We start from the raw sequence: 54,821 nt of genomic DNA, 5'->3' as shown, positions 1-54,821 counted from the left end.
GATCAAGGAATTGGGGATGAAGGTCGATGGTGGGGATGATGATGAGGGAGATGAGGGTTGATCAGCCTTTGATCCTTCACTGAATTTGAAGGCCCAATCGCGAGCAGGCTCGCTCCCACAGGTTTTGGGAACGACACAGAGCTACTGTGGGAGCAGCCTGCTCGCGATGCTTTTAAAGGTTTTGTGCACCGCTTCAATGCACTGCGGGCTGCAATTGCCCCACTGTAACAAGCCAAAAGCCGGTGGACCATGCTAGGAAAACCAGCCCACACAAAAGCCAAAGCCCCGGAATACGGGGCTTTGCTCATTCACAGCAGTGTTTTCGTGACAAGCCGTTTAAAACTGGCACGCCCCCTGCAATAGCTAGGTCACTACCCAGTTTTGGGGACCTTGGTACAGGCAGGCCGGGGATTCCCCTCTTTTATACCGGGCTCTCGAGCCCGCTGTTTTGGGGGCCTTGATACAGGCAGGTCAAGGTTTCCCTTCTTTACACCCAGGGCTCTGCGCCAAGCGCGAGCCCTCCCGTTTTGGGAACCTTGGTACAGGCAGGCCGGGGATTCCCTCTTTTATTGCTCTTGGAGACGGATCTCCAGCCGCCAGCGGTCATCGACTTCGCTGCCGGCCCATTCCCCTCGCAACGGACGCGCCGCCACCAGCGTCAGCAACAACCCCTTGTCACTCAACCGCACCCGCCAATTCACGTCCTTGCCGTTGAGCTTGAGCTGGCCCTTCTGCGGTCGACCTTCGGCCTGGAACAACAGTGCCACGGAGCCGTCGACGATTTCCCCGTGGAGCTTGGGTTCATTGTTGAACCAGGCTACCAACACGCCATCGCCCGCCTCGATCTGTTGCAGCGCACTGGGGTCAGGCGTGGTCAGACGGCCGATCATCAGCCCGACCATCATGCCAAAGATCGCCAGCGAGCCCAGCACCCGAGGCAATAGCTTCGAACGTCGGTCGGTTTGCGGCGTAGAATGCCGCTCATCTTTATCTGCGGAGCCGTGCATGTTTCACGTCATCCTTTTTCAACCGGAAATACCGCCCAATACCGGCAACGTCATCAGGCTGTGCGCCAACAGCGGCTGCCACTTGCATTTGATCGAACCACTGGGCTTCGAGATGGACGACAAGCGCCTGCGCCGCGCGGGCCTCGATTATCACGAGTATGCCACTTTGCAGCGGCACGCCGACCTCGCCAGTTGCCTGGAAAGCCTGGGGCACCCACGTCTGTTCGCGTTCACCACCAAGGGTTCACGGCCGTTTCATGACGCCAGTTTCGTCGCCGGTGATGCGTTTCTGTTCGGCCCCGAAAGTCGCGGCCTGCCGGCCGATGTGCTCGACGCCCTGCCGGCGGAACAGCGCCTGCGCCTGCCGATGCGCGAAGGCTGCCGCAGCCTGAACCTGTCCAACACCGTGGCAGTGGCGGTTTACGAGGCGTGGCGGCAGAACGGCTTCCGGTAACAAGATTGACAATCCCGGGCCAGAAACCCCTGTGGGAGCGAGCCTGCTCGCGATAGCGGTGTATCAGTCAACTCACTGCTGACTGACATACCGCTTTCGCGAGCAGGCTCGCTCCCACAGGTTTTGTGCCTGGCTATGGAACGGATTACTGAACGGTCGCGCCGCCTTCCTCTTGCATGCGCTGCAGCTCTTGTGCGTACAGAGCATCGAAGTTCACCGGAGCCAGCATCAGGGCCGGGAACGAACCGCGGGTCACCAGGCTGTCCAGGGTTTCGCGAGCGTAAGGGAACAGGATGTTCGGGCAGAAGGCGCCCAGGGTGTGGCTCATCGAAGCGGCGTCGAGGTTCTTGATCAGGAAGATACCGGCTTGCTGGACTTCGGCAATGAACGCCACTTCGTCACCGTTTTTCACGGTCACGGACAGGGTCAGCACCACTTCGTGGAAATCTTCTTCCAGGGCTTTCTGACGGGTGTTCAGGTCCAGGGCCACGCTCGGCTCCCACTGCTGACGAAAGATCGCCGGGCTTTTCGGGGCCTCGAAGGACAGGTCACGGACATAGATGCGCTGCAAGGAGAATTGCGGTGCGGCTTCTTCTTCAGTGGCAGCAGTGTTCTGTTGGTCAGTCATCGCAGATCCTTCTTACTTCAGTTCTATTGATAAGGAATTCAAGCCTTGAGCAGCGCGTCAAGCTTGCCGGCGCGCTCCAAGGCATACAGGTCATCGCAACCGCCCACGTGAGTGTCGCCGATCCAGATCTGCGGCACGGAAGTACGCCGGGCCTTCTGGGTCATTTCGGCGCGCAGTTGCGGCTTGCCGTCGACCTTGATCTCTTCGAAAGCCACGCCTTTGCTTTGGAGCAAGTGCTTGGCTCTGGAGCAGTAGGGGCAGTAATCGCTGGAATAGACAACAACGTGGGGCATGTCACTTCACCAGGGGCAGATTGTCGGCTTTCCAGCTTGCAACGCCACCGGACAGTTTGGCGGCGGTGAAGCCGGACTTCATCAGTTCGCGGGCGAGGGTCCCGGCCTGCTGGCCTTGGGCGTCGACCAGGATTACCGTCTTGGCCTTGTGCTTTTCCAGTTCGCCTACGCGTGCGACCAGTTTGTCCTGAGGGATGTTCAGCGCGCCGACAATGTGACCGGCGGCGTAGTCCTTGCTCGGACGAATATCGACCACGACGCCGGCGTCCTTGTTGACCAGCGCGGTCAGCTCGCCAGTGCTCAGGCTGCGACCGCCGCCCTGCATCGTGTGGGCAACCAGCAAAGCCAGCAGTACGACGAAGATACCGACGAGAATGTAGTGGTTAGTGGCAAATTCAATCAGGTGAGCAACCATCGAAGGAGGTTCCAGGGCGTTAAAATGTCGGCCAGTATACACAGCACGCAAGGCCGGCCAAACCCCGCCCGGCGGTGACGGCACCGGAACTTACCTTTAAACTGCCCGTCCCTTTTCCATCGTCTTCTTTTAACCAGCCACGAGTGGATTCCATGACTACCACGCCTAAACCTTTGGTCCTGATGATTCTGGACGGCTTCGGTCACAGTGACAGCCACGAATCCAACGCCGTATACGCGGCCAGGAAGCCTGTGCTCGATCGCCTGTGGGCCACCGTGCCGAACGGCTTGATCTCCGGCAGCGGCATGGACGTCGGCCTGCCGGACGGGCAGATGGGCAACTCCGAGGTCGGCCACATGAACCTCGGCGCGGGCCGCGTGGTTTACCAGGACTTTACCCGCGTGACCAAGTCGATCCGCGACGGCGACTTCTTCGAAAACCCCACCATCTGCGCCGCCGTGGACAAAGCCGTGGCCGCTGGCAAGGCCGTGCACTTCATGGGCCTGCTGTCGGACGGCGGCGTGCACAGCCACCAGGACCACCTGGTCGCCATGGCCGAACTCGCTGCCAAGCGCGGCGCCCAGAACATCTACCTGCACGCCTTCCTCGATGGCCGCGACACGCCGCCCAAGAGCGCCGAGTCGTCGATCAAAGTACTGGACGACACCTTCAAGGCGTTGGGCAAGGGCCGGATCGCCAGCCTGATCGGCCGTTATTTCGCCATGGACCGTGACAATCGCTGGGACCGCGTCGCCCAGGCCTACAACCTGATCGTCGACGGCAATGCCGAATTCCATGCCGCTACCGCGCAAGAGGGTCTGCAAGCGGCTTATGAACGCGGCGAAAGCGACGAATTCGTCAAGGCCACCACCCTCGGCGAGCCGGTAAAAGTCGAAGACGGCGACGCCGTGGTGTTCATGAACTTCCGTGCCGACCGTGCCCGCGAACTGACCCGCGTATTTGTCGAAGATGATTTCAAGGAATTCGACCGCGCCCGCCAGCCGAAACTGGCCGGCTTCGTGATGCTGACTCAATACGCCGCCAGCATTCCCGCGCCATCCGCCTTTGCCGCCGGCAGCCTGGACAACGTGCTGGGCGACTACTTGGCGAAAAACGGCAAGACCCAGCTGCGCATCGCCGAAACCGAAAAGTACGCCCACGTGACGTTCTTCTTCTCCGGTGGCCGTGAAGAACCCTTCCCGGGCGAAGAACGCATCCTGATCCCCTCGCCGAAAGTCGCCACCTATGACCTGCAGCCGGAAATGAGCGCGCCGGAAGTGACCGACCGCATCGTCGATGCCATCGAGAACCAGCGCTACGACGTAATCGTGGTCAACTACGCCAACGGCGACATGGTGGGCCATAGCGGCGTGTTCGAGGCGGCGGTCAAGGCCGTTGAATGCTTGGACACCTGCGTGGGTCGCATCGTCGACGCCTTGGAAAAAGTAGGCGGCGAAGCCCTGATCACGGCGGACCATGGCAATGTCGAGCAAATGTCCGATGAGTCCACCGGCCAGGCCCACACCGCCCACACCACCGAGCCGGTGCCGTTCATTTATGTCGGCAAGCGCGACTTCAAGGTCCGCGACGGCGGCGTGCTGGCTGACGTGGCACCGACCATGCTGATGTTGCTGGGCATGGAGAAACCGGCGGAGATGACCGGGACTTCGATCCTGGTCTGACGAAGCGTCGCAGGTTTGAGCACAGCTTGTGTGGCGAGGGAGCTTGCTCCCGCTCGATGGCGCAGCCATCGCAAAGGCTTCTGGCCTGATCTACTGTCGAGGGGCTGCTTCGCAGCCCAGCGGGAGCAAGCTCCCTCGCCACAGCAAGCTCGCTCCCACATTGGGGTTTGGTGTTTTTTCGGCCAGTTATCACACAGCCCTAAATGGGCGTTTTTTTTGCAGCGTGGGGCGGGCATACTAGGCCGTCCCTTTCCCTGGTGCCACCCGCCTCTATGCTCCGCGTCCTGATAGCCCTTGCCCTGACCTGCCTGCTCCAACCGGCCTTCGCCGACGAGCGCGCGCAAACCCAACAGCAGTTGGAAGCCACGCGCCAGGACATCGCCGAGCTGAAGAAACTGCTGGGCAAGCTGCAGGAAGAAAAATCCAGTGTGCAGAAGGACTTGCGCGGCACCGAGACCGAGATGGGCAAGCTGGAGAAGCAGGTCGAGGCCCTGCAGAAAGAGCTGAAGAAAAGCGAATCCGAGCTGCAACGGCTCGATGGAGAGAAAAAAAAACTCCAGAGCGCGCGCACTGAACAGCAAAAGCTGATCGCGATCCAGGCCCGAGCGGCCTACCAGAACGGTCGCCAGGAATACCTCAAGCTGCTCCTCAACCAGCAGAACCCCGAGAAATTCGCCCGCACCCTCACTTATTACGACTACCTGAGCCAGGCACGCCTGGAACAGCTCAAGAATTTCAACGAAACCCTGCGCCAACTGGCCAATGTCGAAAAAGACATCGAGTTGCAGCAAGCCCAATTGCTGGTCCAGCAAAGCAGTCTCGACACCCAGCGCGAAGAACTCGAGAAAGTCCGCAAGGAGCGCCAGGTTGCCCTGGCCAAACTCAATGACGATGTGAAAGCCCGCGACAGCAAGCTCAAGGCCCGCGAGCAAGACCAGGCCGAACTGGCCAACGTCTTGAAGACGATCGAGGAAACACTGGCCCGCCAGGCCCGAGAGGCTGAAGAAGCGCGCCAGAAAGCGCTGATCGCCCAGCAGGAAGCCGAAAAAAAGCGTTTACGTGAAGCCCAGGCCGACGCGGACGCCGGCGACGCGCCGCGCAAACCTGCAAAATCGAGCCCCGGCACGCTGGTTTCCAGCGGTGGAGAAACCTTCGGCGGTGCTTTTGGTTCGGCCCGGGGAAAACTTCCATGGCCGGTCAATGGTCGATTGCTTGCGCGCTTCGGTGAAACCCGCGGCGACGATACCCGCACCAAGTGGGACGGCGTGATGATCAGCGCCTCCGCCGGCAGCCAGGTGCACGCCGTGCATGGCGGGCGCGTGGTGTTTGCCGATTGGCTGCGCGGCGCCGGCCTGTTGGTGATTCTCGACCACGGCAACGGTTACTTGAGCCTGTACGGCCACAACCAGACGCTGCTCAAGGCGGCGGGCGATGTGGTCAAGGCCGGCGAGTCCATCTCCACGGTCGGCAACAGTGGCGGGCAGGATACGCCAGCACTGTATTTCGCTATTCGTCAGCAGGGTCGCCCCAGCGACCCGGCCCAATGGTGTCGTGCGCAAGGATAAGCGCGCCCATCCTATTAAGGAGTTCGTTCGACATGCTGCATTTGTCCCGCCTCACCTCGCTGGCCCTGACGATCGCCCTCGTGATCGGCGCGCCCCTGGCCTTCGCCGCCGAAACGGCCCCGTCGGCACCCGCCGCCACCGCCGCGACCACCAAGGCTCCGCTGCCGCTGGACGAACTGCGCACCTTCGCCGAGGTCATGGACCGGATCAAGGCTGCCTACGTCGAGCCCGTGGATGACAAACAGCTGCTGGAAAACGCCATCAAAGGCATGCTCAGCAACCTTGACCCGCACTCGGCCTACCTGGGGCCGGAGGATTTTGCCGAGTTGCAGGAAAGCACCAGTGGCGAGTTCGGCGGCCTGGGTATCGAAGTCGGCAGCGAAGACGGCTTCGTCAAAGTCGTCTCGCCAATCGACGATACGCCCGCTTCCAAGGCCGGCATCCAGGCCGGTGACTTCATCGTCAAGATCAACGGCCAGCCGACACGCGGCCAGAGCATGACCGAAGCCGTAGACAAGATGCGCGGCAAGATCGGCCAGAAAATCACCCTGACGCTGGTGCGCGACGGCGGCACGCCATTCGACGTGACCCTCACGCGAGCGGTCATCCAGGTCAGGAGCGTGAAGAGCCAGTTGTTGGAGTCGGGCTACGGCTACATCCGCATCACGCAGTTCCAGGTCAAGACCGGCGAAGAGGTCGCCAAGGCCCTGGCCAAGTTGCGCAAGGACAACGGCAAGAAGCTCAACGGGCTGGTTCTGGACCTGCGCAACAACCCCGGCGGCGTACTGCAATCGGCCGTCGAGGTGGTGGATCACTTCATCACCAAGGGCCTGATCGTCTACACCAAGGGGCGCATTGCCAATTCCGAGCTGCGCTTCTCGGCCACTGGCAACGACCTGAGCGAAGCCGTGCCATTGGTGGTGCTGATCAACGGCGGCAGTGCCTCGGCCTCGGAAATCGTCGCCGGCGCCCTGCAGGACCAGAAACGCGGCGTGGTCATGGGCACCACCAGTTTTGGCAAGGGCTCGGTGCAGACCGTGTTGCCGCTGAACAACGATCGAGCCTTGAAGATCACCACCGCGCTGTACTTCACCCCCAACGGCCGCTCCATCCAGGCCCAGGGCATCGTTCCGGACATCGAAGTGCGCAAGGCCAAGATCACCAGCGAAGCGGACAGCGAATACTTCAAGGAAGCCGACCTGCAAGGTCACTTGGGCAATGGCAACGGCGGCGCCGACAAGCCGACCGGTTCCGGTGCCAAGGCCAAGCCAATGCCGCAGGACGACGACTATCAGTTGGCCCAGGCCTTGAGCTTGCTCAAGGGGTTGAACATCACTTCCGGCCGCTGAGATGTTCCGGCGGTTTACCTTCGTCCTGCTGTGCCTGCTGGCGGGAGCCGTTAACGCGGCGCCCGCTACACCTTCTTCGCCGCATAAGGCGTACCTGAGCCTGATCATCGACGACCTGGGGCAAAATCTGCCTCGGGATCTCCGGGTACTGGCCCTCCCTGGGCCCGTCACCGCTGCGATCATGCCCGACACACCCCATGCCGCCGAACTGGCCCGCGAAGCCCATCGCGCCGGCAAACTGGTCATGCTCCACATGCCCATGGACCCGGCCAACGGGCCGTTCGCCTGGCATCCGGAACTCCCTGTCGAAGAACTGGGCAAGCGCCTGGACGCCGCGTTTGCCGCAGTGCCCTATACCAGCGGCGTCAACAACCACATGGGTAGCCGCATGACCGCCCAACCCAGGGCCATGGCGTGGTTGATGGCGAACCTGCAACAGCGGCACAAGTTTTTCGTCGACAGCCGCACCAGCGCCCAGACGGTCGCCGGCGCCGAGGCCCAGAAAATCGGCCTCGCCAGCGTGTCGCGGGATGTGTTCCTGGATGACGAGCGCACCGAAGCAGCCATCGCCCATCAGCTCCAGACCGCCATCGACCTGGCCCGCCGGCAGGGCTCGGCCGTGATGATCGGCCACCCCTACCCACAGACCCTGGCGGTACTCGAACGCGAACTACCCAAGCTCAAGGCTCAGGGCATCGAATGGATCGACATAAAATCGATGATCAGCCTGCGCAGCAACCGAGCAATGGCCGGGCATGGGAAAGATGGGGTTTATCGGTAGCGACGGTAACCGCGTCGCCGCCATCGCGAGCAAGTTCGCTCCCACAGGGGATCTGCGGTGAACACAAACCTTGTGCCCGATGCAGAACCATTGTGGGAGCGAGCCTGCTCGCGATGGCGGCCGCGCGGCGGGTGAAGTGCTTAGAGATACCGCGCCATGATCGCGTCCACCGTACCGTCCTTGCGCAGTTCGTCCAGGGCCGCTTGGAGTCGGGCAACCACATCGTCCGGCACGTCCTTGTTCAACGCCAGGTACAGCTCGGCACTGTTGAATCGCAGCACGGTCTTGAGGTCGCTCACTCCTTCCTGCCGCGCCAGGTAACGCCCGGCCGGGTCTCCGGTGGCCCACAGATCGATCTGGCCACTGATCAGCTTCCTGGCGTTGTCCTGATCGCGCAACACGACGACAGGCTTGAGTCCTTGCTTGGCCAATGTCTCGGCAATAGCGTCGCCCTTGTAGGCGCCAATCTTGTATTCACGCGCCTGCTCAAGCGAGTCTAGGGCAATTTTGCTGTCTGCCTTGGCTAGCATGACCCAGTCGTCCGGGCCGATAGGGCCGACCCATTTGAAGAGTTTCTCGCGCTCCGGCAACCGCGCCGTGACGAACACCCCGTAGCCGGGTTTCTCCAGGGCGAGCTTGTAGATTCGTTCCCAAGGAAAGCGCAATGTCAGGCTGTAAGTAATGTCGGCGCGCTTGAAGATCTCGCGCACGATGTCCACGGCGATGCCATGGATGTTTTCGTCCTGGGCGAAGTTCTTGCCGTTCTTGGCCATGTTGTATGGCGGGAAATTTTCCGTCAGCAATACCACGCCGACATCGCGATGTTCTTGAGCCTGCGCCCCATTGATGAACAACAGCACGGTGCCGGCAAGAAAGAAAACCAAACGTCTGAACATGTCTGACTACCGAAGATCCATGGCGAGCCAAGAGTGCCTCAGGGCCGCAATCATGTCTACGGTCGTTACTTGCCGCCGGCTCAACCTTTCAGGCTAGAGGTTCCAGCCTTCAAGGGTGAGGTAATTAGTTACCGCCAGCCAACAGGCGCGCTCTAGTTAATTGAAACACCGGCCTGACCGGTTCTATTCATTTAATCAGAGGCAGCGTTTTATGAGATCGATCTTATTTCCCTTAATGGCCGTGCTGTGCGTGTCGGCTTTGCAAGGTATTGCTCACAGCAAGGACTATGGCGATGGCCTGCAAAACTTCGCAGCGTCCAGGGTCTTGGAAAATGCGGATGGCAAATATGACCATTGGCGAGGCATCGGTCGGCTGTATACCGACAGTTATTGCACCGCCACACTGCTCGATACTCAGGATTCCACTGTGGCCGGACCAACGCCCGCCTATGTGGTCACCACGGGTTTCTGTACGAGGCAAATCGACGAAAGCAACATGACGGACACCCCCATAAGCGGCCACATCTATTTCAGTTACTTCGCTGACACCTTGTTATTCCAGATCTACCCGGTAAAAAAAGTGGCATGGCGGAGTATGCATGGCACCAATCTTTCTATCATCGAGCTGAACGTCAGCCTTCAGGAACTCATCAGGGCCGGTATAAAACCATTGAAATTGGCCCAGGGACAGCCGACTGATGGAACCGATGTGTTGACGGTAGGAGCCTCGTTGGGTTTTCCAAAGAACACACTGCGCATGGCCGCGTGCACACTGCAATCTGCCGACGAGGTCATCAAAGGTCAGTTTGTCTGGCGAAACAACATAATGAATCAATGCTCGGATCTGGCGGGAGGCAGTGAAGGAGGCCCCATCCTTGATCGTTACACCAACGAGATTGTCGGTGTGCTGAACACCAGTGCCACACCCGAGGGCTTCACCCCATGCGAATGGTATGTGCCTTGTATGCGCACCAACAGTGGCTATAAACCAATCCCCGACAACCACTATGGAACTTCAACGGCTTTTCTCAACGGGTGCTTCGTGCAAGGCCATCTGGTCAAGGACGTGACGGCATCTTGCGCGCTTTACCCGTCATTTTCCGTTGACCTGGAAAAAAACAGCCCGGCGCGGTATCAGCGTCTTGTAAAACAGCCTGACGGGACCATAGCAATCCCGACTTGGAACTACCGCTTCAAGATCAGCACTGCCTTTTATCGCCACAAGACAGTTCGTACCGCAAAGCACTGCGAAAACGGCCAAAACTATAGCGATCCAATCAGCTCGGTCGACGCGTTTATAGACACTGATATCGGCACTCAGCCAGGCGTCTATTTCCTATGCATTATTGGTGTTGACTCCTCGGGACCGGCAGAGCCACTCACTACCCTTTCGCTGCCGGTAGAAATCCTGGACGGCGCTCCGACAGCCCAGCCAAATCTGTCGATCTACGCGGGCATCGGAGTCGCACTGGAACAATCCGAGGATCAATACCATACCTACGCCATCAAGTTCGGCCCGCCGGAAACGACAGACTGCACTGAAGCGCAAGAGTACGAACCCTATGACCAGAGAGGTTATTTGTTCGAAAACGAAGAACTGCCGCAGAAATTCTGCAGCATCGCTTACGACAAAATGAATCAGGAATCCAAGCCCAGGGAAGACTTGCTAAGTCCTGCCACAAGCCGGCAGGAGACCAGCCCGACACTCTGACAGGCACCGGGCTGTTTTCGATGAAGAAACCTATCGAATGCAGATACCGCGCTGCGCCATATAAGCTTTGGCCTCCGGCACGGTGTACTCGCCGAAGTGGAAGATACTCGCCGCCAATACCGCGCTGGCGTGACCTTCGAGAATGCCGTCAGCCAAGTGCTGCAGGTTGCCGACACCGCCGGAAGCGATGACTGGAATGCCCAGCGCATCGCTGATGGCGCGGGTGACGCCCAGGTCGAAGCCGTTTTTCATGCCGTCCTGGTCCATGCTGGTCAGCAGGATCTCACCGGCGCCCAGGGCTTCCATTTTCTTTGCCCATTCAACAGCGTCCAGACCCGTGGGTTTGCGCCCACCATGGGTGAAGATTTCCCAGCGCGGGGTTTCGCCGGGGGCGGAAACCTTCTTCGCGTCGATGGCCACGACGATGCACTGCGAGCCGAAGTGCTGCGCTGCTTCACCGACAAATTCGGGGTTGAACACCGCGGCGGTATTGATCGACACCTTGTCCGCCCCGGCATTGAGCAGGTTGCGGATGTCCTGAACGGAGCGCACGCCGCCGCCCACGGTCAGCGGGATGAACACCTGGCTGGCCATGCGCTCGACGGTATGCAGTGTGGTATCGCGGCCATCGACACTGGCCGTGATGTCGAGGAAGGTAATCTCATCGGCACCCTGCTCGTCGTAGCGGCGAGCAATTTCCACCGGGTCGCCGGCGTCACGGATGTTCTCGAATTTGACGCCCTTGACCACCCGGCCGTTGTCCACGTCCAGGCAAGGGATGATGCGTTTGGCCAGCGCCATGGTCAGTCCTCAGCCTTTGTAGGAATCGCAGAAAGCTTGCGCTTCAGCGACGTCGAGGGTGCCCTCATAGATCGCACGCCCGGTGATTGCGCCGATGATGCCCGGTGCCTTGGCGTCGAGCAGCGACTTGATGTCACCCAGATTATGGATGCCACCGGAAGCGATCACCGGGATCTTGGTGGCAGCGGCCAGCGCAGCGGTGAACGGTACGTTGCAGCCCTGCATCATGCCGTCTTTGGCGATGTCGGTATAAACGATCGAGGACACGCCGTCGGCTTCAAACTGCTTGGCCAGATCGATGACCTGCACGGAGCTGATTTCAGCCCAGCCATCGGTGGCGACGAAACCGTCTTTGGCATCCAGGCCAACGATGATTTTGCCAGGGAACGCGCGACAGGCTTCAGCGACGAAAGCCGGGTCTTTCACGGCCTTGGTGCCGATGATCACGTAGCTCACGCCAGCTTTGACGTAGTGCTCGATAGTTTCCAGCGAGCGGATGCCGCCACCGATCTGGATCGGCAGGTTCGGATAGCGCTTGGCGATGGCCGTGACCACTTCGCCATTGACCGGCTGGCCTTCGAAAGCACCGTTCAGGTCAACCAGATGCAGGCGACGGCAGCCGCCCTCCACCCACTTGGCGGCCATGCTCACCGGGTCATCGGAAAACACCGTGGAGTCTTCCATGCGGCCCTGGCGCAGACGTACGCAAGCGCCGTCCTTGAGATCGATAGCGGGGATAATCAGCATCTGGCAAACCCTTAAATACGAGTATTCAGCTTGGCTCGGGAATCATTTTTTCTCGAGCGCCCACAAGTCGCTTTCAATGCTTTCGAACCTTTCTTTAAGGTGCGCCTGCACATCGAAAATCGCCCTGTTGTAATAGTGCGGAGCAATTTCGCGGGTAAACAGGTCAAGAATTTCCGCCGCTTCGAACGAGCCCAGGTCCAGCTCGAAACGTTCCTCCATGAACCGCTGGATCTTGCGGTTCGCTTCACTTTCCTGCTCAGGCGTGAGGGTGAGGATCGGCGGTTTCTTGCGTGCCATTACCAGCGTCCGTCCCATGCGGCGAAGTTCTGCAATAGCTGCAGGCCATGGGTATGGCTCTTCTCCGGATGGAACTGCACGGCGAAGCGCGAACCATCGGCCAGGGCCGCGGCGAAATCGACGCCATAGTGACCGCTGCCCACCACCTGCCGCGCGTTGCCGGCGGCGATGTAGTAGCTGTGCACGAAGTAGAAGCGCGCCAGGTCCGGGATGTTGTGCCACAGGGGATGATCGACCGCCTGCTTCACTTCGTTCCAGCCCATGTGCGGGACTTTCAGATGTTCGCCATCCTCATGCAGGCCCTTGCCGAAAAACTTTACCTGGCCGGGGAACAGCGAAATGCAATCGACGCCATCGTTCTCTTCGCTGCGATCGAGCAAAGCCTGCATGCCCACGCAGATGCCGAGGAACGGCCGATCCTGGCTGACTTCGTGCACCAGCTTGTCGAAGCCCAGGCGACGAATCTCGGCCATGCAATCACGAATCGCGCCGACACCGGGGAACACCACGCGGTCGGCTTCGCGAATCACATCGGCTTCGCTGGTGATCAGCACCTTGCCGGCGCCCACGTGCTCGAGGGCCTTGGCCACCGAGTGCAGGTTGCCCATGCCGTAATCGATAACCGCGACCGTCTGCATTACAGCACGCCCTTGGTGGAAGGCATCTGGCCGGCCATGCGGTCATCGAGCTCCACCGCCATGCGCAGCGCGCGGCCAAAGGCCTTGAACACGGTTTCGATCTGGTGATGGGTGTTGTGCCCGCGCAGGTTGTCGATGTGCAGGGTCACGTTGGCGTGGTTGACGAAGCCCTGGAAGAATTCCTGGAACAGGTCAACGTCGAAGCCGCCGACGGTGGCACGGGTGTACGGCACATGCATTTGCAGGCCAGGGCGGCCGGAGAAGTCGATGACCACGCGCGACAGCGCTTCATCGAGCGGCACGTAGGCATGGCCGTAGCGACGGATGCCTTTTTTGTCGCCGATGGCCTGGGTGAAGGCCTGGCCCAAGGTGATACCGACGTCTTCCACCGTGTGGTGGTCGTCGATATGCAGGTCGCCCTTGCTGACGATGTCCAGGTCGATCAGCCCGTGACGGGCGATCTGGTCCAGCATGTGCTCAAGAAAAGGCACGCCGATATCAAACCGGGCCTTTCCGGTGCCATCCAGGTTGATCGAGGCTTTGATCTGGGTTTCCAGAGTGTCGCGCTCGACAGACGCCTTACGTTCGGCCATCACCAGCTCCGCAAAATCATTGGGCGAAAAAGGCAGCCATTATAGGGGCGCGAGCGGCAAACAGAAACAAAAGAGGTGACATCACTGACGGGTTGAAACCCGGGCTGTCGGCGATAGACATGTGCATACAAGTCTTATCCACCAGCCAAAACGACTGTGGGAGCGAGCTTGCTCGCGATGAGGCGTGTCAGCCGACATTACTGTCCGCTGACCCACCGCTATCGCGAGCAGGCTCGCTCCCACAAGGGCTGCCCTGACCTGATGATCAGGGCAACGGTCTTAACGGAACAACACCGCCGTCTTCTGCAGGGTCACCCACACACCCCACGCCAACGGAATGCCCACCACCAGCCAGGCGGCGATTGCCAAAGGCTTGGTGCCCGGCGCGGCTTTCCATTCCAGCGAAGTGGTGCTGTCGGCGCCCTTGTCATGGCCCAGCGCCTGTTCAGCGGCCAGTTCGGCGTCGGTCATGAAATACTTGTCGGCGACCGGACGGACCATCAGGTTACACAGGAAACCCAGCACCAGCAGGCCGGCCAGGATGTACAAGGTGATGTCATAGGCCGCGGCACGCTCGACGCCGATGCTCAGCTGATATTCACGCAAGTAGTTCACCAGAACCGGGCCCAGCACGCCTGCCGCCGCCCACGCCGTCAGCAGACGACCGTGGATCGCGCCAACCATTTGCGTACCGAACAGGTCCGCCAGGTAGGCCGGCACGGTTGCGAAACCGCCGCCGTACATCGACAGGATGATGCAGAACGCCGCCACGAACAGCGCGATACTGCCCAAGTGACCCAGGTTTGGGATCAACGCGTACAGGGCAACACCCAATGCGAAGAACACGAAGTAGGTGTTTTTACGGCCCAGGTAGTCCGAGAAGGACGCCCAGAAGAACCGGCCACCGATGTTGAACAGGCTCAACAGACCGGTGAAACCGGCCGCAATGGCAGCGATCTGGCCCAGTTGCACGGCGTCCAGCTGACCGAAAGGCAAATCGTTGCCCAGCAGTTTGCCGCCAAACACTTCCTGCAGCAGTGGCGAAGCCATGCCCAGGATGCCGATACCGGCGGATACGTTCAGGCACAGCACCAGCCATACCAGGCGGAACTGCGGGGTTTTCCAGGCAACGTTCACGTGAACGTGACGATGAGTGATCATCGCGTTCGCGGCTTTCTTCGGTGCCGGGGTCCAGCCTTCAGGCTTCCAACCGGTTGGCGGAACGCGGTACGACAAGGCGCCACCGATCATGAACACGAAGTAGATCGCGGCCATCACCAGGAAGCTCTGCCAGACACCCACCTCGGTCGGCGTAGCGAAATGGCTCATCAGCGCCGCAGCCAGTGGAGCACCGACCATCGCACCGCCACCAAAGCCCATGATCGCCATGCCGGTCGCCATGCCGCGCTTGTCCGGGAACCATTTGATCAGCGTCGAGACTGGCGAGATATAGCCCAGGCCCAGGCCAATGCCGCCGATCACACCGGAACCGACCCACATCAGCCAGATCTGGTGGGTATAGATACCCAGCGCGGAAATCAGCAGGCCACCGCACCAGCACAATGCCGAAACAACGCCGGCCTTGCGTGGCCCGGCGTGTTCCAGCCAGCCGCCCCAGATGGCTGCCGAGCAGCCCAGGAAGATGAAGAACAGGGTGTAGATCCAGCCGAGCATGGAGATCGGCCAGTCACATTGGGACGAAAAGACTTGCGAGATGAAGCTCATATCCGGTGCACAGGCGACAGGCTTGGTGATACCCAAGGCCTTGGACAGTGGCAACCAGAACACCGAGAAGCCATAGGCCATGCCGATGCAGAGGTGGATGGCCAGCGCGGCCGGTGGAACCAGCCACCGGTTGAATCCGGGCTTGGCGATGATACGTTCCTTGGAGAGGAACGCAGGCTGGTCGGCGATGCCGTCCGCCGTGATGCTCGTGCTCATTGTGTATCCCCCAGTTATTGGAATGGTTCGCCAGCCACACCTCACCCTCAGCCTTCTTGCACGCAGGCATGACTGTATTCTGTGGTGAAGCTCCATTTTAGTGCGACATCACGTCGCAGAAGGACGGACGAACCGACAAAGGTTAACATTTGCTCGTGACAGAAAAACCAAAGTGCTATCACCTTTTTTCTCTCACTCGTCTTATCGCGCCTCTGCTGACTTTCTGTAGGGGGCAATTCGTTTATTTTTCAGGAATTTCCATGCCCATCGTTGTCGAGCACCTGAATGAAGCCACTCGTCAGGACGAGCAGGATCTGCAGAAAATCTATCGGGACGCGCCGGTCTGGCTGTTCGAGCCGTTCAGCGACGCCGCGCGACTCATAGAGAGATGTCTCGAGGAAGGCTCGTTGATCGCGGCACGCTTCAACGATCGCCTGCTCGGCGCAGCACGACTGCAACGGCACCAGAACGTCTGGCGCTTGTCCCACCTATGCGTGCGAAACGTCACTCGCCGCCGGGGCGTGGCGGAACGGCTGGTGAGCGAAGCCCGGAGGATGGCTGAGCAAGGCAACGCCGAGCTGCGACTGCAGGCGCCTGCCGGGCATCTGGAAGCCCAGGCCTTGGCGGCGAAATTGAAATTACCGCTGGATGTCGACTAGCGCCCCTGTGGCGAGGGAGCTTGCTCCCGCTGGGAGCGTAGCTCCCCAAAAACTGAATCCACGGCGCGCCTGGCATACCGATTCGCCTGGTTTTGGGCCGCTTCGCAGCCCAGCGGGAGCAAGCTCCCTCGCCACGGGGCCGTGTCTGGCCGGGTAACGGCAGCTCGAAAAATCGATCCCTCAACGCTCCACCGACCCGGGACGTTATACTCCCTGGCAAAATTTGAACTCAACCTATAAGGATTCGCCCATGAAAGCGTTCGGCAAAATCCTGGGTCTGGTACTTCTCGGGCTGTTGCTGATCATTGTGGCCCTGGGCTTTGCCCTGACCCACCTCTTCGATCCCAACGACTATAAAGAAGAGATCCGCCAGATAGCCCGCGATAAAGCCCACATCGAGCTGACACTCAATGGGGACATCGGTTGGAGCCTGTTCCCATGGCTGGGTCTGGAACTGCACGAAGCCAGTGTCGCCACCCTGGCCAACCCAACCCAACCTTTCGCCGACCTTCAGATGCTCGGGCTGTCTGTCCGGGTGATGCCGCTGCTGCGCCGCGAAGTGCAGATGAGCGATGTCCGGGTCGAAGGCCTGAACCTACGCCTGAACCGTGACAAGAGCGGCCACGGCAACTGGGAAGATATCGGCAAGGCGCCCACCTCCGCATCCACCCAGGAAGCACCAACGCCCGTCGAACAATCCACCCCGCCGGCCAGCGCACCGGCAGAAAAGCCGGCCCAGCCAACACGGTTGGACATCGACAGCCTGACCGTGAACAACGCCCGAGTGGAATACATTGACGAGCAGACCGGCAAGCAGTTCAGTGCCGAAAGCATCCAGTTGAGCACCGGCCCGATCCATGACGCTACCAACATCCCGGTTACCCTCACGGCGTTCCTGTCCAGCAACCAGCCGGCCGTCCGCGTGCGCACCGAGGTCACTGGCGAACTGCGCTTCGAGCGCGCTTTGCAGCGCTATCGGTTCGAAGACCTGAAGCTGTCCGGCGAAGCCACCGGCGATCCTTTGCAAGGCAAGACCGTGAGTTTCGCGGCCCAAGGGCAACTTTCCCTGGATAAAGCGGCAAACGTCGCCGAGTGGACCGGGATCAAGCTTTCCCTCAACCAACTGCGTGCACTGGGCGAGTTGAAGGTCAACGACCTCGACAAGACGCCACAACTGAATGGCGGCATTTCGATTGCCCAATTCGACTTGGCAAAGTTTGTCGACAGCGTTGGCCAAAAACTGCCAGCCATGGCTGAGGGCAGCCTGAGCAAGGTCGAACTGGCGAGCCGCATTGCCGGCACGCCTAACAGTGTCGAACTCAACGACATCAATTTGAAGGTCGACGACAGCAGTTTCAGCGGCCGTATCGCTGTGGAAGACTTTGCCAAACAGGCCCTGCGCGTGCAGCTCAAGGCCGATACGTTCAACGTCGACCGCTACCTGCCGCCAAAGTCCGCCGAAGCCGACAGCTCCAAGGCAGCCCGCGAGGCCGAAGTCAGCAACACCGAGGCCAGTGCCATGGCCGGCGCCGGCAGCACACCCCTGCCAAGCGCTCCAACCCAAGGCGCCTGGAGCAATGATCGGCTGTTTCCGGTGGAGCGCCTGAGCAAGCTGGACATCGATGCCGACCTGACCTTCGGCCAACTGACCCTCGACAAACTGCCGATCCAGAACGCCGCGTTCAAAGCGACCGGCCTGGGTGGCCTGTTGACTCTGGAGAACCTGCGCGGCGACCTGTACAGCGGCAACTTTGAAACCAAGGGCACCCTGGACGTACGGCAGCCTACGCCAAAGTTGAGCCTGCAAACCCGCATCAACCGGGTGCCGGCCGAGAAAATCATCGAAAGCCAAGGCAAGAATCCGCCGGTCAAGGGTCTGGTCACGCTCAACAGCGCGATCACCGCCAACGGCAACAGCCAAAAAGCCCTGATCGATAGCCTTAATGGCACGGCCGGTTTCGTCATCAACGATGGCGTATTGCTCAATGCCAATCTTGAACAGCAACTGTGCAAAGGCATCGCCACGCTGAACCGCAAGTCACTCACTGGCGAACCTCGCGGCAAGGACACGCCGTTCCAGCAGCTCAACGGCAACCTCACTTTCACCAACGGCGTTGCCCACAACCCAGACCTGAAAGTCCGCATTCCCGGCATGACCGTCAACGGCAACGGCGACATCGACCTGCGCGTGCTGGGCATGGACTACCGCGTCGGCGTGATCGTCGAAGGCGACAAGAGCGACATGCCCGACCCTGCCTGCCAGGTCAACGAACGCTACGTCGACGTCGAGTGGCCGTTGCGCTGCCGCGGCCCGCTGGAGTTGGGTGCCAAAGCCTGCCGCCTGGACAACGATGGGCTGGGCAAGGTCGCGGCGAAACTGGCCGGAGACCGCCTCGGCGACAAGATTGACGAGAAGCTGGGCGACAAAGTCAGCCCTGAGCTCAAAGACGCGCTCAAGGGGCTGTTCAAGCGATGACATCCGAGCAGTTTTCCGCCGCGGTACTGGATTGGTTCGACCGCCATGGACGCCACGATCTGCCCTGGCAACAGGGCATCACGCCTTATCGGGTGTGGGTCTCGGAAATCATGCTGCAGCAGACCCAGGTCAGCACCGTGCTCAATTACTTCGACCGGTTCATGGCCGCCCTGCCAACGGTCCAGGCTCTCGCCGACGCGCCGGAGGATGAAGTGCTGCATCTGTGGACCGGATTGGGCTACTACACCCGTGCACGCAATCTGCAGAAAACAGCGAAAATCGTCGTGGAGCAATACGCCGGGGAATTCCCCCGGGATGTGGTAAAGCTCACCGAACTGCCGGGGATCGGCCTGTCCACCGCTGGCGCCATCGCCAGCATCAGCATGGACCTGCGGGCACCGATCCTCGATGGCAACGTCAAGCGGGTGCTGGCGCGTTTCACCGCCCAGGAAGGCTACCCGGGCGAACCCAAGGTTGCTAAACAGCTATGGGCCACCGCCGAGCGCTTCACGCCGCAAGACCGCGTCAACGCTTACACCCAGGCGATGATGGACCTGGGGGCCACGCTGTGTACCCGCAGCAAGCCCAGTTGCCTGTTGTGTCCGCTCAAAAAAGGTTGCGAGGCGCATATGCTGGGCCTGGAAACCCGCTACCCGATTCCCAAGCCACGCAAGGAAGTGCCCAAGAAGCGCACTTTGATGCCCATGCTGGCCAATCGCGAGGGCGCCATCTTGCTTTACCGTCGCCCATCCACCGGCTTATGGGGCGGCTTGTGGAGTCTGCCGGAACTCGATGGCCTGGATGATCTGCAGCACCTGGCCTTGCAACATTCCCTGGAGCTGGGCCCGCAACAGGCAATGCCGGACCTGATACACACCTTCAGCCACTTCCAGTTGGCAATCGAACCCTGGCTGGTCCGGGTCCGGGAAACCGGCCACCACGTGGCCGAGGCCGACTGGCTCTGGTATAACCTCGCCACCCCGCCGCGCCTGGGCCTTGCCGCCCCGGTCAAAACCTTGCTCGAACGCGCGGCCGCCGTATTGAATGCAGGAGAGTTGCAATGACCCGCACCATCATGTGCCGCAAGTACAAAGAAGAACTGGAAGGCCTGGAACGCGCGCCGTTCCCGGGCGCCAAAGGCCAGGACATCTACGACAACGTCTCGGCCAAGGCCTGGGGCGATTGGCAGAAACACCAGACCCTGCTGATCAACGAAAAACGCCTGAACATGATGAACGCCGAAGATCGCAAATACCTTCAAGGCGAGATGGAGAAGTTCTTTTCCGGCGAAGAATACGCCAAGGCCGAAGGCTACGTGCCGCCGTCCGAATAAGCCTTCCAGAGCGGGGGCGAATCGTAAGCGACGGTAATAATTAAATATTTTTTGATAACTCGCTTGACGCCCCCCTGAAAAACCCGTTTAATGCGCCCCGTTGCCCAGATAGCTCAGTCGGTAGAGCAGGGGATTGAAAATCCCCGTGTCGGCGGTTCGATTCCGTCTCTGGGCACCAAATACCGAAAACCCCGATCAAGAAATTGATCGGGGTTTTTTATTGCCCGGATTTTTCTTCCGCCGCCCTATCGACTCAGCTACATTCGTCCGCTCCCCTCCAGCAAGCGAGTCGAAATGGACATCACTGGCATCCCCTTCGGCACCACCGATTGGTCCACCATCGAGCCCACCGAGCATAAGGGCATTACCGGAACCGCTTATTGGCGAACGCGGCAGTTCGGGAGCATTCGGGTACGGATGGTGGAATACACCGCCGGTTACCTGGCCGACCATTGGTGCACCAAGGGCCATATCCTGTTTTGCCTAAAGGGCGAGCTCGATACCGAGCTCGAAGATGGCCGGCAATTTTTGCTCAAGCCAGGCATGAGCTACCAGGTGGCGGACCAGGCCGAGCCCCATCGGTCTTCGACTTCATCAGGGGCCACGCTCTTCATAGTCGATTGAGATTCGAAGCGTCCGCGTCGAAGCTGTAGGATAGATCGTCTTATCCATCAGGAATCCGACCATGTCATCGGCGAACAAACAGCACAAACGCAGCCAGCGCGCGAAGGCGAAAGCCAAGAACAACCGCATTCAGCGTGCTGCTGCGCCAAACGATTTCCTTGACCCGAACGATGAGCGCGTCGACTTGGAAACCGTGGACTTGTCGGATCTGTTCGGACTCATGAGCGCCGCCGAAAAGGTCAGCCAGAAAGCCATGTGCGAAGCATTCCTGGCACATCCGCTGCTGGCGCTCGTGTTGGAACAGGAAGGCGAAGAAGAGGCCACCGACTTCATCATCACTGCATTGATCGAGTACCGTCGCCTGACCACGGGTGTCGATGAGCAGACCGCGCTGGATTGGGTGGAAAGCAAGCAATTCCAAGCCGACTATGTGGCCGCATCCCAAGCACTGAGCCAAGGCCAAGCCTGATTTTACGGCGTAGCCTGTCGTGGATTACGCCCAACGGCTGGACACCCGCCGTGAAGGTAATGAACACCTCTTCGCCGGCCAATACCAGGAGCGACAGACCGGCCATGCCGCCCGAACAATAAAGCGGCCTATTGACGATCGCCCACCCAATAAACCTGTGTAAGATTGATGCGTTTTTTTCTGCAACGCTCCACTCAAAGAGCTTCATTCTGCATGCCTGCACCGTCCGCCCCTCCGCCCTCCCTGATCCAGGCATTGCGGACTGAAACCGCTGAACTGCACATTGCCCTGGAGAAACGCTTGCCGTTTTTCTCGGAGCAACTGGATCTAGGCCTGTACCGGCGCTTGATAGCGGCATACCACGGTTTTTATGAGCCACTGGAACGTCGCCTCCATATTCTCGCGCTGACGCCGACGGGGCTGGACCAATCCCTACGCATCAAGCTGCCGGTGCTACGAGCGGATCTCATGGCGCTGGGTCTGGACGAAATGGCGATTGACTCGTTGCCCGTCTGCCAACTTCTGCCGCAGATTGATTCTCCGGCCGCCGCCCTCGGCGTTTCCTATGTGCTGGAAGGCGCAACATTGGGCGGACAGATCCTGCGACGCAGGGTGGCCGAACAGTTAGGTCTTGATTCATCCAGCGGTGCCGCTTTCCTCGACGTTTATGGAGAACTTACCGGCCGGCGCTGGAAGGATTTTCTTCAGTATCTAGGTGACCGGAACCTTGGCGACGACCAGACGCTCGAAGCCACACGCGCTGCCAAGGCGACATTCATCTGTTTTGAACGCTGGCTGGCCAGTCAGGAGGTTCTGTTATGAAACCGGAAAACCAAGAAGCCTTCGAAGAATTGCTGGCCAATTGCGCAGACGAACCGATCCGCTTCCCCGGGGCCATCCAGCCTCACGGCGTATTGCTGATGCTGTCCGAGCCTGATTTCGTGATCCGCCAGGTCAGCGCAAACGCGCAACAACTGACAGGGTATGATCCTCAAGAGCTTCTCGGTCTGCCCCTGGATGCACTGTTTGGGCAGGAACAGGCCGCAACCCTTCTGGAAGCTTTCCGCACCGAAACTGAAAGAGACAACGTTCCGCTCGACATCGTAGTGAACCAGCAGCGCTTCGACGCCCTGATCCACCGCCATCAGGGCGCCTTGATTGTCGAACTGGAACAGCACCTGACCGACTACCGCCCCGAGGGCGTCAATGGCGAGGCCAACCTGGGCCGCATGCTGCAGCGCCTGCAAAGCGCGAAAACGCTCCAGGCCCTGTACGAAATCAGCGTGCGGGAGATCCAGGCCATGACCGGATACGACCGCGTCCTGATTTATCGTTTCGAGGAAGGAGGCCACGGGCAAGTCATTGCCGAGGCCAGCGCGCCTTCGATGGAGCTCTACAAGGGCCTGTTTTTCCCTGCATCGGACATTCCGGAACAGGCTCGCGAACTGTATCGCACCAACTGGTTGCGCATCATCCCCAACGCCGACTACACGCCGGTACCGCTGATGCCCGAGCTGCGCCCCGATACGCAGGCGCCACTGGACTTGAGTTTTTCCACGCTGCGCAGCGTCTCGCCGATTCACCGTCAATACATGAAGAACATGGGCGTGTTGTCATCCATGAGCATCTCGCTGATGAAAGGCGAGCAATTATGGGGATTGATCAGCTGCGGCAACCGCCAGCCGCTGCATGTTCCCCACCAAATGCGCATGGCCTGTCAGACGATCGGCCAGATCCTCTCACTGCAGATCAGTGCGATGGAGGCTCTTGAACTGGCAGGGCAACGGGACGCCAAGCTCGAAGACCTCGGGGCGCTTGCCACTCTCATGGCCGAATCCAGCGAAAACGTCTTTGACAGTCTGTCCCACGACCCACAGCGTCTGATGGAACTCACCGGGGCCAATGGCGTTGCGATCATCGAGGACAACAAGCTGCATCGGCACGGACAGTGCCCGGAACCGGAGCAGATTCGTGAATTGCACAAATGGATAATGGAAACCGACCAACCGGTTTTTGCTCACCATAACCTGGGCGAAATTTTCGCGCCGGCCAAGGCTTATCCGGAGGTTGCGAGCGGTGTGCTGGCGATTCATCTGCCCAAGCCAGTGGAAAATGGCGTGCTGTGGTTCCGCCCCGAGGTCAAGCAAACCATCAATTGGAGCGGTGACCCTCAAAAACCCCTCGACCTGGAGCAAAGCGCGACCGGACTACGCTTACGCCCGAGGACGTCGTTCGAAATCTGGAAAGTCGAAATGGGGGGCATCAGTACCAAATGGAGCCATGGCGATGTATTCGCCGCCAACGACCTGCGGCGCTCGGCCCTGGAAAACGACTTGGCACGGCAAGTTCGCAAGGAGCGCCAGGCGGTGCAGGCCCGGGATGAGTTGGTTGCAGTCGTGTCCCATGATTTGCGCAACCCGATGACGGTCATTTCCATGCTGTGCGGCATGATGCAAAAGGCTTTCAGCTCCGATGGCTCCCACAGCTCGAAGCGAATTTCTTCGGCCATCGATACCATGCAGCAGGCCGCCAGCCGTATGAATTCGCTCCTGGAGGACCTTCTCGACACCTCGCGCATCGACGCCGGCCGCTACACCATCCACCCCAAGCCGATGGACGTGAGCCAGATATTCGAAGACGCGTGTTCATTACTGACGCCGCTGGCCTCTGCCAAGGCCATCGATATCTCTTTCCACGCCGAACCCAACCTCAGGATCAACGCGGACCCGGAGCGATTGTTCCAGGTGCTGTCCAATCTGATTGGCAATGCCATCAAGTTCACGCCGCAGAAAGGTAGCGTAGGTATCAGCGCAATGTCGGTAGGCGATGAGATCGTATTCAGTGTCCGCGACACTGGTGAGGGCATCGCGCCAGAACAACTGCCTCATGTTTTCGACCGTTACTGGACCACCAAGGACGGCAACCCGAACGGCACCGGCCTCGGACTTTATATTTCCAAGGGGATTGTCCAGGCTCATGGCGGTAAACTGCAGGCCGAAAGCCAGCCAGGCAAAGGCAGCGAATTCCGCTTCACCGTGCCGAAAATCGATTGAGCCGGCCACCGCCCCCTAACGAACTGGAAACCGAAGCCCAATGGCCTCACTGAACAAACAGCAGAAACGCGCCAAGCGCGCCAAAGACAAAGCCAAGCAAATCCGTATGACCGGGCGCAAATCCATCCCGATGTACGGCGATCCGGCTCACGCCACTGCCCAGCCGCCGGTCTATGTGCTGGAGCTATTCGCCAAGTTGCGTGAAGCCGAGGCCGTCAGCCGCAGCCAGATGCTCGACACGCTGCTTGCCGACGTCAGCGAAATGATCATCGAGCGTCCGGGCCTGCTGGACCTCAAGAACGCGGAAAACGAGGGCATGGCCGCCACCAACCTGGCCGCCGATATGCTGGTGGACTACCGCATGTGGGCCGACGACATGGACCGCGAGGCCGCCCAGCGCTGGCTCAGCACGCCGGAATTCATCAAGGACTTCAGTGAGGCGCTGGACCGTTATCGCCAATCCATGGAAGAGCCCGCCAGCGAGTAAGCCCTCGGCTACTCGCTGCTGTTCCAATGGAACACTAGCTTGCGCGCGGCTCCGCTGCCCACTTTGGCGGTGTCGCGACGCTCCTCGCCGTTACGCGTCGCTATCACGCTGTAACTGCCCGGCGGCAGTTGTACATACACCAATGGGCCTGCGTCGCTGAGCGTCAGCAATGTCTGTCCCGTTGAGCTCTGCACGGTCACCTCCACATCCGGGACGTATTTGCCCTCCGGGCCGATCGCAAAAGTCATGTGCAGGTTGTAGCCCTGGGCCTGTTCGATGGCCCGGGCTTCGTCTTCGCCGATACCGCCGGACAGGTAGCTGATACCGTTCTGTTGCATGGGCTGGACCTGGACGCCTGCGTTGTCGATGGGCGCGAGGTTGGTGGCGTTGAGCATGATGGGAAAAAGCAGCGCACCCAGAACGATGGGGCAATATAGCAACTTCATGACCACAACTCCTGATAGGGAACACCACCTCGTTTGATCGTTTTATGAACACCCATGTTCAGATCGATTGGAAGTTGAGCCGAATGCCAAACGGAATAGACAACGCTCATCCGGTTAACCCTTCCCACCCCCGCCCAAAGCTGGCACCATCGCGCCTTTTTTTACGCGACTCCCCGGGCAAATCGCCGATGGACAGGGTTCAAACAGCCGTTCGGTTGTTGATGGCGCGACAGTCTGCTGCGCCGATGCGACAACCTGTCACTCATCATCGGTCTACCGTCCGAAGCGCTGTTGGCTGTCATTCGGACGCATGCTAGCTTGGCCGCCTCGCCAGGAAGGCTGCCAATAGCAAGGGAGCACAAATCATGAGGATCGCACATGGCCCAGGCCACGCCCGCGCTTGAAATCCGCAACTTGCACAAACGCTACGCAAAGCTGGAGGTGCTCAAAGGCGTCTCGCTGACCGCTCGCGACGGTGACGTGATCTCGATCCTGGGTTCCTCCGGCTCCGGCAAGTCCACGTTTTTGCGTTGCATCAATCTGCTGGAAAATCCCAACCAGGGTCAGATTCTGGTCGCAGGCGAGGAGCTCAAGCTCAAGGCTGCCAAAAACGGTGAGCTGATCGCCGCCGATGGCAAACAGATCAATCGCATGCGCAGCGAGATTGGTTTTGTATTTCAAAACTTTAATCTCTGGCCGCACATGAGCGTGCTCGACAACATCATCGAAGCCCCGCGCCGCGTGCTGGGCCAGAGCAAGGCCGAAGCCGTGGAAGTGGCCGAAGCCTTGCTGGCCAAGGTCGGCATTGCTGACAAGCGCCACGCCTACCCTGCCGAACTGTCCGGCGGCCAGCAACAACGTGCCGCCATCGCCCGCACATTGGCGATGCAACCTAAAGTCATTCTGTTCGACGAGCCGACTTCTGCCCTTGACCCGGAAATGGTCCAGGAAGTACTAAGCGTGATCCGCGCCCTCGCCGAAGAAGGTCGTACCATGCTGCTCGTAACCCACGAGATGGGCTTCGCCCGCCAGGTATCGAGTGAAGTCGTGTTCCTTCACCAAGGGCTGGTCGAGGAGCAAGGGTCGCCACAGCAGGTCTTCGAAAACCCGCTTTCGGCGCGCTGCAAACAATTCATGTCCAGCAACCGCTAACGGAGCAGTACCTATGCAGACCTACAGGAAATTCTTTTTGGCTGCTGCCGCCAGCCTGGTCTTCTCGGCCAACGTCATGGCGGCCGACAAACTGAAAATGGGCATCGAGGCGGCCTATCCGCCGTTCAATAACAAGGATGCCAGCGGCCAGGTCGTAGGCTTCGATAAAGACATCGGCGACGCGCTGTGCGCCAAGATGAAAGTTGAATGTGAAGTGGTCACTTCCGACTGGGACGGCATCATTCCGGCCTTGATGGCCCAAAAGTTCGATTTCCTGATTTCTTCGTTGTCGATCAACGAAGAGCGCAAGCAGGCCGTTGATTTCACCGACCCGTACTACTCCAACAAGCTGCAGTTCATTGCGCCGAAAAACGTCGAGTTCAAAGTCGATAAAGATTCCCTCAAGGGCAAGGTCATCGGAGCCCAGCGTTCCACCCTGGCTGGTACCTGGATGGAGGACAACATGGAAGGCGTCGAACTGAAACTCTACGATACCCAGGAAAACGCCTATCTGGACCTGACCTCCGGCCGCGTTGACGGGATCCTGGCGGACAAATACGTGAACTACGACTGGCTGAAAACCGACGCCGGCCGTGCCTATGAGTTCAAGGGCGACCCAGTGGTGGAAGGCGACAAGATCGCCATTGCAGTGCGCAAGGGTAATGACGAACTGCGCAACAAACTGAATGCCGCGCTTAAGGAAATCGTTGCCGACGGCACCTATAAAAAGATCAACGACAAGTACTTCCCGTTTAGCATCTATTGATACTGACGTGCCTGGCCGGCGTTGCTACCCAATAGCGCCGGCCCTTAGCAAAGCCTGCCGCGATATGAACACACGCCCATGATGATCGACCTCTACGGATTCGGCCCGGCGCTAGCCGCCGGCGCGCTGATGACCGTCAAGCTGGCCCTTTCGGCTCTCTGCATGGGGCTGGTGCTCGGCCTGCTCGGCGCCTTGGCCAAGACCTCCCCGTACAAGCCGTTGCAATGGCTTGGCGGCACCTATTCGACACTGGTCCGCGGCATTCCGGAATTGCTCTGGGTGCTGTTGATCTACTTCGGTACCGTCAACCTGATGCGTGCCTTGGGTGAATATTTCGGCAATCCCGACCTAGCCCTCAATGCCTTCGCCGCCGGCGTCATCGCCCTCGGCCTATGCTTTGGCGCCTACGCCACCGAAGTATTTCGCGGTGCGATCCTGGCGATACCCAAGGGGCACCGTGAAGCCGGCGTGGCGCTTGGCCTGTCGAAATGGCGGATCTTCACCCGATTGATCCTGCCGCAGATGTGGCGCATCGCCCTGCCCGGCCTGGGCAATCTGTTCATGATCCTCATGAAGGATACCGCACTGGTTTCGGTGATCGGCCTGGAAGAAATCATGCGCCACGCGCAAATCGGCGTGACCATTTCCAAGCAACCGTTCACTTTTTATATGGTCGCAGCGCTTATGTATCTGGGCCTGACGGTGCTCGCCATGATCGGCATGCACCTGCTGGAAAAACGCGCCGCCCGCGGCTTTGCCAGGAGCACCCAATGAACTGGGAAGTCATCATCAAGTGGCTGCCGAAACTGGCCCAGGGCGCCACGCTTACACTGGAGCTGGTGGCCATCGCGGTGATCGCCGGCTTGCTGCTGGCGATCCCATTGGGTATCGCCCGTTCATCGCGGCTGTGGTACGTGCGGGCGTTTCCCTACGCCTACATCTTCTTTTTCCGTGGTACGCCACTGTTGGTCCAGTTGTTCCTGGTCTATTACGGCCTGGCACAGTTCGATGCCGTGCGCAGCAGCGCGCTGTGGCCGTATCTGCGGGACCCGTTCTGGTGCGCCACGGCCACCATGACCCTGCACACCGCCGCCTACATCGCCGAGATCCTGCGCGGCGCCATCCAGGCCATTCCCCGAGGCGAAATCGAAGCCGCACGAGCCTTGGGCATGTCGCGGCCCAAGGCGCTGTTCTACATCATGCTGCCCCGGGCCGCGCGCATCGGCTTGCCCGCCTACAGCAACGAAGTGATCCTGATGCTCAAGGCCAGCGCCCTGGCAAGCACGGTGACCCTGCTGGAACTCACCGGCATGGCGCGCACCATCATTGCCAGGACCTACATGCCAGTGGAGATTTTCTTCGCGGCCGGCATGTTCTACCTGCTGATGTCCTTCGTACTGGTGCAAGGCTTCAAGCAGCTTGAACGCTGGCTGCGCGTCGATGCCTGCCAAGGGCGCTGACAGCGTGCTGACGGGTGAAGCATTGCTCACCCGTTTCACCGCGCTGGATGCGTTTCTTACAACGCACCAGTCACTATGGAAGCCTCGGCCCTTCACGCATCTGCAATTGCCTTGGGAAACTTCCCACCCGGAATTGGCCCGATGGCTACGCGAGCGTTCGCTGGACGCAGCGGAAAACGACCATCATCAACCATGGTTGATTGAGAGCGCGCCAGCGCCATTCCCGGAACTGGCTGCTCTCTCCCGGGCATTGAGCGCCGTGGCTGAATTGCCGGCCAACTCGCTCGAAGCTCCCAGCCATCGCCTCAACGTCGACGTACCCGGGCGCAAATGGCAGCAGATAGAAGCCTTTGCCAGCCGCCTGCGCTTCACCACCCCACCGATCCATTGGCTCGATTGGTGCGCCGGTAAAGGCCACCTTGGCCGGCGCCTGTTGCAGGATGGACAACAACTGACCTGCCTGGAATACGACCCCGCCTTGGTCGCCAGCGGCCAGTTGCTGAGCCAACGCCATCACCTGCCCGCCACGCACTCGCAACAAGACGTATTGGCGGCAGACGCAAACCAGGCGCTGCGCCCCGGACACACCCCGGTGGCTCTGCACGCTTGCGGCGACTTGCATGTGCGCCTGATGCGTCTGGCCAGCGCCGCTGGCTGCGCACAATTGGCTATCGCGCCGTGCTGCTACAACCGCATCAGCACCTCGGAATATCAGCCGCTGTCCGACGCCGCAAAAGGCTCTGCCCTACAGCTGTCGCTCGACGATCTGAGCCTGCCGCAGACCGAGACCGTCACCGCAGGCGCCCGCGTAAGAAGACAACGGGACCAATCCATGGCCTGGCGCCTGGGCTTCGACCTGCTGCAACGGCAAATCAGAGGGCACGACGACTACCTGCCCACGCCCTCCTTGCCCAGCGTCTGGCTGGAAAAATCCTTCGCCCAGTACTGCACCGACCTGGCTGCCCTGAAAAACTTATCCACAATCGGCACGCCTGATTGGGTCGCCCTGGAAGCAGCCGGCCACCAACGTTTGGCCGAGGTGCGTAACCTGGAATTGGTGCGGGGCCTTTTCCGCCGCCCCCTGGAGCTTTGGCTGGTCTTGGACCGGGCACTTTTCCTTACTCAGAACAGCTACAACGTCCGCCTTGGCACCTTCTGCGAGACACCTCTGACACCGCGCAACTTGCTATTGCTGGCAGAACGTTAATGAGGCGAAACAGCCTGTGGATAACTCTGTTGATGAATTAAACCAGAATCCAAGAAAACCGCGATTTCCGGGCTGAATCTTAGCTGGTCATTTTTTGTTCACATGGATAAAAAACCATGAAAACAGCAGCTTGCGAGCAAACGGGAAAGCGGTCACAAAACAGAAAGATATCCCTCGCAGCGTCCTTTCGATTGTGCATAAGCGTTTGAGCAAACCAGCATAAAGGTTGGGTCTGGCGTCTTTTGCGCTCAGGCATCAAGTGCTTTGGCTTGCCTCGATTCAAGTCAGGCAACCGCACGCTACCAGGCCCCTCGCGCCCCGCCCAGCGGCGCCACATCCACCAGAACTGCAGCTCGTCTAAAAATAGTCAGAATTCAGGGGTTTACAGAACCTTCCCAATCGCTATAATCGTCGCCCACACGCCGGTATAGCTCAGTTGGTAGAGCAACTGACTTGTAATCAGTAGGTCCCGGGTTCGACTCCTGGTGCCGGCACCATACAAAACGAAGCCCTCGCAGAAATGCGGGGGCTTTGTTGTTTCTGGTGTGCTCTCCTGCCTCCGCTCCCTGAGAAAACCTGTGGGAGCGAGCTTGCTCGCGATGAGATCATCAACCCGCCGACATCTTTTCGCCCAACACAACGGGCAATCCTTCCTAGGCCAACTCAGCCAAACAACATCTTCTGCCAGTGATTCTCACCCACAATGGCAATCGAAGCTCCCGCGTCCCGTAGCTTCACTAAAAATCGCTTCGTTGGTGTTCACGACATCGTCGGCCGTAATCCAGAGGAAGCGGCGATGATTCGCGGCACGGATCGGTATGCCTGGGCTTCGTATTATTTGCAGGACGGGGCAAGGCCGTTATTGACGGCGTGGTGAAGGTACTGGAGGCGCCGGGCAGCATTGGGTTCTTCGGTGCTACGGGACTGATAGAGGGCTGCTACGCAGCCTGGCGGGAGCAAGCTCCCTCGCCACGGGTTCATCTAATCACTTTTTCCGCCGATAGCTTTATATATAAGAGCCAGGCCCATCCCAAGCCGCCGCTGGCGCTCGACTACACTTTCCCAGACATCCCCGCTCCAGGAGCAGTAAGCGATGAGAATCCGCACCAAGGTTGTAGGTTCGGGGTTGGTCAGCCTGTTTTTTGCGTTGTTGCTGGGCGGTATCGGGCTCTGGGGCTATCACGCCATGACCGAGGCCTTGGCGCAGAACGAGACCAGTATTTCCGCCATGCGCAAGCACATGGAGGCGGACATGATGCACGACGCCATACGTGGCGATGTGTTGGCTGCCTTGCTAGCGGCGCCGGGAGATGCCGAAGGCGCAAAGGAAGTAAACGAGGCGTTTGATGAGCATTCACAGCGGATGCGCAAGGTCATTGCCGAAAACGCCGAGGCGCGGTTGCCTGGTACTATTTCCCAGACCATTTCCGAGCTCAAGCCTCAGGCCGAGGCCTATATTGCCTCAGCGAAGCAAGTGATTGGCAAGGCGCTGAGCGGCGCTCAGGATGGCCGGGCGTTGCGCATTGAATTCGACAAGGCATTTTCTGCCCTGGAGGAGCGCAACGAGGCGGTCAGTGAACTGATCGAGAGCCAGGCGCATTCCTCTCGCGAGTTTCAAGATCAGAGCATCAACACCTCCGAGCGCTGGTTGATCATCACCTTACTGGCCACGTGTGTGGCGTTGGCGTTGTTGTCGTGGAGCCTGCTCAAGGCTGTGCTCACGCCGCTGAATAAAATCATCCTCAATACCCAGGCCATTTCCCAAGGTGACCTGCAGCGCTCAATGGGCGCTCATGGAAATGACGAACTGGGGCAATTGCAGGCGGTGATAGAGCAAATGCAGGCCAACCTGCGGCAAATGATCGCCACGATCCGCAGCCAGAGCGATGAGTTGCACGGCACATCACGGAATCTGGGCGATACGGCGCGGCAGATTGTCTCCAGTGCCGACCAGCAGGCCCAGAGCGCCACCAGCATGGCGGCGAGCATGGAGCAAATGATGGCGAACATAAGCCAGATCCATCAGCACGCCGACAGTGCGCGGACCATTTCGGCGCAGTCAGAACAACTGGCGAGCAGCGGTGGGCAGGTGATCCTTGGCGTGGTGGAAGGGATGAATCGAATCGCTGAGGTGGTTGCCCAATCGTCCAGCAAAATCACCGCGCTGGATGCATCGTCCGAGGACATCCATTCCATTATCCAGGTGATCAAGAGCATCGCCGAACAGACCAATCTGCTGGCCCTCAACGCAGCCATCGAGGCCGCTCGCGCCGGCGAGGCGGGCCGCGGCTTTGCGGTGGTGGCCGACGAGGTACGCAACCTGGCGGCGCGCACGACGCAATCCACCCAGGAAATCACCGCGATGATCGAGCGCATCCAATCAAGCGCACGAGATGCGGTGGCGAACATGCAGGCCTGTGTGAGCCGAGTGGACGAAGGCGTGAACCTGGCACAGCAGGCCGGGGTTTCCATCAGTGAAATCCGCACAGGCGCCCGGCATGCCGCCGAAGTGGTGGAGGAAATTTCCCAGACCATCGCCGAGCAATCAAAAGCCAGCGATGAGATGGCCCAACGGGTGGAGTCGATCGCCGAGCAGTCTAGGGAAAACACCCGCTCGATCCACGATTTGACGAAAACGGCAGATCATTTGAACGATGCCGCAGGCTCGATGCAGGCTTCGGTGCAGCAGTTCAAGATATGATCTATCACACCTGATTTACCTCAAACACAAACGATATTTCCCGTTTCTGGGCGCTCCAGACATAACGAATATGCTTGCCCTGCACCGGAATCGACACCGCCGGCGGCCGGAACGCGGCGATGCATTCGTGACCAGGCAGGCGGACGCTGTTATACAAAAGCCCCCAGGACAAGGTTGCGCGCAACTCCCGGGCAAATACCTGGGACGGGCCATAGGCCGTGGGGTCTGGATTGTGCAGATGCGGATAATCGTGGCGGATGTCGTGCAGGGGTCTGACGACCTGGTTGACATAGGTACGCATGGTCAATTCCAGGTCCGGCTCGTTGGTCGCCCCCAAGAACCGAGCCTGGTGGTAACACGTCTCGGCAATGGCCGCTTCCTGGCTGCTGGCAGCGTAATAAACGCCAAACGTGCCATCGCTGAAACGGCTGCTTTTGCCGATATGGGTAAATGCCGCCATCACGGGTGACGAACCAGGACCCGAAACGCGATCTTCAGGACGAACCCTGGAGAGCACGCCGGCTTCTTCCATGAGCCGATCATTGGTCAAAGCTTCTAACGCATAGGCGGTGGCGAGGTCTTGCGGATCGAGCACATCTTCAAACAGGGTGATCGGCGGGAAACTGCTATTGACGATCCGATAGGCCCGTTTCCATTGCGGTTCCGCCAGAGGCGGCGCCATCAACCACGTACTCCGTCGAGGTACCGCCGCACATCGGCAATATCCACCACCCGCCCGGCCAACATGTACGACAGCGCTGACTGACCGTTGAACGGCGCGGCAGCATTGGGGCTGCTGACCCATTGATACACACGGTCGCGGCTGTTGCTGAAAATGATGCTCAGGGCTTTATGGATACCCATCAGGTATGAAATGCGCTCAAGGGTGTCTCGCGGCAGCCTGACGTTTTCGGGTAACTGCTTGTACTTGTAAAAGGTCGTGTTTCCTACTTTTCCCAACAAGGTGCGCTGCTGCTCGACGCTGCAGCCCCACAACTCCATCAGATTGAAGAAAAACTTCAAAGCGACTCGACCCGCATCCGGGGAGTCCAATTGTTGCTGGGTACTCAAGGTAATCGAAGAGGTCGCCATGAGGTCTGGCTCCTTTGCTACAGGTTGATATCTGAAGATTAGTACATATGCGTACAAAAATTAAATTTTAATTCAAAAACGTACAACATCGACTGTAATAAAGTCAGCTTCTCTACACGATGCGTCCCGTATTCCGGGTTAATTGAATTGGCCTACACGCCGCCCCAGCAAAAATCCAGAATCGCGCATAAGCTCCAATCATCGCCTGCCAGCGCTTTTCGCCACAAAACCGCGACAAGCGTGACAAGGTGCTTGATGATAGCCAGCATCGCACCGCCAGACCCGGCCAGGTGCCCAACAATAGCGAGCCCACTTAAGCAGAGGGCATTACCTCATGGATAGCAGAACCTTACGCAATCTCATGCGCATCATGCAGACCGGCTCGTTGTCGGCCGCCGCGGAACAGTCGTGCCTTACGGTGCAGGCATTGGCGGCGCAATTGAACAAGGTTGAGGAACAGTTCGGGTTCCGGTTGTTTCGTCGCTCGAACAAAGGCCTGACATTGACGACCCAAGGCTCTGAGTTGACGCCTTTCATGGATCAGGTTTTGGCGGCCACTCGGCAACTCGAAGAAAAGGTCGCGGCGCTCAAGGCCCCCAGGCAACGGAGCCTTAAAGTGGCGCTCAACACGACGCTTACGCCCGATTTCAATCGACGCATGATCGATCGCCTGATCGCGGTTTTTCCTGAATACCAGCTGGAGTTCAGTTATGCCGAGTCGATGGAGAACCTGAGCAAGCTGAAGAACGAGCATTTCGACCTGGCGATCCTGATCGGCCAACAAAGCGGTTTCACCAGTATCCCGATGCCGGATGTGCAAGTGCAGGTGGTCGGGGCCCATTGCGGTAACCACGATGACTCCCTTGGCTTGCTCGTCGACAAATTCCAGGTGCGCCCTGCGCAGGAATGCCCGTATTCCCACAGCTTCTTGCGTTTTCTCGACGCGGGTCTCGGCGAATACGGACCCAGCCAGAGGATGGTGTATTCCTGCAGCGAAACGCTGACCTTGTCGCTGATCACCCAGCTCGACGGCCTGGGGCTTGTCTCCAGGGACGCGGCGATGCGCAACGGCTTGGCCATCTTCCCTGATTTCGAAGACTTCTTGGAAGTGCGCCTGGCGGTTAACAATCCCGAGCTTTGCGACCAGGCGCTGCACGATGTGGTAGACCTGACGCTACAGGAACGAACCGAGCGCGATATACGACGCCGTGCCCACCGCCACACTGAGAAACAGGTTGCGGCTGAAATACGCACATAGCAGTGTCGGAATCGCAGCATAGAACTCAGGGCGGTCGATTTGTATCTGTTGATCCTTGATCAACAACGGAGTCAGGCTGATGGCGGCGACAATCGCTACCGGCAGGTATTCCAGCGCGCGGGCGACGAAGGGTGGCCAGTTTTCCGTATTGACCTGCAATGGCAAGGCCCGCGGCAGGAAGGTCACGGCCATCATCAACACAACGACAAGGATCAGGAACGTTTGGTCAGGCATACGCCCACCCCGCAGCCAACAAACGTGGCGATGAATACGTTGAACGGTGAATTGCCCACCAGGCTGAGCACGCCCATGCAGACGACCGCCGCCAGAGCCGCAATCAGTTTGTTGCGCGTATTGCACAGCGAAACCAGGACGTAGAGCATCATGGCTGTCAGGGCGTAATCGAGCTGATATTTGATCAGGTGCGCTGCATATTGCGCGCAGATGGCCCCCAACAAGCCGCCCAATACCCAGGACGCATGGCAAAAAAGGTTGAAGCCAATCAGGTAGCGCAGGCTGACCGGGGCCCCACTACCCAGCTTGACGCTGTGGAAGGCGAACGACTCGTCCGTAAGCCCCGCCGCGTAGCACCAGCGCTCGAACCGACTGAGCCCCAATGCCCGTAATGCCTTGGCCATATAGACGGACATGAGCATGTGGCGCGCATTGATCAGGAACGTGGTGAGCACGATCGTGGTCAACGACGCACCGCTGGAAATCAGCGCCAGCGCAGCGAACTGCGAGGCGCCTGCGTAGACGAACAGGCACATCGCAACTGGCAGCCACAATGGCAGCCCAGCATTCACCGCCATCAGGCCGAACACAAACGAAACCGTGAAATAACCCGCAACTACCGGACTGGCTTCAGCGAAGGTTCGCGAGGCTTGTGGTTCGACCACCAGCGGCTGGCTGGAAGTCTTGTTCATAAATCCCTCTCGAAAGTGATTTCACCCTGGGGCTCGCAGAACCCCTGGGCGGCCCAGAAGCGCTTGCCAGCCAGGTTGGCATCGTCGATGAACAGAAACATGCGCAGTACACCCACGCGTTTCATATCCGCCGATGCCGCTTCCACCAGACGCTGGCCCAGGCCTTGGGTACGATGCCTCGGGCTGACCGCCAGGTGATTGATAGTGCCTCGAGTGCCCAGCATGCCGCCGATGACCGCGCCGACGACTTCACCCATCGCATCGAACGCCATGTAGGCGGTGGTGGTTTCCTGCAACAACACACCGCGCAGGAACCGCGCATCCTGCCACTCGCAGAATGACACCTCGGCAAAACCCCGGAAAAACTGCTCCAGTCGCTCCGCGTCCCTGACCATGGCTCGGCGCAACAGGACTTGCTGCACCGAATCGTCCATCGGTTCGAGCTGCTCAGCGAACAATGTCAAAAGCGGTCCCGGGCCGCGAGAAGGAGATCGCCAGAATCTGCCTGAACGCCATTTCATGGCTGTGGATATTGCGCGCCGGGGTCACATAATGGCGCATGTCCCGATCGAGGAAGAATGTCGTATCGAGGATATCCTCGTAAGTGGTTGCCGCCAGTTGTTCTTCCTGAGGGCTGTAGAGACGGCTTTCTGCACCGGACACGTTATTTCGGCCCCAGAAATGGACGCCGCTGAACGGATAGCCGTCGCAATGGATGCCTTCCGGGGTGATTTCCAATTGCTTGCCCGGCTTGATCTCGATGCGGATCTGATGGATCTGGCATTGCCAGATTTCGTCATGCAGTTCCTGGGGCAGGACGTTTTTGTACACGTCGAAGTCTGTGTCGATCAGGCTGCGCATCACCGGAGAATTGATCACTTCATTGGAGAAATCCTGGAAGTGCCGCTCCAATCCGCCCACGTAGCTGTTGTTGGCCTTGGACTGGACATAGGCTCGGTGTTCGAGCTGCTTGAGTTCACGAGTCGTGGGGTTGTATTCGAAATCGCTGTAGCGGCGAAAACGCATGCCTGACTCGGCCTGGCCGTAATAGCTGTCGGGCTCCATATTTTCCCAGCTTTTGGTCAGCCGGACAAAATCGCCGAAATGACCGTAGAGATTGAAGTCTCCACCGCGGACGTTGACGTATTTGTCACGTCTTAGCGCTTCGCCCACTTCCCTGTTCAAAACGATCATTTTTCATAGGTCTCCACTACATTGAGCGGACTAATCTATTAGGTGCAGGATTTGCGTCCATGAAAAAGTATTTGAAGCATTTCAAGCGATGTTTGAAACGGTGCAAAAAGTTTCATTAGTACGACTTTACGTTGGGAAAATTGCATCGCAGAACCCTCATTCCGGGGAAAGACCGCCCACAGCTTTCGACGCCACGAGGGTGCGCAAGTCATGGCACAACAGTGCGCAATCAATCAGGCATCTTTTGCTCGTCATTCTCGACTTCCGCTCCTCCAAGCCATTGAAAATCCGTCGTAAACACCGAACCACGCGGCACTCGCCGAACCTGGCTTGATCCTTGATTGCTGCGCCTCATCCCCGGGTGAAGCCCGGCCCCATACCCTTGGCAAGGAGAGCCGGATGACGACCCTGGCGTTCAAGACCCTCGACCCCATCGCCTGGCTGGCCCAACAGCCCCTGCGGGAAAACGAACACCTTTACCTGATCATTAGCGCGGCGAGCGATACGGACGCCCTGGGGACCTATCGCCTGAGCGGACCTAGCCATCCGCTCCTGCCTATCTGGAGCGAAACGCCCTATTCCACCTGGCATGCGGTAATGCCCTACGTCACGAAACTCGCCCCCGACTCAACGTTCCTGCCATGGATTACCGAAACCGACGCCCTCGATTGGGGCTGGCTTGCTGTCTCCCGTTGTGAACCGGAGGAGGTGCTGGGGCATCTGCGCAGCCTGACGCAAGTGAAAATGCCGAAAGGTCGCGAGGTGTTTTTCCGGTTTTGGGATGGACGTTTCATCTATCCGATCCTTGAAGGCCTGGGAGACGACGCCCAAGCCTTGCTACCGGTGTTCGAACGGTATTTGATCAATGGCAAACCGCTGGAAGCAAGCCCGAGGAAGGTGCCGATGGTCCAGGATTGGCCATGGTGGGAAGTACCGCAAGGGTTACTCGATGCTTTAGCCGAGCAGGACCAGTCTGCGCCGATCGACAATCTGATGCAGTGGCTCGAAGAAGAACATCCTGATATCCATTGCGCATGGCCCAGGAGTGTTCTCAAGCGCAAGGTGAGCTATTTTTCAAAGCTCATGGGCGCTGAACCCAATCCACAGCAAACCCTGCTTGATGTCCTGCGCCTTGAACAGAAAACGGTCTTGGAATAAAGGTAGGCACCTAGAAAAACCCGATCCAAAGATCGGGTTTTTCATCAAACGCGGGCGATTCAGTCAACGATCAAAAGACATTGATCGGATAATCCACGAACACCCGCAGTTCATTACCGCTGACGTTGTACTCACTGGACTTCTGCGACACGCGCAGGAACGAGCTGCGCAACCGCACGCTCAAGTCTTTGGCCGGTCCGCCCTGGACCACGTACTTGAACTGGTTGAAGATCTCGCGCTCGGTACCGCCTTCGCTGGTGGAGGTGGTGATGTTATCGCCACGCACATAGGCCACGTTATAAGTCAGGCCCGGTACACCGAAGGTGGTGAAATCCAGGCCATAGCCCAATTGCCAGCTGCGCTCGTCTTCGGCGTTGAAGTCCGACCAGTACGAGTTGGCCAGGTAGATGGTATTGCCGCCATCACCGACACGGTTCTGATCACGCTGGTAGCCACCGTAGGCGTAGCCGAGGTTGCTGTCGCCGGTGCTGCGCTGATGGGCGAGCGTGAAGCTGTGCGGGCCGGTGGCGAAGGTCGCCGCCAGGCTCCAGATCTTATTGTCGTCCCCGGTGACGTTGTTTTCGCGAACGTAGCTGTTGTCCAGCTTGGTGCGATAACCGTTGAAGTCCAGCGTCAAGGACTGATCCTTGGCCAATGGGAACACGTAGTTGGCATTCACGTATTGCTTCTTCAAGACGTCTTCGACATCCGAGGCGTAGAGCGAAGCCTTGAACTGCTCGGTGAACTGATAGCTGCCGCCCATCACGTTGATCGACTTCAGACCACCACTGTCACGACCTTCGGCGCTCTTGCGCGACTCGGCAGTGAAGCGGCCTGCGTTCAGTTCAAGGCCTTTGATTTCCTTGGAGGTGATCAGCGTGCCGGTGTAGCTTTCCGGCAGCAGGCGCGAGTTGTCATAGTTCAACACCGGCAGGGCCGGCATCTGGTCACCGTAGGCCAGCACCGTGTTGGAAACCCGGAACTTCACCGCGGCACCGAACTTGGACAGGTCGTCGGCGGCGTTGCCACTGTCACCCTTCTTGAAAAAGTCGATGCCTTGCGCACCGGTGCGCCCCTTGCCGCCGTCCAGGCGCAGTGCGTACAGGCCGAAGGCGTCCACGCCTACGCCCACGGTGCCTTGGGTGAAGCCGGACGAGAACGTACCGATGGCCGCTTGGCCCCATTCGGCCTTGTCCCGGTTGCCGTCCTTGTAGTCGCGACTGATGTAGGCGTTGCGCAACAGCACTTTCAGGCTGCTGTCTTCAACGAACCCCTTGGATTCAGCCTGGTCGTTGGCCATGGCTTGTGTGCTGCTCAATATCCCCAGTGCTATCAAAGTAAAGCGCTTGTTCAACATGATTATTTTCCTTGTACGGGTTGATTCGCACTGCAACCGGCAACCGGAATGGCGCTTTAGCGCTCTTTATTCGGACTCTTGCTCCTGGAAATAATAAAAAGGCCCGCCCACGAATCATCGTGTCGGGCCTTTTTATTATTTAAGAGTCATGGCTGTTAGCCACAGGCGTGGGCGAATCCTAGTCGCGCCCGGAAGCCTGTGTCAATTTCGTGAATCTTCTGAAATCAGGCAAAAAATTTCCGGAAACGGATTCAAGTAAGCATGCGGTCCAAGGGAATGTCGGGTTGGTAGAGACGCCACCATGGTGAGCAAGCCGTTTACATGAGCGGGTAAACAGTCGCTCATAAAAAAAGCGCTGCCCTCGCGGTCAGCGCTTTTTATCAATCCGTTGAATTCTATCCTTGCATCACATCCCACAACGCTTCCAGCTCAGCCTCGCTGAACAGGCCAGCGGGGTAGCGTTCCATGATCATCCGGCGCGGATCAGGTTCCCTGATCTGACGCGTTCCGTTGGATTTCAACCACTGCGCCACGGCTTGAAGCGACTCACCATTTACAGCCAAAGGATGGCATGTGCGCTCGCTAATCATGTTCATTCCAGCGCCCTCCTGGTTGATGAGCGGCCAATCTATCCGAGGTTTATGACAAAACAACGCAGCTCCACTGCCCCAGAACTGCCGAAATAACGATACAAGAGCTATGCCAATGTCGTCGCGCTGGTAGCCCGCCAGACACAAAAAAGCCCGCGCCCCAATCAGGACGCGGGCTTGCCGGGATGGATCCAAAAACACCGGCATAGAGCCGCTGCGATGAGTGTCACCCGGCTGTTACATCGCCACTCATTTTATGCGCGGCGCCGGCTGCTGTTGGGTAAGGCAATGGATGTTTCCGCCTCCCAGTAACAGTTCCCGACCCGGTACCATGACCACTTCATGCTCCGGAAACAGGCTTTGCAGCAGGTCCTTGGCCGGACCGTCCAGCGGGTCATCGAAACTCGGGGCAATGATGCCGCCGTTGACGATCAGGAAGTTCACGTAGGAACCGGCCAGGCGCACAGTCGGATTGCGCTCCTGGGATCCTTCCACCGCGTCAACGCCCGAGCATTCTTCCTGGGTGGCGTACAACGGCCCAGGGATCGGCATTTTATGCACTGTGAACGGGCGCCCCTTGGCGTCGGTGCTGTTTCGCAGCACCTCCATCGCCCCATGGCAGCGGGCATGATTGGGGTCCTGCGGATCGTCGGTCCAGGCGAGCAGCACTTCACCAGGGCGCACGTAGCAGCAAAAGTTATCCACGTGGCCATCGGTTTCATCATTGAACAGGCCGTCCGGCAGCCAGATGATCTTGTCTACCGCCAACTGGGCGCTGAGCACCGCCTCGATGTCCTCGCGGCTCATGTGCGGGTTGCGATTGCGGTTGAGCAGGCATTCTTCGGTGGTGATCAACGTGCCTTCGCCATCGACGTGGATCGAACCGCCTTCGAGTACAAAACCTTCGGTGCGATAGCGCGGGCTGCGCTCGATTTCGAGAATCTTGCCGGCCACTTGTGAATCGCGATTCCACGGCGAGTACAGCCCACCGTCGAACCCGCCCCAGGCGTTGAAATCCCAATCGACGCCGCGAACTTCGCCGTTGTCATTGACGACGAATGTCGGGCCGGTATCCCGGACCCAGGCGTCATCGCTGGACATTTCCACCAAACGAATATTCGGCACATCGAGGCGCGCCCGGGCGTTTTCATACTGGGCAGCGGACACCGCAACGGTCACCGGCTCGAAACGGGCGATGGCCTTGGCGACCGCGACATGGGCAGCCTGCGCCGGCTTGCCGCCCAGGCGCCAGTTGTCCGGGCGCTCGGGCCAGATCATCCAGACCTGAGTCTGAGTCGCCCATTCGGCGGGCATGTGGAAACCGTCCGCGCGCGGAGTGCTGTGCAAAGTTGTCATCAATCAGGACTCCAGTGAGCCGTCGAGGGTTTTGATCGCGCCGTACAGGTTCGGCCGTCGATCACGGAAAGTGCCCCAGGCACTGCGAATGTGTTCCAGCTCGTCAAGGTCGAAGCTATGCACCAGCACGCCTTCTTCGGTTTCGTCCAATTCCTGGACCTTCTCGCCAAACTGATCAGCAATGAACGACGAGCCGTAGAACGTGATGTCGTAGCCATCCTGCTCTTCGTTGCCGATGCGATTGCTGGCCATCAGCGGCATAAGGTTGGCGCCCGCATGACCCTGTTGCACGCGTTGCCAGTGATCGCGCGACGAGATGGTCTTGTCGTGCGGCTCGCTGCCGATAGCGGTCGGATACAGTAGGATCTCCGCGCCTTGCAGCGCCATGCTGCGGGCGCATTCCGGGAACCACTGATCCCAGCAAATGCCTACGCCAATCTTTGCGTAGCGGGTATTCCATACCTTGAAACCGGTGTCGCCAGGATTGAAATAATACTTTTCATGATAGCCAGGACCGTCCGGGATATGGCTCTTGCGGTAGACGCCCAGGTTCCGTCCATCGGCATCAATGATGGCAATACTGTTGAAGCGCGCCCGGCCGGCCAGTTCAAAAAAACTGATAGGCAACACGACCTGCAGCTCCTCGGCAAGTTTCTGGAAGTGCTTGATGGCCATGTTCTCATCGACCGGCGTTGCCAACTGCAGGTAATCCGGGTTCGGCTTCTGGCAGAAGTAGGGCGTCTCGAACAGTTCCTGGAGGAGGATAACCTGCGCGCCTTGGGCAGCGGCCTGGCGAACGAGCTTTTCGGCGGTCTCGATATTGGCTTCAAGATCCCAGGAACAGGCCATTTGAGTAGCGGCTACGGTAACGATACGGCTCATGAATCATCTCCTGGGCGATGGACAGAGCCGCCTTTATAGCCGATAAAAATCGACTTTAAAATAGAATAAGGCCAATTTTCCCTGAAGCTATGCTTCTAGAGCCGACAAAAATCGATAAATAACCGTCGGAAAAACTTGTGGGAGCGAGCTTGCTCGCGATAGCGGTAGACCAGTCAAACAATTATCGGCCTGGAACCGTCATCGCGAGCAAGCTCGCTCCCACAGGGGAGCAGCGTGGCGTTTCAGATTGGCTACAACCCCTCCTCCAACACCTTCGCCAGCATATCGACGAAGAAATCCACGCTTTGACGCGTGGTGACCATCGGCGGCTTGATCTTGAGAATGTTGAGGTAATCACCGGTCGGCTGCATGAAGATACCCAGCTCGCGCAAACGATCGCACAGTGCCGTGGTTTCTTCAGTGGCCGGTTCGAGGGTGTCGCGGTTGCGGATCAATTCCACTCCCAGGTAAAACCCCGAACCATGCACCGCTCCGACCAGGGGATACCGGTCGATCAACGCCTCCAGGCGGGCCTTGAAATGTCCTCCGACCACCCTGGCGTTTTCCCACAGTTTTTCTTCTTCCATGACATCCAGCACGGCCATGCCGATCTGGCAACTGACCGGACTGCCGCCTGCGGAAGAGAAGAAATACCCCTCGGCTTCCAGCGCCTCAGCGATCTCCCGGCGGGTGATCACTGCCCCCAGTGGCTGGCCGTTGCCCATGCCCTTGGCCATGGTGATGATATCCGGCACCACGCCTTGTTCTTCGAAGCCCCAGAAAAACTCGCCCATGCGCCCGTAGCCAACCTGCACCTCGTCGGCGATGCAGACACCGCCACGCTCGCGCACCATGGCATACACCTGCTTCAGGTAGCCTGGCGGCAATGCGATGCCGCCGGCGTTTCCATACACAGGCTCGCAAATGAAACCGGCGAGCTGGCGTTTCTGCTCGGCGATTTTCGCCAGGTTGTGCTCGACGCTGCGCACGTAGTCTGGCGCACTGTCGACCCCGCGGAATTCACCACGATAAGTGTTCGGCGCTGTCACCGGGTGCACCCAGTCTGGACGGCTGCTGAGGGCCTGGGGGTTGTCGGCGATGGACGTCGAGACCGCGTCCGCCGCCACCGACCATCCGTGATAGGCCTCCAGCACGCTGAGCATGTCGCGCCCGCCGCTGTAGGCCCAGGCCAGGCGGATCGCCAGGTCATTGGCCTCGGTGCCGCTGTTGACCAGAAACACCCGGTCCATGTTCGGCGGTGCCAGCGCCAGCAGGCGCTCGGAAAACTCGGCGATCGCCGCATAGTGAAAGCGCGAGTTGGTATTGAGCAGCGACCACTGCCGGGCCGCAACCGCCGCCATGCGCGGATGGCCGTGCCCCAACACCGCGACGTTGTTGAGCATGTCCAGATAGGAGCGGCCCTGCATGTCGATCAGGTGATTGCGCCAGCCGCGCTCGATGCGTGGCGGGTCGACGTAGTAGTGTTTTTGCGACCGGGCGAAACTCGCATCGCGACGGGCCAGGAGCGCCTCGGGGTCGATTTCCGGCTCAGCATCGCAAGCCAGCCCCAGCAACGCCGCGGGCGAGGGGCAAAGCGCCTGCCAAGCCGGCGCCCTCGACGGCGCACAGAACAGCGGCGGCGCCAGATGTTCACCTCGGCACAGTTGGACCCGCAAAGGGCCAGCCACTTCGCCAAGTGCCTGGCCTTTGGTCAACGAGGCCCCGGAACGCAGCGACGAAGACACGCCCCACACATGCAAGCTCAGTTGCGGGCCGTCGAGCCGCAGCAAGCCATTGGCATCCTTGTGCACAACCCCGGCGAAGGGCGACGCCAACGGCGTACCGTGGGGCACATGCAATTCCACGTGCAATGGAAAGGTATCGGGCTCGACGGCACTGTCCGGACGGGTGCGTGAAAGCCGATATTGCCCGTAGCGGCTGGCCGCCAATCCATGCACCGCAGCCGCTTCGCTCAGCAGGCGCTGGTCGATTCCCGCCTGCTCCCAATTGCCGGCCTCGAAATGCGGGCTCAGGACGCCGAGGTCGATCAGGGCGAAATCTCGCCCGACCAAACTCGGCAACAACGGCGCGAAACCCTCGTTGGCGAAAGGCGGCAGGCTGTGGCCGGCGGCGGTGAGAATCGCCGCCTCCATCAACTCGAGCGGCACTGAATGGGCAACATCGAAGATCTCCCATTCATGTTGAAGATTGTCACGGGAGTATTCATTGCCCGGATCGATAGCCACTTGTTGCTCACCGCTGAGCACCAGCACCGCGGCGCGGGCGACAATCAACGGCCAAAGCGCCATGAGTTCTTCGCGTTGCAACGGATTGACGCGGTGGTAGGCGCGGATCGCCGGCAGGATGAAAAACGGGTCCCCATCGGCGTGATGCAGCAGGGCCGCGCAGGTTACCGACAGATCGGTGATACGCCAGGTGCGGATCAGGTCACCGAAATCGATGACGCCTTGCAGTTGCCATTGGCGCTGGGCGTCCCGCTGCCAGACCACGTTGTCATCGGTGATGTCCATGTGGATCGCTTGCACCGGCAGGCTTTCCTTGAGTGGTTGCAAACGCCGTTCGGCCTGTTGCGCCGCTTCGGCGATCAATCGGCGTCGTTGTTCATCCTTGATGACGGGCAGCAAATGATCGATCAAGGCCGGCGCATGACGCGCGTCCCACTGCAATGTGCGATCCAGGCCGGGATGATCGAACGCAGCGAGGGCCACGTCCATCTCGGCACACACGCGCCCCAGCCCTGTCACCAGGTCGCGGGAAAGATGCTTGAGCTGGGTCAGGGACTGGCCCTCGATGTACTCCAGCAACCGCACGTGAACGGTTTGCCCGTCGACCTCAAGCGTCAACAGGTCCTCGCCATTGCTGGCCGCCATGACCGCAGGCACCTTTACCGCGCCATGCCCGGCCAGCGCCTTGAGCGCGGCATGCTGGGCCTGGAGCTCCTGGACGGCATAGTTGCCGTGGCAAATCTTCAATACGAACCGCCCGCGGTCGCTGTCGACGCGGTAATTGAGATCCTGATGGCTGCCGAGGGGTCGCAGGTCACCGCTGAGTCCGTAATTCGAGCGCAGCAGCACCAACGCCTGTTCGGCGCTGATCTGTGGGCTTGGCAAACTGGCACGGTGAACCAACGTAGCGAGCGGCATACAACGACCCCTGAGTGGTTTTGTTTTGGATGCTTATCTCGCCATTGAGTCGGAGGATTAGCAACCCCCACTTCTTATTAAGTAGTGAGCCTGCTTCCCTTGACCCGTTCCCAAGGAATATTCGCTTGCACGCTCTTCGTCATGCCGACAAGCTATGCTCCATCGCTGTATCGTCTTATCGAAAAAAGGCTTAACCGGATGCGCATTCTCATTACCGGCGGTGCCGGCTTCATCGGCTCGGCTCTCATACGGCATTTGATTCTTGATACCGAGCACCAGGTCCTGAACCTCGACAAGCTGACCTACGCTGGCAACCTGGAGTCGCTGAGCAGCATTGATCACGACAGCCGCTACGAATTCGTGCAGGCGGACATCGTCGATCAAGCAACGATCAGCGCGGTGCTGGCGCGGTTCAAACCTGACGCAATCATGCACCTGGCCGCCGAATCCCATGTGGACCGCTCCATCGACGGTCCGGCGGACTTCATCCAGACCAACATCGTCGGCACCTATAGCTTGCTCGAAGCAACCCGTGCCTATTGGCAGGCCCTGGCCGAACCGCAGAAACGGGCGTTTCGTTTCCACCATATTTCCACCGACGAAGTGTATGGCGACCTGCACGGCGTCGATGACCTGTTCACCGAAACCACCGCCTACGCCCCCAGCTCGCCTTACTCAGCCAGCAAGGCAGCGTCCGACCACCTGGTCCGGGCCTGGCAGCGCACCTACGGCTTGCCCGTGCTGCTGACCAACTGCTCGAACAACTACGGGCCGTTCCACTTCCCCGAGAAGCTGATCCCGCTGGTCATCCTCAATGCGCTGGCGGGCAAGCCGTTGCCTGTCTATGGCGACGGCCAGCAAGTGCGCGACTGGCTCTACGTCGAAGACCACGCCCGGGCGCTGCTCAAAGTCGTGACGGAAGGTGTAGTCGGCGAGACTTACAACATTGGTGGCCATAATGAGCAGAAGAACATCGATGTCGTGCGCACCATCTGTGCGCTGCTCGAAGAACTCGCGCCCCACAAACCCGAGGGCGTCGAGCGCTATGCGGACCTGATTACCTTCGTCAAGGATCGTCCCGGGCATGACCTGCGCTACGCTATCGACGCCGGCAAGATCGAACGGGAGCTGGGCTGGACCCCTCGGGAAACCTTCGAGACCGGGCTGCGCAAGACCGTGCAGTGGTATCTGGAGAACCTGCTGTGGTGCCGGCGCGTGCAGGATGGCAGCTATCAAGGCGAGCGCCTTGGCTCGCTCGACAACAAGGATACGATTGCATGATGAAAGGCATTGTTCTGGCCGGCGGTTCCGGCACGCGGCTGCATCCGATTACCCTCGGGGTGTCCAAGCAGTTGTTGCCGGTCTACGACAAGCCGATGATCTATTACCCGATCTCGGTACTGATGCTCGCTGGCATCAAGGAAATCCTGATCATCTCCACCCCGCAGGACCTGCCCCAATATCGAAATCTGCTGGGCGATGGCGCCCAGTTCGGCGTCCATTTCAGCTACGCCGAGCAGCCGACCCCCGACGGTCTGGCCCAGGCTTTCCTGATTGGCGAGCAGTTCATTGGCAATGATCCGGTCTGCCTGATCCTGGGTGACAACATTTTTCATGGCCAACATTTCGGCGAGCAATTGCAGACCGCCGTCAACCGCCCACGCGGTGCGACGGTGTTCGGTTATTGGGTCAAGGATCCCGAGCGTTTCGGCGTGATCGACTTCGATCCCGAAGGACGCGCCGTCTCCATCGAAGAAAAACCCGCCGCCCCCAAGTCCAGCTATGCGGTGACCGGCCTGTATTTCTACGACAACGACGTCATACAGATCGCCAAAGCCATCAAGCCGTCCAAACGAGGCGAACTGGAGATTACCGACGTCAACAATGCCTATCTGCAACGAGGGGACTTGCATGTCGAGCGCTTTGGCCGCGGCTTTGCCTGGCTGGACACCGGCACCCATGACAGCCTGCTGGAAGCCTCGCAATACGTTCAGACCATTGAGCATCGCCAAGGCCTGAAGGTCGCATGCCTGGAAGAAATCGCCTATCAACAGGGCTGGGTCAGCCGCGAGCACGTATTGGAGCGTGCCAGTTACTTCGGCAAGACCGGCTACGGCCAATACCTGTTCAAGATTGCCGGAGAAACACGTTGAATGTCATCGCCTCGCGACTGCCGGAAGTCTTGATCCTCGAGCCGAAGGTCTTCGGCGATGATCGCGGCTTCTTCTATGAAAGTTTCAATGCCCAGGCATTCGCCGAAGCCACGGGGCGCACGGTGCAGTTCGTCCAGGACAACCATTCGCGCTCGGCCAAGGGCGTGCTGCGCGGCCTGCATTATCAGATCGAACAAACCCAGGGAAAACTCGTGCGCGTCACCGCCGGCGAGGTACTCGACGTTGCGGTGGACATTCGCCGCAGCTCGCCGACATTCGGCCAGTGGGCCAGCGTACGCCTGTCGGGACAGAACCATCGGCAGCTGTGGATTCCCCCTGGATTTGCCCACGGTTTTGTCGTACTGAGCGACTCGGCGGACTTTCTCTACAAGACCACCGATTACTACGCCCCGTCAGCCGAGCGCTGCATTCGCTGGGACGACCCCGACCTGGCGATTGACTGGGAGTTGCCAGGCGCACCGATCCTGTCGCCCAAGGACCAGGCCGGCAAGGCCCTGCATGAGGCCGATCTGTTCCCATGAGTACTTCCTCGCGCATCTTGATCATCGGCCGGAACGGCCAGGTCTCCCAAGCCCTTCAAAAGCGCCTGGCCGGCATCGGCGAACTGACGGTGCTGGGCAGCAGCCAGCTCGACATGGCCCGACCCGATCACCTGCGCGCGCCTATCGAGGCGGCGCGGCCCGACCTGATCATCAACGCCGCCGCCCATACGGCGGTCGACCAGGCCGAGAGCGAGGCGCAGCGGGCCTTCGCCATCAATGCCATCGCACCGGGCGTGCTCGCCCAGGCGGCGCTCGAACTGGGCGTGCCGCTGATCCACTACTCCACCGATTATGTCTTCGACGGTCGCAAGCACACCCCCTACACCGAGGACGACGCGCCCAACCCGCTGAGTGTCTACGGTCGCAGCAAGCTGGCGGGCGAAGAGGCCATCCGCCAGGCGGGCGGAGAGCATCTGATCCTGCGCACCAGTTGGGTGTATTCCAACGCGGGACGCAATTTCCTGTTGACCATGCAGCGCCTGCTGCAGGAAAAGCCCCATCTGCGCGTCGTCTCGGACCAGATCGGCGCACCGACCTGGGCGGGGACGATCGCCGAGAGCACCGCGAAGCTGATCGAGCGCTGGCAAGCTGGGCAACGCGGCGCCTGGGGCACCTATCACCTGACAGCCCAGGGCCAGACATCCTGGTTCGGATTCGCCCAAGCCATCGGTGAACACCTGGTCGAGCAGCACAAATCCTGCGCCGTGCTTGAAGCCATCGCATCGAGCGAATACCCGACCCCGGCGCCGCGTCCGTTGAACTCGCGCCTGGACTGCGCCCGGCTGGCCAGGGAGTGGGGCGTGAGCCAACCAGACTGGCGAAGCGCGTTACAGCAGTGCCTTGCCGGGCAAGCCTAGGCATAATGCGCCTGTAACCCCAGGCGCAGACTTCCATGACCTCCACCCTCCCCCGCAGACCTCGTTGGCGCAGCCTGGCGTTGCTCGCGCTGTGCCTGGCACCGTTGCTGTGGCCGCTTGAGCATCTGGCCGAGCGCTACTACCGCAGCGAACTGGCCGGGCAGAACAGACAGACACTCGACCTCTACGTCGCCAACCTTCTGGGGACATTGCACCGCTACGAAGTACTGCCCCAGATACTCGGCGAGCTGCCGGCCCTGCGCGCGGCCTTGTCGACGCCGGACGATGGCGTCACCCAGGGCAATGCCAACCGGTTATTGAAAAACATCAGCGCCCAGACCGGCGCCGAGGTCATGTACCTGATGGACGCCACGGGCAAGACCCTGGCGGCGTCTAATTGGGATAAGCACGACAGCTTCGTCGGTCGCAATTTCGCCTTTCGCCCTTATTACATCGAGGCCATGGCCGGGCGCCTGGGACGTTTCTTCGGCCTGGGCACCACATCGGGCAAACGCGGTTATTTCTTCGCTGCCGCCGTGCATGATCGCGAAAAAGTCATCGGCGTATTGGTGGTCAAGGTGGACCTGGACCACACCGAAAGCCTATGGGGCAAAACGCCTGAACAGCTCTTGGTGACCGACCACAACGGCGTGGTCATTCTCACCTCGCGCCAGGAATGGCGTTTCCGCTCGACGCGGCCCCTGAGCGATCCGGAAAGCAAGGCGATCAGCGCGATACAACCCTACCCTACCCGTGACCCCAAGCCGCTCAACCTGGACCCCAATGCCTGGCTGACCCAGACCCAGGCCATCGAAGAAACCGGCTGGAATGTGAGCATCCTGGCCCCGCGCACCCTGATTGACCGCCCGGTGCGCACGGTGGTCGTCATCGGCGGCGCGGCATTGCTGGTCTTGATGCTGTTGCTCGGGTTGATGATGCAGCGCAGGCGCCACTACCTGGAAAGAATCGCCTTCGAGGCCAAGGCCCGTCATGAATTGGAGGGCCGCGTCGCGGAACGCACCAGCGACCTGGAGGGCCTCAACCGTCGTCTCAAGCAAGAGGTGCTGGAACGCGAGCACGCCCAGCAGGAACTGGTCCGTGCCCAGGATGATTTGGTGCAGGCCGGCAAGTTGTCGGCGCTCGGCACCATGTCGGCCAGCATCAGCCATGAACTCAACCAACCGTTGGCGGCGATCAGAAGTTATGCCGAAAACGCAGAAATACTGCTCGATCACCAACGCACCGACGACGCCCGTGGCAACCTCAAGCTGATCAACGAACTGACCGGGCGCATGGCGTCGATCATCGCTCACCTGCGCGCCTTCGCGCGCCGCGACCGCCACGCCCCGGAAAGCGTCGCGCTGCAACCGGCGCTGGACGATGCCCTTGCCTTGCTCGCCAAACGTCGGCGCAGCATGGAAGTGGAGTTGATCCGTGACCTGCCCGCCGCCACCTTGTGGGTCGAGGCCGGTGAAACACGCCTGCGCCAGGTGCTGGGCAACCTGCTGGCCAATGCCCTGGATGCCCTGACTGAAAAAGGTCCGCCGCGTAGACTCTGGCTCAGTGCCCAGGCGACCGAAACCGGCGTCAACCTGTACATCCGCGATAACGGCCCGGGTTTCTGCATGGAAGCCCTCGGCCGCGCCGGTGAGCCGTTCTACACCACCAAGACTCGCACCCAGGGCCTTGGCCTGGGGCTGGCAATCTGCGACACCCTGATGCGCGCCTTCGGCGGCGAATTGTTGTTCGCCAACCACAAGGAAGGCGGCGCCCTGATTACCCTGAAGCTGCGGGCGGGTGCGCCCGGGGTGAGCCTGCAACCGTCCGAGGACCGTAGTGTATGACCATCGAAAACCAGATTGAGGTGGTGCTGATCGACGACGATCCCCACCTGCGTCAGGCCCTGAGCCAGACCCTCGACCTGGCTGGGCTGAAAATCCTGCCACTGGGCGAGGCCAACGGCCTGGCCGGGCAACTGCCGAGGGATTGGCCAGGCGTGGTGGTCAGCGATATCCGCATGCCCGGCATGGACGGCCTGGAACTGCTGGGCCAACTGCACGCCCAGGACCCGGACCTGCCAGTGCTGCTGATTACCGGCCATGGCGATGTACCGCTGGCCGTGCAGGCAATGCGCGCCGGGGCCTACGACTTTCTCGAAAAACCCTTTGCCAGCGATCATCTGCTCGACAGTGTGCGTCGGGCCCTGGCTTTGCGGCGCCTGGTCCTGGATAACCGCAGCCTGCGCCTGGCCCTCAGCGATCGCCATGAACTCAGCGCCCGGCTGGTAGGACAATCGTCGCCCATGTTGCGCCTGCGCGAGCAGATCGGTGCCTTGGCAGCGACGCGCGCCGACGTGTTGATCCTGGGTGAAACCGGCGCCGGCAAGGAAGTGGTCGCCCGCGCGCTGCACGATCTCTCGAGTCGACGCAACGGGCCGTTCGTGGCGATCAACGCCGGCGCTTTGGCCGAGTCGGTGGTTGAAAGCGAACTGTTCGGCCACGAACCCGGCGCCTTCACCGGCGCGCAGAAGCGCCGTATCGGCAAATTCGAATTCGCCAATGGCGGCACGTTGTTTCTCGATGAAATCGAAAGCATGAGCCTGGACGTGCAGGTCAAATTGCTTCGCCTGCTGCAAGAGCGGGTGGTGGAACGACTGGGTGGCAATCAGCAGATCCCCCTGGACATCCGTATCGTCGCCGCCACCAAGGAAGACCTGCGCCAGGCCGCCGATCAAGGCCGCTTTCGCGCCGACTTGTATTACCGGCTGAATGTCGCGCCGCTGCGCATACCGCCGTTGCGCGAGCGCGGTGAGGACGTGCTGATGCTGTTCCAGCATTTTGCCGATGAGGCCAGCGCCCGTCATGGCCTGCCGCCCCACGAACTGCTACCGGCCCACCGGGCGCTGTTGTTGCGCCATGACTGGCCGGGCAACGTACGCGAATTGCAGAACGCCGCCGAGCGTTTCGCCCTGGGCCTGGAGCTGGCCCTGGATAGCAGCACGCCGGAAGGCCAGCCAGGCGCCCCGGTGCAAACCGTCAGCGGCGGTTTGAGCGAGCAGGTTGAGAACTTCGAAAAAACCCTCATAGCCGCCGAGCTGGCACGGCCTCACAGTTCAGTGCGCAGCCTTGCCGAAGCGTTGGGCATTCCACGCAAAACCCTGCACGACAAGCTGCGCAAGCATGGACTGGCCTTCGGCGACAATAGCCCAGGCCAGGCCGACGATTCCGATTGAGTCCTGCCACCCACCGTTAGAAGAGGGCCCGCATGAACCGCGACAGCCATTATCTGGAAACGATCCTGCACCGGGACATCCCATTGACCCGGGACATGGGCCTGAAGGTGCTCCAATGGCAGGCCCGCCAGCTGCGTCTGTTCCTGCCGCTCGAGGCCAACGTCAACCACAAGAGCACCATGTTCGGGGGGAGCCTGTATTGCGGCGCGGTGCTGGGTGGCTGGGGCTGGTTGCACCTGGCCTTGCGCGAGGAGGGAGTCGAAGACGGACACATCGTGATCCAGGAAGGGCAGATCAGCTATCCGCTGCCCGTGACCCGAGACGCAACCGTCATTTGCGACGCGCCCGATGAAAAGACCTGGAAACGTTTCGTGGCGACTTATAAGCGCTACGGGCGGGCGCGGCTGGCATTACAAACGCGGGTGTTGAACGTCGACAGCGAGAATGTGGCGGTGCAATTCGAAGGGCAATACGTTTTGCACCGCTGATCATCGTTAATTCACGTGGCGAGGGAGCTTGCTCTCACAAAAGCATTCGGCCAGAAATCAGCCTTGGTTCAAGAGCGGGCAAGCTCCAACAGCTTCCCACGCCACGCCGCTTTCGCCGGCAGCGCCAGGAACGAAGCATTCAACAGCGACTCGCGCGGTGGATAGCGGAACGGTTCGCCGCTCAGGTCCAGCACCTCGCCGCCCGCTCCTTCGAGTACGCCCTGGGCGGCGGCGGTGTCCCACTGAGACGTTGGCGCCAAACGGGGGTAACAATCGGCGGCACCTTCAGCCAACAGGCAGAATTTCAGCGAACTGCCGATGTTGGTCAGTTGCAAGGCGCCGAGGCTCTCACTCAAGCCGGCCAACAGGCGCTCCTGCTCCGCACTGGTGTGGCGCCGGCTGGCGACCACGGTAAAAGCGTCTCCAGGCGCCAGCGCGTTACGCACCGTGATCGGCGAAGGCTCGACGCCTTTCTCGCCACGCCAGGCCCCCAGCCCCACGCCACCGACGTAGAAACGGCCATTGGTGGGCATCGAGACCACGCCGAACACCACCCGCCCTTCTTCGACCAAGGCGATGTTGACGGTGAACTCTTCACTGCCCGAGATGAATTCCTTGGTGCCATCCAGCGGGTCCACCAGCCACCAGCGTTTCCAGGTAGCGCGGACGCTTTGCGCGATATCGGCGTCCTCCTCGGAGAGGATCGGAATATCCGGCGCCAGCGCGGTCAATCCAGCGACGATGACATCGTGGGCGGCCATGTCCGCGGCGGTCACCGGCGATTCATCCGCCTTGTGCTCAACTTCCACATCGGCGCGCCAGAACGGCAGGATTGCCGCGCCGGCCCGAAGCGCCAGTTCGATCACCGGGACCATCAGCGCGTGAGGAAGATTCATGGCAGGTAGGCTCCACGCTGGGTCAGCAGGTCACGAGCCAGATACAACGCCGCCAGAGCCCGTCCCTCGGTGAATTGGGGATTTTGTGCAAGGGCCGAGAGCTCGCCCAGGTTGATCTTGTCCACTCGCATCGGCTCGGGTTCGTCGCCCTCCAGCCGCTCTTCATACAGGTCGGTCGCCAGCACCACTTGGATCTTCTGGCTCATGTAGCCAGGCGACAACGACAGCTCCGTCAGGTGTTCCAGCTGACGCGCGCCAAAACCGGCCTCTTCCTTGAGCTCGCGCTCGGCCGCCGCCAGCACGTCTTCGCCCGGCTCGACCAAACCCTTGGGCAATGACCACTCATAAGCGTCGGTACCTCCACAATACTCTTCCACCAGCACGGCATGGTCGGCATCGAGCATCGCGACAATCATCACCGCGCCGTAGCCAGGGCTCTTGGCCGCCAAACGCTCGTAAGTGCGCTCCACACCATTGGAAAAACGCAGCTTCATTTCTTCCACGCAAAACAGGCGGCTGGTGGCGACAATCCGTCGGTCGAGTATGGTGGGTTTCTGGCGCATAAACGGCTCCCTGGGCGATAGCGGGCTACTATACCCGGCCTATTCTGATTGTTTGTGTCGGATATCCGATTACCGCTGGAGAAGTTTTTATGGCCTCGTTGCCTTGGCACGCGATCGACACGGTCCTGCTGGACATGGACGGCACCCTGCTGGACCTGCATTACGACAACCATTTCTGGCTGGAACACCTGCCTCAGCGCTACGCCGAACTGCATGGCGTCAGCCGCGCGATGGCCGAGATGGAGCTGCAACCGCTGTTCGAGCGCAACGCCGGCCAGTTGCAGTGGTACTGCCTGGACTTCTGGAGCGCGGAGCTGAAGCTGCCGGTGCGCGAATTGAAACTGGAAACCGCCCACCTGATCGCCCTGCGCCCCGATGCCGATACGTTCCTGGCAGCGATCCAAAGGGCCGGCAAACGCGTCGTGATGATCACTAACGCCCATCGAGACTCGCTGTCGCTG

57 protein-coding genes, 2 tRNA genes and 1 pseudogene (2 of these 60 only partly in view) are annotated in these 54,821 nt (G+C 59.8%); 35 read left to right on the top strand and 25 right to left on the bottom strand.

Annotation, left to right across the window (positions count from 1 at the left end):
* Positions 1–61: the final stretch of a nitrogen regulation protein NR(I) gene (gene ntrC, locus J3P90_RS01780; protein ID WP_420766328.1), read on the top strand. It extends 1,376 nt beyond the left edge of the window; 61 of the gene's 1,437 nt are visible here — the last part of the coding sequence; its start codon lies beyond the left edge, outside the window; its stop codon occupies positions 59–61.
* Positions 62–566: 505 nt separating this feature from the next.
* On the opposite strand, the gene J3P90_RS01775 is transcribed toward ntrC, so the two are convergent.
* On the bottom strand, positions 567–1,007 hold the full coding sequence (locus J3P90_RS01775) for a hypothetical protein (protein WP_434608255.1): 441 nt from the start codon (positions 1,005–1,007) through the stop codon (positions 567–569).
* Between J3P90_RS01775 and trmL the strand changes: the two genes are divergently transcribed.
* A complete protein-coding gene (gene trmL, locus J3P90_RS01770) occupies positions 1,006–1,461 on the top strand; it encodes a tRNA (uridine(34)/cytosine(34)/5-carboxymethylaminomethyluridine(34)-2'-O)-methyltransferase TrmL (RefSeq protein WP_420766330.1) in 456 nt (151 codons plus the stop codon). The two genes, J3P90_RS01775 and trmL, sit on opposite strands and share 2 nt — an antisense overlap.
* A 145-nt stretch (positions 1,462–1,606) precedes the next feature.
* Here trmL and secB read toward each other — a convergent pair whose 3' ends face one another.
* The 3 genes from secB to J3P90_RS01755 are packed head-to-tail and all read right to left on the bottom strand — an operon-like array spanning position 1,607 to position 2,797.
* Complete coding sequence (gene secB, locus J3P90_RS01765; protein WP_420766331.1) at positions 1,607–2,089, bottom strand: protein-export chaperone SecB; 483 nt, start codon at positions 2,087–2,089, stop codon at positions 1,607–1,609.
* 38 nt (positions 2,090–2,127) lie between these two features.
* The gene (gene grxC, locus J3P90_RS01760) at positions 2,128–2,382 is read right to left on the bottom strand and encodes a glutaredoxin 3 (RefSeq protein WP_030141472.1); all 255 of its coding nucleotides are present in this window, start codon (positions 2,380–2,382) and stop codon (positions 2,128–2,130) included.
* A 1-nt stretch (position 2,383) separates the two neighbouring features.
* Entirely contained in the window at positions 2,384–2,797 is a 414-nt protein-coding gene (locus J3P90_RS01755) for a rhodanese-like domain-containing protein (RefSeq protein ID WP_420766332.1), read from the bottom strand.
* 152 nt (positions 2,798–2,949) lie between these two features.
* Between J3P90_RS01755 and gpmI the strand changes: the two genes are divergently transcribed.
* The 4 genes from gpmI (at position 2,950) to J3P90_RS01735 (ending at position 8,174) form a co-directional block, all read left to right on the top strand.
* Entirely contained in the window at positions 2,950–4,479 is a 1,530-nt protein-coding gene (gene gpmI / locus J3P90_RS01750; RefSeq protein WP_434675750.1) for a 2,3-bisphosphoglycerate-independent phosphoglycerate mutase, read from the top strand.
* A 272-nt stretch (positions 4,480–4,751) separates the two neighbouring features.
* Positions 4,752–6,044, top strand: coding sequence for a murein hydrolase activator EnvC family protein (locus J3P90_RS01745; protein WP_434608264.1), 1,293 nt, complete (start codon positions 4,752–4,754; stop codon positions 6,042–6,044).
* A gap of 32 nt (positions 6,045–6,076) precedes the next feature.
* Positions 6,077–7,393, top strand: a complete 1,317-nt coding sequence (locus J3P90_RS01740) for a S41 family peptidase (RefSeq protein ID WP_434608266.1) — start codon at positions 6,077–6,079, stop codon at positions 7,391–7,393.
* A gap of 1 nt (position 7,394) precedes the next feature.
* Positions 7,395–8,174, top strand: coding sequence for a divergent polysaccharide deacetylase family protein (locus J3P90_RS01735; protein WP_434608269.1), 780 nt, complete (start codon positions 7,395–7,397; stop codon positions 8,172–8,174).
* Between the two features lie 140 nt (positions 8,175–8,314).
* On the opposite strand, the gene J3P90_RS01730 is transcribed toward J3P90_RS01735, so the two are convergent.
* Positions 8,315–9,070: a substrate-binding periplasmic protein gene (locus tag J3P90_RS01730; RefSeq protein ID WP_420766337.1), complete on the bottom strand. Its 756-nt coding sequence runs from the start codon at positions 9,068–9,070 to the stop codon at positions 8,315–8,317.
* Positions 9,071–9,281: 211 nt separating this feature from the next.
* Between J3P90_RS01730 and J3P90_RS01725 the strand changes: the two genes are divergently transcribed.
* Positions 9,282–10,781 (top strand): trypsin-like serine peptidase, encoded by a 1,500-nt coding sequence (locus J3P90_RS01725; RefSeq protein WP_434608272.1) that lies wholly within the window; start codon positions 9,282–9,284, stop codon positions 10,779–10,781.
* 30 nt (positions 10,782–10,811) lie between these two features.
* Here the strand turns inward: J3P90_RS01725 and hisF are convergent, their stop codons facing one another.
* The 6 genes from hisF to J3P90_RS01695 form a co-directional block, all read right to left on the bottom strand.
* Positions 10,812–11,582: an imidazole glycerol phosphate synthase subunit HisF gene (gene hisF, locus J3P90_RS01720; RefSeq protein WP_420766339.1), complete on the bottom strand. Its 771-nt coding sequence runs from the start codon at positions 11,580–11,582 to the stop codon at positions 10,812–10,814.
* Between the two features lie 9 nt (positions 11,583–11,591).
* Positions 11,592–12,329, bottom strand: coding sequence for a 1-(5-phosphoribosyl)-5-[(5-phosphoribosylamino)methylideneamino]imidazole-4-carboxamide isomerase (gene hisA / locus J3P90_RS01715; RefSeq protein WP_434561136.1), 738 nt, complete (start codon positions 12,327–12,329; stop codon positions 11,592–11,594).
* Between the two features lie 42 nt (positions 12,330–12,371).
* Positions 12,372–12,626 carry a DUF2164 domain-containing protein gene (locus J3P90_RS01710; RefSeq protein ID WP_434675749.1) on the bottom strand — a complete coding sequence of 85 codons (255 nt, stop codon included), beginning with the start codon at positions 12,624–12,626 and terminating at the stop codon, positions 12,372–12,374.
* Positions 12,626–13,264: an imidazole glycerol phosphate synthase subunit HisH gene (gene hisH, locus J3P90_RS01705; RefSeq protein ID WP_434608276.1), complete on the bottom strand. Its 639-nt coding sequence runs from the start codon at positions 13,262–13,264 to the stop codon at positions 12,626–12,628. The genes J3P90_RS01710 and hisH overlap by 1 nt, the downstream gene beginning before the upstream one ends.
* Positions 13,264–13,857, bottom strand: a complete 594-nt coding sequence (hisB, locus tag J3P90_RS01700) for an imidazoleglycerol-phosphate dehydratase HisB (protein ID WP_024778052.1) — start codon at positions 13,855–13,857, stop codon at positions 13,264–13,266. Before hisB ends, hisH begins: the two co-directional genes overlap by 1 nt.
* A gap of 279 nt (positions 13,858–14,136) precedes the next feature.
* On the bottom strand, positions 14,137–15,798 hold the full coding sequence (locus J3P90_RS01695) for an OFA family MFS transporter (protein ID WP_434561140.1): 1,662 nt from the start codon (positions 15,796–15,798) through the stop codon (positions 14,137–14,139).
* Between the two features lie 260 nt (positions 15,799–16,058).
* Here J3P90_RS01695 and panM point away from each other — a divergent pair, with 260 nt between their 5' ends.
* From panM to J3P90_RS01645, 10 genes are all read left to right on the top strand, one after another.
* Complete coding sequence (panM, locus tag J3P90_RS01690) at positions 16,059–16,457, top strand: aspartate 1-decarboxylase autocleavage activator PanM (protein ID WP_434608280.1); 399 nt, start codon at positions 16,059–16,061, stop codon at positions 16,455–16,457.
* 250 nt (positions 16,458–16,707) lie between these two features.
* On the top strand, positions 16,708–18,933 hold the full coding sequence (locus J3P90_RS01685) for an AsmA family protein (RefSeq protein ID WP_434675748.1): 2,226 nt from the start codon (positions 16,708–16,710) through the stop codon (positions 18,931–18,933).
* Positions 18,930–19,997 carry an A/G-specific adenine glycosylase gene (mutY, locus tag J3P90_RS01680; RefSeq protein ID WP_434608285.1) on the top strand — a complete coding sequence of 356 codons (1,068 nt, stop codon included), beginning with the start codon at positions 18,930–18,932 and terminating at the stop codon, positions 19,995–19,997. The genes J3P90_RS01685 and mutY overlap by 4 nt, the downstream gene beginning before the upstream one ends.
* A complete protein-coding gene (locus tag J3P90_RS01675; RefSeq protein WP_039592693.1) occupies positions 19,994–20,266 on the top strand; it encodes an oxidative damage protection protein in 273 nt (90 codons plus the stop codon). Before mutY ends, J3P90_RS01675 begins: the two co-directional genes overlap by 4 nt.
* A gap of 102 nt (positions 20,267–20,368) precedes the next feature.
* Positions 20,369–20,444, top strand: a tRNA-Phe gene (locus tag J3P90_RS01670).
* Between the two features lie 116 nt (positions 20,445–20,560).
* Positions 20,561–20,890, top strand: coding sequence for a DHCW motif cupin fold protein (locus tag J3P90_RS01665; protein ID WP_420766345.1), 330 nt, complete (start codon positions 20,561–20,563; stop codon positions 20,888–20,890).
* Between the two features lie 61 nt (positions 20,891–20,951).
* Positions 20,952–21,359 carry a hypothetical protein gene (locus J3P90_RS01660; RefSeq protein WP_434675747.1) on the top strand — a complete coding sequence of 136 codons (408 nt, stop codon included), beginning with the start codon at positions 20,952–20,954 and terminating at the stop codon, positions 21,357–21,359.
* Positions 21,360–21,572: 213 nt separating this feature from the next.
* On the top strand, positions 21,573–22,181 hold the full coding sequence (locus tag J3P90_RS01655) for a biliverdin-producing heme oxygenase (protein ID WP_434608288.1): 609 nt from the start codon (positions 21,573–21,575) through the stop codon (positions 22,179–22,181).
* The gene (locus J3P90_RS01650; protein WP_434675746.1) at positions 22,178–24,412 is read left to right on the top strand and encodes an ATP-binding protein; all 2,235 of its coding nucleotides are present in this window, start codon (positions 22,178–22,180) and stop codon (positions 24,410–24,412) included. Before J3P90_RS01655 ends, J3P90_RS01650 begins: the two co-directional genes overlap by 4 nt.
* Before the next feature lie 40 nt (positions 24,413–24,452).
* Positions 24,453–24,899, top strand: a complete 447-nt coding sequence (locus J3P90_RS01645; RefSeq protein ID WP_420766349.1) for a hypothetical protein — start codon at positions 24,453–24,455, stop codon at positions 24,897–24,899.
* A gap of 8 nt (positions 24,900–24,907) precedes the next feature.
* Here J3P90_RS01645 and J3P90_RS01640 read toward each other — a convergent pair whose 3' ends face one another.
* Positions 24,908–25,345 (bottom strand): carboxypeptidase regulatory-like domain-containing protein, encoded by a 438-nt coding sequence (locus tag J3P90_RS01640; RefSeq protein ID WP_434608295.1) that lies wholly within the window; start codon positions 25,343–25,345, stop codon positions 24,908–24,910.
* Between the two features lie 378 nt (positions 25,346–25,723).
* Here J3P90_RS01640 and J3P90_RS01635 point away from each other — a divergent pair, with 378 nt between their 5' ends.
* From J3P90_RS01635 to J3P90_RS01600, 8 genes and pseudogenes are all read left to right on the top strand, one after another.
* Entirely contained in the window at positions 25,724–26,497 is a 774-nt protein-coding gene (locus J3P90_RS01635; RefSeq protein WP_420766351.1) for an ABC transporter ATP-binding protein, read from the top strand.
* Between the two features lie 13 nt (positions 26,498–26,510).
* Entirely contained in the window at positions 26,511–27,263 is a 753-nt protein-coding gene (locus tag J3P90_RS01630) for an ABC transporter substrate-binding protein (RefSeq protein WP_434561154.1), read from the top strand.
* Between the two features lie 78 nt (positions 27,264–27,341).
* Positions 27,342–28,037, top strand: coding sequence for an ABC transporter permease (locus J3P90_RS01625; protein WP_434675745.1), 696 nt, complete (start codon positions 27,342–27,344; stop codon positions 28,035–28,037).
* Complete coding sequence (locus tag J3P90_RS01620; RefSeq protein WP_420766354.1) at positions 28,034–28,723, top strand: ABC transporter permease; 690 nt, start codon at positions 28,034–28,036, stop codon at positions 28,721–28,723. The genes J3P90_RS01625 and J3P90_RS01620 overlap by 4 nt, the downstream gene beginning before the upstream one ends.
* On the top strand, positions 28,704–29,930 hold the full coding sequence (locus J3P90_RS01615) for a methyltransferase (RefSeq protein WP_434675744.1): 1,227 nt from the start codon (positions 28,704–28,706) through the stop codon (positions 29,928–29,930). Before J3P90_RS01620 ends, J3P90_RS01615 begins: the two co-directional genes overlap by 20 nt.
* A gap of 421 nt (positions 29,931–30,351) precedes the next feature.
* Positions 30,352–30,427, top strand: a tRNA-Thr gene (locus J3P90_RS01610).
* A 287-nt stretch (positions 30,428–30,714) separates the two neighbouring features.
* Positions 30,715–30,830, top strand: a pseudogene (locus J3P90_RS01605) (DUF3077 domain-containing protein); the annotation flags it as partial.
* Positions 30,831–31,023: 193 nt separating this feature from the next.
* Positions 31,024–32,631: a methyl-accepting chemotaxis protein gene (locus J3P90_RS01600; protein WP_434675743.1), complete on the top strand. Its 1,608-nt coding sequence runs from the start codon at positions 31,024–31,026 to the stop codon at positions 32,629–32,631.
* Positions 32,632–32,635: 4 nt separating this feature from the next.
* Here the strand turns inward: J3P90_RS01600 and J3P90_RS01595 are convergent, their stop codons facing one another.
* On the bottom strand, positions 32,636–33,313 hold the full coding sequence (locus J3P90_RS01595) for an RES family NAD+ phosphorylase (protein WP_420766400.1): 678 nt from the start codon (positions 33,311–33,313) through the stop codon (positions 32,636–32,638).
* Positions 33,313–33,723, bottom strand: a complete 411-nt coding sequence (locus tag J3P90_RS01590) for an MbcA/ParS/Xre antitoxin family protein (protein ID WP_434561166.1) — start codon at positions 33,721–33,723, stop codon at positions 33,313–33,315. Before J3P90_RS01590 ends, J3P90_RS01595 begins: the two co-directional genes overlap by 1 nt.
* A 334-nt stretch (positions 33,724–34,057) precedes the next feature.
* Here J3P90_RS01590 and J3P90_RS01585 point away from each other — a divergent pair, with 334 nt between their 5' ends.
* Positions 34,058–34,981 (top strand): LysR family transcriptional regulator, encoded by a 924-nt coding sequence (locus J3P90_RS01585; protein ID WP_434675742.1) that lies wholly within the window; start codon positions 34,058–34,060, stop codon positions 34,979–34,981.
* Here the strand turns inward: J3P90_RS01585 and J3P90_RS01580 are convergent.
* The 4 genes from J3P90_RS01580 to J3P90_RS01565 are packed head-to-tail and all read right to left on the bottom strand — an operon-like array spanning position 34,898 to position 37,101.
* Positions 34,898–35,215, bottom strand: a complete 318-nt coding sequence (locus J3P90_RS01580) for an AzlD domain-containing protein (protein WP_039592671.1) — start codon at positions 35,213–35,215, stop codon at positions 34,898–34,900. The two genes, J3P90_RS01585 and J3P90_RS01580, sit on opposite strands and share 84 nt — an antisense overlap.
* A complete protein-coding gene (locus J3P90_RS01575; RefSeq protein WP_420766403.1) occupies positions 35,194–35,907 on the bottom strand; it encodes an AzlC family ABC transporter permease in 714 nt (237 codons plus the stop codon). Before J3P90_RS01575 ends, J3P90_RS01580 begins: the two co-directional genes overlap by 22 nt.
* Positions 35,904–36,341 carry a GNAT family N-acetyltransferase gene (locus J3P90_RS01570; protein WP_434676530.1) on the bottom strand — a complete coding sequence of 146 codons (438 nt, stop codon included), beginning with the start codon at positions 36,339–36,341 and terminating at the stop codon, positions 35,904–35,906. Before J3P90_RS01570 ends, J3P90_RS01575 begins: the two co-directional genes overlap by 4 nt.
* A 13-nt stretch (positions 36,342–36,354) precedes the next feature.
* Positions 36,355–37,101, bottom strand: a complete 747-nt coding sequence (locus J3P90_RS01565) for a 2OG-Fe dioxygenase family protein (protein WP_420766404.1) — start codon at positions 37,099–37,101, stop codon at positions 36,355–36,357.
* A 399-nt stretch (positions 37,102–37,500) separates the two neighbouring features.
* On the opposite strand from J3P90_RS01565, the gene J3P90_RS01560 reads away from it, so the two are divergent.
* Positions 37,501–38,259 carry a DUF4123 domain-containing protein gene (locus J3P90_RS01560; RefSeq protein ID WP_434675741.1) on the top strand — a complete coding sequence of 253 codons (759 nt, stop codon included), beginning with the start codon at positions 37,501–37,503 and terminating at the stop codon, positions 38,257–38,259.
* Positions 38,260–38,329: 70 nt separating this feature from the next.
* Here J3P90_RS01560 and J3P90_RS01555 read toward each other — a convergent pair whose 3' ends face one another.
* From J3P90_RS01555 to J3P90_RS01535, 5 genes are all read right to left on the bottom strand, one after another.
* Complete coding sequence (locus tag J3P90_RS01555; RefSeq protein WP_434608328.1) at positions 38,330–39,616, bottom strand: OprD family porin; 1,287 nt, start codon at positions 39,614–39,616, stop codon at positions 38,330–38,332.
* A gap of 395 nt (positions 39,617–40,011) precedes the next feature.
* A complete protein-coding gene (locus J3P90_RS01550) occupies positions 40,012–40,212 on the bottom strand; it encodes a hypothetical protein (RefSeq protein ID WP_420766407.1) in 201 nt (66 codons plus the stop codon).
* A 243-nt stretch (positions 40,213–40,455) separates the two neighbouring features.
* Positions 40,456–41,562 (bottom strand): agmatine deiminase, encoded by a 1,107-nt coding sequence (aguA, locus tag J3P90_RS01545; RefSeq protein ID WP_434675740.1) that lies wholly within the window; start codon positions 41,560–41,562, stop codon positions 40,456–40,458.
* A gap of 3 nt (positions 41,563–41,565) precedes the next feature.
* A complete protein-coding gene (aguB, locus tag J3P90_RS01540) occupies positions 41,566–42,444 on the bottom strand; it encodes an N-carbamoylputrescine amidase (protein WP_434675739.1) in 879 nt (292 codons plus the stop codon).
* A 251-nt stretch (positions 42,445–42,695) separates the two neighbouring features.
* Positions 42,696–45,608 carry an aminotransferase gene (locus J3P90_RS01535; RefSeq protein WP_434608331.1) on the bottom strand — a complete coding sequence of 971 codons (2,913 nt, stop codon included), beginning with the start codon at positions 45,606–45,608 and terminating at the stop codon, positions 42,696–42,698.
* Between the two features lie 198 nt (positions 45,609–45,806).
* On the opposite strand from J3P90_RS01535, the gene rfbB reads away from it, so the two are divergent.
* Genes rfbB through J3P90_RS01500 form a run of 7 tightly spaced genes read left to right on the top strand, consistent with a single transcriptional unit; the run spans position 45,807 to position 52,901 of the window.
* Entirely contained in the window at positions 45,807–46,889 is a 1,083-nt protein-coding gene (gene rfbB, locus J3P90_RS01530) for a dTDP-glucose 4,6-dehydratase (protein WP_434675738.1), read from the top strand.
* Entirely contained in the window at positions 46,886–47,761 is an 876-nt protein-coding gene (rfbA, locus tag J3P90_RS01525) for a glucose-1-phosphate thymidylyltransferase RfbA (protein WP_420766412.1), read from the top strand. The genes rfbB and rfbA overlap by 4 nt, the downstream gene beginning before the upstream one ends.
* Complete coding sequence (gene rfbC / locus J3P90_RS01520; protein WP_420766413.1) at positions 47,758–48,303, top strand: dTDP-4-dehydrorhamnose 3,5-epimerase; 546 nt, start codon at positions 47,758–47,760, stop codon at positions 48,301–48,303. Before rfbA ends, rfbC begins: the two co-directional genes overlap by 4 nt.
* The gene (rfbD, locus tag J3P90_RS01515; protein ID WP_434608338.1) at positions 48,300–49,181 is read left to right on the top strand and encodes a dTDP-4-dehydrorhamnose reductase; all 882 of its coding nucleotides are present in this window, start codon (positions 48,300–48,302) and stop codon (positions 49,179–49,181) included. The genes rfbC and rfbD overlap by 4 nt, the downstream gene beginning before the upstream one ends.
* 35 nt (positions 49,182–49,216) lie before the next feature.
* Positions 49,217–51,025, top strand: a complete 1,809-nt coding sequence (locus J3P90_RS01510) for a sensor histidine kinase (protein ID WP_420766415.1) — start codon at positions 49,217–49,219, stop codon at positions 51,023–51,025.
* Complete coding sequence (locus J3P90_RS01505; protein WP_434608340.1) at positions 51,022–52,413, top strand: sigma-54-dependent transcriptional regulator; 1,392 nt, start codon at positions 51,022–51,024, stop codon at positions 52,411–52,413. Before J3P90_RS01510 ends, J3P90_RS01505 begins: the two co-directional genes overlap by 4 nt.
* A 32-nt stretch (positions 52,414–52,445) precedes the next feature.
* Positions 52,446–52,901 carry a thioesterase domain-containing protein gene (locus J3P90_RS01500; protein ID WP_434561184.1) on the top strand — a complete coding sequence of 152 codons (456 nt, stop codon included), beginning with the start codon at positions 52,446–52,448 and terminating at the stop codon, positions 52,899–52,901.
* A 68-nt stretch (positions 52,902–52,969) separates the two neighbouring features.
* Here J3P90_RS01500 and cysQ read toward each other — a convergent pair whose 3' ends face one another.
* Positions 52,970–53,797 carry a 3'(2'),5'-bisphosphate nucleotidase CysQ gene (cysQ, locus tag J3P90_RS01495; RefSeq protein WP_434675737.1) on the bottom strand — a complete coding sequence of 276 codons (828 nt, stop codon included), beginning with the start codon at positions 53,795–53,797 and terminating at the stop codon, positions 52,970–52,972.
* Positions 53,794–54,360 carry an ADP compounds hydrolase NudE gene (gene nudE / locus J3P90_RS01490; RefSeq protein WP_434561188.1) on the bottom strand — a complete coding sequence of 189 codons (567 nt, stop codon included), beginning with the start codon at positions 54,358–54,360 and terminating at the stop codon, positions 53,794–53,796. Before nudE ends, cysQ begins: the two co-directional genes overlap by 4 nt.
* An 89-nt stretch (positions 54,361–54,449) precedes the next feature.
* On the opposite strand from nudE, the gene yrfG reads away from it, so the two are divergent.
* Positions 54,450–54,821, top strand: partial view of a GMP/IMP nucleotidase gene (yrfG, locus tag J3P90_RS01485; RefSeq protein WP_434649255.1) — the 5' portion only. 291 nt of this gene lie beyond the right edge of the window; the window shows 372 of its 663 coding nt (coding positions 1–372); it begins with the start codon at positions 54,450–54,452; its stop codon lies off the right edge, out of view.

Origin of the sequence: Pseudomonas sp. D3-10 (genome assembly GCF_051132175.1) — a bacterium.
Classification (GTDB): domain Bacteria; phylum Pseudomonadota; class Gammaproteobacteria; order Pseudomonadales; family Pseudomonadaceae; genus Aquipseudomonas.
Note: the sequence above shows the minus strand (reverse complement) of the source record. Positions and strands in the feature narration are given on the sequence as shown.

Excerpts from the sequence above, each read along its gene's own strand:
- secB (WP_420766331.1), bottom strand. The coding sequence starts at position 2,089 with ATGACTGACCAACAGAACACTGCTGCCACTGAAGAAGAAGCCGCACCG.
- mutY (WP_434608285.1), top strand. The coding sequence starts at position 18,930 with ATGACATCCGAGCAGTTTTCCGCCGCGGTACTGGATTGGTTCGACCGC.
- aguA (WP_434675740.1), bottom strand. The coding sequence starts at position 41,562 with ATGACAACTTTGCACAGCACTCCGCGCGCGGACGGTTTCCACATGCCC.
- J3P90_RS01730 (WP_420766337.1), bottom strand. The coding sequence starts at position 9,070 with ATGTTCAGACGTTTGGTTTTCTTTCTTGCCGGCACCGTGCTGTTGTTC.
- J3P90_RS01510 (WP_420766415.1), top strand. The coding sequence starts at position 49,217 with ATGACCTCCACCCTCCCCCGCAGACCTCGTTGGCGCAGCCTGGCGTTG.
- J3P90_RS01620 (WP_420766354.1), top strand. The coding sequence starts at position 28,034 with ATGAACTGGGAAGTCATCATCAAGTGGCTGCCGAAACTGGCCCAGGGC.
- J3P90_RS01505 (WP_434608340.1), top strand. The coding sequence starts at position 51,022 with ATGACCATCGAAAACCAGATTGAGGTGGTGCTGATCGACGACGATCCC.
- J3P90_RS01595 (WP_420766400.1), bottom strand. The coding sequence starts at position 33,313 with ATGGCGCCGCCTCTGGCGGAACCGCAATGGAAACGGGCCTATCGGATC.
- J3P90_RS01735 (WP_434608269.1), top strand. The coding sequence starts at position 7,395 with ATGTTCCGGCGGTTTACCTTCGTCCTGCTGTGCCTGCTGGCGGGAGCC.
- aguB (WP_434675739.1), bottom strand. The coding sequence starts at position 42,444 with ATGAGCCGTATCGTTACCGTAGCCGCTACTCAAATGGCCTGTTCCTGG.
- J3P90_RS01745 (WP_434608264.1), top strand. The coding sequence starts at position 4,752 with ATGCTCCGCGTCCTGATAGCCCTTGCCCTGACCTGCCTGCTCCAACCG.
- J3P90_RS01755 (WP_420766332.1), bottom strand. The coding sequence starts at position 2,797 with ATGGTTGCTCACCTGATTGAATTTGCCACTAACCACTACATTCTCGTC.
- J3P90_RS01585 (WP_434675742.1), top strand. The coding sequence starts at position 34,058 with ATGGATAGCAGAACCTTACGCAATCTCATGCGCATCATGCAGACCGGC.
- gpmI (WP_434675750.1), top strand. The coding sequence starts at position 2,950 with ATGACTACCACGCCTAAACCTTTGGTCCTGATGATTCTGGACGGCTTC.
- rfbB (WP_434675738.1), top strand. The coding sequence starts at position 45,807 with ATGCGCATTCTCATTACCGGCGGTGCCGGCTTCATCGGCTCGGCTCTC.
- J3P90_RS01710 (WP_434675749.1), bottom strand. The coding sequence starts at position 12,626 with ATGGCACGCAAGAAACCGCCGATCCTCACCCTCACGCCTGAGCAGGAA.
- J3P90_RS01675 (WP_039592693.1), top strand. The coding sequence starts at position 19,994 with ATGACCCGCACCATCATGTGCCGCAAGTACAAAGAAGAACTGGAAGGC.
- J3P90_RS01535 (WP_434608331.1), bottom strand. The coding sequence starts at position 45,608 with ATGCCGCTCGCTACGTTGGTTCACCGTGCCAGTTTGCCAAGCCCACAG.
- rfbA (WP_420766412.1), top strand. The coding sequence starts at position 46,886 with ATGATGAAAGGCATTGTTCTGGCCGGCGGTTCCGGCACGCGGCTGCAT.
- J3P90_RS01775 (WP_434608255.1), bottom strand. The coding sequence starts at position 1,007 with ATGCACGGCTCCGCAGATAAAGATGAGCGGCATTCTACGCCGCAAACC.
- J3P90_RS01625 (WP_434675745.1), top strand. The coding sequence starts at position 27,342 with ATGATGATCGACCTCTACGGATTCGGCCCGGCGCTAGCCGCCGGCGCG.
- J3P90_RS01555 (WP_434608328.1), bottom strand. The coding sequence starts at position 39,616 with ATGTTGAACAAGCGCTTTACTTTGATAGCACTGGGGATATTGAGCAGC.
- J3P90_RS01665 (WP_420766345.1), top strand. The coding sequence starts at position 20,561 with ATGGACATCACTGGCATCCCCTTCGGCACCACCGATTGGTCCACCATC.
- panM (WP_434608280.1), top strand. The coding sequence starts at position 16,059 with ATGCCCATCGTTGTCGAGCACCTGAATGAAGCCACTCGTCAGGACGAG.
- J3P90_RS01570 (WP_434676530.1), bottom strand. The coding sequence starts at position 36,341 with ATGGACGATTCGGTGCAGCAAGTCCTGTTGCGCCGAGCCATGGTCAGG.
- J3P90_RS01500 (WP_434561184.1), top strand. The coding sequence starts at position 52,446 with ATGAACCGCGACAGCCATTATCTGGAAACGATCCTGCACCGGGACATC.
- J3P90_RS01640 (WP_434608295.1), bottom strand. The coding sequence starts at position 25,345 with ATGAAGTTGCTATATTGCCCCATCGTTCTGGGTGCGCTGCTTTTTCCC.
- J3P90_RS01650 (WP_434675746.1), top strand. The coding sequence starts at position 22,178 with ATGAAACCGGAAAACCAAGAAGCCTTCGAAGAATTGCTGGCCAATTGC.
- J3P90_RS01635 (WP_420766351.1), top strand. The coding sequence starts at position 25,724 with ATGGCCCAGGCCACGCCCGCGCTTGAAATCCGCAACTTGCACAAACGC.
- J3P90_RS01590 (WP_434561166.1), bottom strand. The coding sequence starts at position 33,723 with ATGGCGACCTCTTCGATTACCTTGAGTACCCAGCAACAATTGGACTCC.
- J3P90_RS01645 (WP_420766349.1), top strand. The coding sequence starts at position 24,453 with ATGGCCTCACTGAACAAACAGCAGAAACGCGCCAAGCGCGCCAAAGAC.
- hisH (WP_434608276.1), bottom strand. The coding sequence starts at position 13,264 with ATGCAGACGGTCGCGGTTATCGATTACGGCATGGGCAACCTGCACTCG.
- J3P90_RS01685 (WP_434675748.1), top strand. The coding sequence starts at position 16,708 with ATGAAAGCGTTCGGCAAAATCCTGGGTCTGGTACTTCTCGGGCTGTTG.
- trmL (WP_420766330.1), top strand. The coding sequence starts at position 1,006 with ATGTTTCACGTCATCCTTTTTCAACCGGAAATACCGCCCAATACCGGC.
- J3P90_RS01560 (WP_434675741.1), top strand. The coding sequence starts at position 37,501 with ATGACGACCCTGGCGTTCAAGACCCTCGACCCCATCGCCTGGCTGGCC.
- J3P90_RS01550 (WP_420766407.1), bottom strand. The coding sequence starts at position 40,212 with ATGAACATGATTAGCGAGCGCACATGCCATCCTTTGGCTGTAAATGGT.
- J3P90_RS01565 (WP_420766404.1), bottom strand. The coding sequence starts at position 37,101 with ATGATCGTTTTGAACAGGGAAGTGGGCGAAGCGCTAAGACGTGACAAA.
- cysQ (WP_434675737.1), bottom strand. The coding sequence starts at position 53,797 with ATGAATCTTCCTCACGCGCTGATGGTCCCGGTGATCGAACTGGCGCTT.
- J3P90_RS01655 (WP_434608288.1), top strand. The coding sequence starts at position 21,573 with ATGCCTGCACCGTCCGCCCCTCCGCCCTCCCTGATCCAGGCATTGCGG.
- J3P90_RS01580 (WP_039592671.1), bottom strand. The coding sequence starts at position 35,215 with ATGCCTGACCAAACGTTCCTGATCCTTGTCGTTGTGTTGATGATGGCC.
- J3P90_RS01615 (WP_434675744.1), top strand. The coding sequence starts at position 28,704 with ATGCCTGCCAAGGGCGCTGACAGCGTGCTGACGGGTGAAGCATTGCTC.
- hisF (WP_420766339.1), bottom strand. The coding sequence starts at position 11,582 with ATGGCGCTGGCCAAACGCATCATCCCTTGCCTGGACGTGGACAACGGC.
- J3P90_RS01660 (WP_434675747.1), top strand. The coding sequence starts at position 20,952 with ATGTCATCGGCGAACAAACAGCACAAACGCAGCCAGCGCGCGAAGGCG.
- hisB (WP_024778052.1), bottom strand. The coding sequence starts at position 13,857 with ATGGCCGAACGTAAGGCGTCTGTCGAGCGCGACACTCTGGAAACCCAG.
- rfbD (WP_434608338.1), top strand. The coding sequence starts at position 48,300 with ATGAGTACTTCCTCGCGCATCTTGATCATCGGCCGGAACGGCCAGGTC.
- grxC (WP_030141472.1), bottom strand. The coding sequence starts at position 2,382 with ATGCCCCACGTTGTTGTCTATTCCAGCGATTACTGCCCCTACTGCTCC.
- J3P90_RS01575 (WP_420766403.1), bottom strand. The coding sequence starts at position 35,907 with ATGAACAAGACTTCCAGCCAGCCGCTGGTGGTCGAACCACAAGCCTCG.
- J3P90_RS01725 (WP_434608272.1), top strand. The coding sequence starts at position 9,282 with ATGAGATCGATCTTATTTCCCTTAATGGCCGTGCTGTGCGTGTCGGCT.
- nudE (WP_434561188.1), bottom strand. The coding sequence starts at position 54,360 with ATGCGCCAGAAACCCACCATACTCGACCGACGGATTGTCGCCACCAGC.
- hisA (WP_434561136.1), bottom strand. The coding sequence starts at position 12,329 with ATGCTGATTATCCCCGCTATCGATCTCAAGGACGGCGCTTGCGTACGT.
- J3P90_RS01630 (WP_434561154.1), top strand. The coding sequence starts at position 26,511 with ATGCAGACCTACAGGAAATTCTTTTTGGCTGCTGCCGCCAGCCTGGTC.
- J3P90_RS01600 (WP_434675743.1), top strand. The coding sequence starts at position 31,024 with ATGAGAATCCGCACCAAGGTTGTAGGTTCGGGGTTGGTCAGCCTGTTT.
- J3P90_RS01740 (WP_434608266.1), top strand. The coding sequence starts at position 6,077 with ATGCTGCATTTGTCCCGCCTCACCTCGCTGGCCCTGACGATCGCCCTC.
- J3P90_RS01695 (WP_434561140.1), bottom strand. The coding sequence starts at position 15,798 with ATGAGCACGAGCATCACGGCGGACGGCATCGCCGACCAGCCTGCGTTC.